At 51.2% G+C, this 52,410-nt stretch carries 37 protein-coding genes, 2 tRNA genes and 1 pseudogene; 18 read left to right on the top strand and 22 right to left on the bottom strand.

Annotated elements, in window-relative coordinates; all coding sequences use genetic code 11:
* The first annotated feature begins 254 nt into the window (after nt 1-254).
* Nucleotides 255-701, top strand: coding sequence for a hypothetical protein (locus QZT94_RS08835; protein WP_296762521.1), 447 nt, complete (start codon nt 255-257; stop codon nt 699-701).
* 8 nt (nt 702-709) lie between these two features.
* On the opposite strand, the gene QZT94_RS08830 is transcribed toward QZT94_RS08835, so the two are convergent.
* From QZT94_RS08830 to QZT94_RS08815, 4 genes are read right to left on the bottom strand one after another with little or no spacing between them, the layout of a single operon-like run.
* Nucleotides 710-1,969, bottom strand: coding sequence for a deoxyguanosinetriphosphate triphosphohydrolase (locus tag QZT94_RS08830; RefSeq protein ID WP_296762523.1), 1,260 nt, complete (start codon nt 1,967-1,969; stop codon nt 710-712).
* 36 nt (nt 1,970-2,005) lie between these two features.
* Complete coding sequence (gene dusB / locus QZT94_RS08825) at nt 2,006-3,220, bottom strand: tRNA dihydrouridine synthase DusB (RefSeq protein ID WP_333558155.1); 1,215 nt, start codon at nt 3,218-3,220, stop codon at nt 2,006-2,008.
* Nucleotides 3,210-4,679, bottom strand: coding sequence for a YibE/F family protein (locus QZT94_RS08820; RefSeq protein WP_296762525.1), 1,470 nt, complete (start codon nt 4,677-4,679; stop codon nt 3,210-3,212). The genes dusB and QZT94_RS08820 overlap by 11 nt, the downstream gene beginning before the upstream one ends.
* Before the next feature lie 6 nt (nt 4,680-4,685).
* Nucleotides 4,686-6,080 (bottom strand): glycine--tRNA ligase, encoded by a 1,395-nt coding sequence (locus QZT94_RS08815; protein WP_296762527.1) that lies wholly within the window; start codon nt 6,078-6,080, stop codon nt 4,686-4,688.
* Between the two features lie 217 nt (nt 6,081-6,297).
* Between QZT94_RS08815 and QZT94_RS08935 the strand changes: the two are divergent.
* The 3 genes and pseudogenes from QZT94_RS08935 to QZT94_RS08800 all read left to right on the top strand — a co-directional run bounded on the left by QZT94_RS08935 (nt 6,298) and on the right by QZT94_RS08800 (nt 9,024).
* Nucleotides 6,298-7,307, top strand: a pseudogene (locus QZT94_RS08935) (metal ABC transporter substrate-binding protein).
* Complete coding sequence (locus QZT94_RS08805) at nt 7,298-8,029, top strand: ATP-binding cassette domain-containing protein (RefSeq protein ID WP_270625062.1); 732 nt, start codon at nt 7,298-7,300, stop codon at nt 8,027-8,029. Before QZT94_RS08935 ends, QZT94_RS08805 begins: the two are co-directional and overlap by 10 nt.
* Complete coding sequence (locus QZT94_RS08800) at nt 8,026-9,024, top strand: metal ABC transporter permease (protein WP_270625060.1); 999 nt, start codon at nt 8,026-8,028, stop codon at nt 9,022-9,024. The genes QZT94_RS08805 and QZT94_RS08800 overlap by 4 nt, the downstream gene beginning before the upstream one ends.
* A 24-nt stretch (nt 9,025-9,048) precedes the next feature.
* Here QZT94_RS08800 and QZT94_RS08795 read toward each other — a convergent pair whose 3' ends face one another.
* From QZT94_RS08795 to QZT94_RS08755, 9 genes are all read right to left on the bottom strand, one after another.
* On the bottom strand, nt 9,049-9,852 hold the full coding sequence (locus tag QZT94_RS08795) for a hypothetical protein (protein WP_270625058.1): 804 nt from the start codon (nt 9,850-9,852) through the stop codon (nt 9,049-9,051).
* Complete coding sequence (priA, locus tag QZT94_RS08790; protein ID WP_296762536.1) at nt 9,845-10,570, bottom strand: bifunctional 1-(5-phosphoribosyl)-5-((5-phosphoribosylamino)methylideneamino)imidazole-4-carboxamide isomerase/phosphoribosylanthranilate isomerase PriA; 726 nt, start codon at nt 10,568-10,570, stop codon at nt 9,845-9,847. The genes QZT94_RS08795 and priA overlap by 8 nt, the downstream gene beginning before the upstream one ends.
* Nucleotides 10,571-10,580: 10 nt before the next feature.
* Nucleotides 10,581-11,222 carry an imidazole glycerol phosphate synthase subunit HisH gene (gene hisH, locus QZT94_RS08785; protein ID WP_296762538.1) on the bottom strand — a complete coding sequence of 214 codons (642 nt, stop codon included), beginning with the start codon at nt 11,220-11,222 and terminating at the stop codon, nt 10,581-10,583.
* Nucleotides 11,212-12,018, bottom strand: a complete 807-nt coding sequence (locus QZT94_RS08780) for a hypothetical protein (RefSeq protein WP_270625052.1) — start codon at nt 12,016-12,018, stop codon at nt 11,212-11,214. Before QZT94_RS08780 ends, hisH begins: the two co-directional genes overlap by 11 nt.
* A complete protein-coding gene (gene hisB, locus QZT94_RS08775; protein ID WP_072510055.1) occupies nt 12,015-12,614 on the bottom strand; it encodes an imidazoleglycerol-phosphate dehydratase HisB in 600 nt (199 codons plus the stop codon). Before hisB ends, QZT94_RS08780 begins: the two co-directional genes overlap by 4 nt.
* Nucleotides 12,611-13,735: a histidinol-phosphate transaminase gene (locus QZT94_RS08770; RefSeq protein ID WP_296762541.1), complete on the bottom strand. Its 1,125-nt coding sequence runs from the start codon at nt 13,733-13,735 to the stop codon at nt 12,611-12,613. Before QZT94_RS08770 ends, hisB begins: the two co-directional genes overlap by 4 nt.
* A 140-nt stretch (nt 13,736-13,875) precedes the next feature.
* Nucleotides 13,876-15,126, bottom strand: coding sequence for a dicarboxylate/amino acid:cation symporter (locus QZT94_RS08765; RefSeq protein ID WP_270625049.1), 1,251 nt, complete (start codon nt 15,124-15,126; stop codon nt 13,876-13,878).
* 18 nt (nt 15,127-15,144) lie between these two features.
* Nucleotides 15,145-16,470 (bottom strand): histidinol dehydrogenase, encoded by a 1,326-nt coding sequence (gene hisD, locus QZT94_RS08760; protein WP_296762544.1) that lies wholly within the window; start codon nt 16,468-16,470, stop codon nt 15,145-15,147.
* Between the two features lie 77 nt (nt 16,471-16,547).
* Nucleotides 16,548-17,501, bottom strand: a complete 954-nt coding sequence (locus QZT94_RS08755; RefSeq protein WP_296762546.1) for a hypothetical protein — start codon at nt 17,499-17,501, stop codon at nt 16,548-16,550.
* Between the two features lie 61 nt (nt 17,502-17,562).
* Here QZT94_RS08755 and QZT94_RS08750 point away from each other — a divergent pair, with 61 nt between their 5' ends.
* Nucleotides 17,563-17,805: an RNA-binding S4 domain-containing protein gene (locus QZT94_RS08750; protein WP_296762548.1), complete on the top strand. Its 243-nt coding sequence runs from the start codon at nt 17,563-17,565 to the stop codon at nt 17,803-17,805.
* Between the two features lie 1,011 nt (nt 17,806-18,816).
* Here QZT94_RS08750 and dnaE read toward each other — a convergent pair.
* Nucleotides 18,817-22,365, bottom strand: a complete 3,549-nt coding sequence (dnaE, locus tag QZT94_RS08745; RefSeq protein ID WP_072510061.1) for a DNA polymerase III subunit alpha — start codon at nt 22,363-22,365, stop codon at nt 18,817-18,819.
* A 127-nt stretch (nt 22,366-22,492) separates the two neighbouring features.
* Here dnaE and QZT94_RS08740 point away from each other — a divergent pair.
* Nucleotides 22,493-22,569 (top strand) — tRNA-Lys (locus QZT94_RS08740).
* Nucleotides 22,570-22,634: 65 nt separating this feature from the next.
* On the opposite strand, the gene QZT94_RS08735 is transcribed toward QZT94_RS08740, so the two are convergent.
* From QZT94_RS08735 to QZT94_RS08710, 6 genes are all read right to left on the bottom strand, one after another.
* A complete protein-coding gene (locus tag QZT94_RS08735; RefSeq protein ID WP_072510062.1) occupies nt 22,635-23,111 on the bottom strand; it encodes a peroxiredoxin in 477 nt (158 codons plus the stop codon).
* 113 nt (nt 23,112-23,224) lie between these two features.
* Nucleotides 23,225-23,309 (bottom strand) — tRNA-Leu (locus QZT94_RS08730).
* Nucleotides 23,310-23,359: 50 nt separating this feature from the next.
* On the bottom strand, nt 23,360-24,469 hold the full coding sequence (gene mnmA / locus QZT94_RS08725; protein WP_296762552.1) for a tRNA 2-thiouridine(34) synthase MnmA: 1,110 nt from the start codon (nt 24,467-24,469) through the stop codon (nt 23,360-23,362).
* Nucleotides 24,470-25,729: a cysteine desulfurase family protein gene (locus QZT94_RS08720; RefSeq protein ID WP_296762554.1), complete on the bottom strand. Its 1,260-nt coding sequence runs from the start codon at nt 25,727-25,729 to the stop codon at nt 24,470-24,472.
* A complete protein-coding gene (locus tag QZT94_RS08715; RefSeq protein ID WP_296773378.1) occupies nt 25,729-26,712 on the bottom strand; it encodes an electron transfer flavoprotein subunit alpha/FixB family protein in 984 nt (327 codons plus the stop codon). Before QZT94_RS08715 ends, QZT94_RS08720 begins: the two co-directional genes overlap by 1 nt.
* A gap of 9 nt (nt 26,713-26,721) precedes the next feature.
* A complete protein-coding gene (locus QZT94_RS08710; protein ID WP_296762558.1) occupies nt 26,722-27,510 on the bottom strand; it encodes an electron transfer flavoprotein subunit beta/FixA family protein in 789 nt (262 codons plus the stop codon).
* Between the two features lie 194 nt (nt 27,511-27,704).
* Between QZT94_RS08710 and QZT94_RS08705 the strand changes: the two genes are divergently transcribed.
* The 5 genes from QZT94_RS08705 to glgX all read left to right on the top strand — a co-directional run bounded on the left by QZT94_RS08705 (nt 27,705) and on the right by glgX (nt 32,708).
* Nucleotides 27,705-28,421 (top strand): ABC transporter ATP-binding protein, encoded by a 717-nt coding sequence (locus QZT94_RS08705; protein WP_296762560.1) that lies wholly within the window; start codon nt 27,705-27,707, stop codon nt 28,419-28,421.
* Entirely contained in the window at nt 28,418-28,636 is a 219-nt protein-coding gene (locus tag QZT94_RS08700; RefSeq protein WP_296773376.1) for a hypothetical protein, read from the top strand. Before QZT94_RS08705 ends, QZT94_RS08700 begins: the two co-directional genes overlap by 4 nt.
* Nucleotides 28,637-28,675: 39 nt before the next feature.
* Nucleotides 28,676-29,716, top strand: coding sequence for a hypothetical protein (locus QZT94_RS08695; RefSeq protein ID WP_296762565.1), 1,041 nt, complete (start codon nt 28,676-28,678; stop codon nt 29,714-29,716).
* A complete protein-coding gene (locus QZT94_RS08690) occupies nt 29,713-30,138 on the top strand; it encodes a hypothetical protein (RefSeq protein ID WP_296762566.1) in 426 nt (141 codons plus the stop codon). Before QZT94_RS08695 ends, QZT94_RS08690 begins: the two co-directional genes overlap by 4 nt.
* A 326-nt stretch (nt 30,139-30,464) precedes the next feature.
* Nucleotides 30,465-32,708: a glycogen debranching protein GlgX gene (glgX, locus tag QZT94_RS08685; RefSeq protein ID WP_296773374.1), complete on the top strand. Its 2,244-nt coding sequence runs from the start codon at nt 30,465-30,467 to the stop codon at nt 32,706-32,708.
* A 102-nt stretch (nt 32,709-32,810) separates the two neighbouring features.
* Here the strand turns inward: glgX and QZT94_RS08680 are convergent, their stop codons facing one another.
* Complete coding sequence (locus QZT94_RS08680) at nt 32,811-36,725, bottom strand: right-handed parallel beta-helix repeat-containing protein (RefSeq protein ID WP_296762570.1); 3,915 nt, start codon at nt 36,723-36,725, stop codon at nt 32,811-32,813.
* 86 nt (nt 36,726-36,811) lie between these two features.
* Nucleotides 36,812-36,940: a hypothetical protein gene (locus tag QZT94_RS08675; protein ID WP_296762572.1), complete on the bottom strand. Its 129-nt coding sequence runs from the start codon at nt 36,938-36,940 to the stop codon at nt 36,812-36,814.
* A 537-nt stretch (nt 36,941-37,477) separates the two neighbouring features.
* Between QZT94_RS08675 and trpS the strand changes: the two genes are divergently transcribed.
* From trpS to QZT94_RS08640, 7 genes are all read left to right on the top strand, one after another.
* A complete protein-coding gene (gene trpS / locus QZT94_RS08670; protein WP_296762574.1) occupies nt 37,478-38,581 on the top strand; it encodes a tryptophan--tRNA ligase in 1,104 nt (367 codons plus the stop codon).
* A 4-nt stretch (nt 38,582-38,585) separates the two neighbouring features.
* Nucleotides 38,586-39,251, top strand: coding sequence for an ElyC/SanA/YdcF family protein (locus QZT94_RS08665; RefSeq protein ID WP_296762577.1), 666 nt, complete (start codon nt 38,586-38,588; stop codon nt 39,249-39,251).
* A 144-nt stretch (nt 39,252-39,395) separates the two neighbouring features.
* The gene (locus QZT94_RS08660; protein WP_296762579.1) at nt 39,396-41,870 is read left to right on the top strand and encodes a maltotransferase domain-containing protein; all 2,475 of its coding nucleotides are present in this window, start codon (nt 39,396-39,398) and stop codon (nt 41,868-41,870) included.
* A gap of 89 nt (nt 41,871-41,959) precedes the next feature.
* A complete protein-coding gene (gene treS, locus QZT94_RS08655; protein ID WP_296762594.1) occupies nt 41,960-43,819 on the top strand; it encodes a maltose alpha-D-glucosyltransferase in 1,860 nt (619 codons plus the stop codon).
* Nucleotides 43,809-45,146 carry a phosphotransferase gene (locus QZT94_RS08650; protein ID WP_296762581.1) on the top strand — a complete coding sequence of 446 codons (1,338 nt, stop codon included), beginning with the start codon at nt 43,809-43,811 and terminating at the stop codon, nt 45,144-45,146. The genes treS and QZT94_RS08650 overlap by 11 nt, the downstream gene beginning before the upstream one ends.
* A 116-nt stretch (nt 45,147-45,262) precedes the next feature.
* A complete protein-coding gene (locus QZT94_RS08645) occupies nt 45,263-50,368 on the top strand; it encodes a SpaA isopeptide-forming pilin-related protein (RefSeq protein WP_296762584.1) in 5,106 nt (1,701 codons plus the stop codon).
* Nucleotides 50,369-50,775: 407 nt separating this feature from the next.
* Nucleotides 50,776-52,032 carry a Glu/Leu/Phe/Val dehydrogenase gene (locus QZT94_RS08640; RefSeq protein WP_296773372.1) on the top strand — a complete coding sequence of 419 codons (1,257 nt, stop codon included), beginning with the start codon at nt 50,776-50,778 and terminating at the stop codon, nt 52,030-52,032.
* Nucleotides 52,033-52,410 lie beyond the last annotated feature (378 nt).

Below are 52,410 nucleotides of genomic sequence, written 5' to 3'. Positions count from 1 at the left end.
CCCCTCTCCAGTCTCCGCAGCCTCCACACCCTTACAGCGGCGCACAACCGGCGCAGCCTTGGCAAGAATCGCAGCCTCCACTACCTCCACGACCTCCGCAGATTGCCCAGGATAATCAATCTTTGCAGCCACCTTCCCCGCCTCAGCCCCTAGCTAAGGCAGACTCCGCTCACACCCCCCCTACCTCTTATCCTTCACGCCCAACTCCGTTTCACTCTACCCAGGAAAAAGTCACCGAAAACAGCCTACCGGCTATGCCTAAGCCCAATTCCGACAGAGTAATTAATTCCCTAGACGATTATCTGTTACTTGCTCCCCGGCTCGCACAAGCTGCATTAATTGGACTTGGGGTTGCCCTTCTGGCTCTATTTGTTCGATATCTCGAAAACAACGTGTTCTATTTTGTTTTAGTTGTCCCCGGGATAAAAATTCCTTGGAGCACTGTCTTTATAGCTCTCGGTCTCTTGTGGATACCAATACCGTTTATTCTACCTTTTATTGCAGACCCACTTGATCGCTGGTTGGAAAAGGACGAAAATAACGATGACTCCGACAAAGATAATAGTGACGATGACGCCAGCTCAAAATCATTTGCTGAGATATTTAGAGGGATAATTGAGGAAAAGAAAGCAGAAAAATCTAAATCCCAAATAAAATGGAATGGCTTTCCAAATAATAAGAATTACCCCGACGGTTTTTAAACCATAAATCAGCTCTGTAGGGAACGGAACATTCCACAGATACGTCCATGCCACTGATGTGCCGAGGTATCGGTTAAAGAAGCAATTTGATCAACTATAGCTCGCTGACGCTGATTATCATTTTCTGCTCTGCGCCAAAGCGTCAAATACGGTTCCTCTAAAAGCTCTGGACGCTCCCAGAGCGCATCCGAAAGCTCGAAAACCAGGGTACGCTGCTGTAAATGAATCGGGTCTTTTTCGCGAGGCTGCATCACAAAAGCTGCTGCCATCCCCTTTAACACCTTAATTTCCGCCAAAGTGTCTGGCGGAATTACCAGGTCAGCATCATAACGATGTAACGGAGACGAACCAGCCGCCTCTAAAGTAGCGCTCGCCACCGCCTGGCAAAAACGCCCAATCAACTGACTGGTCATATCTTTAAGCTGAGCCATATCCTGATAAGAACCATTAAAACTATTAAGCCAGGACGGATGGGAAGTAATTCGCTCCCATGCGAGGGGAAGCAGCTCTACCTGCCCCGCCCCATACCAGTCAATACAGGATTGAAACACCTGTTCACGCACCTGAGACTGCTCAAAAGAAGCCGGATCTAGCTCCCCGGTTTGAATCGCGTCCTCTACATCGTGAACCGAATAGGCAATATCATCAGAAATATCCATGATTTGGGCTTCCAAACACCTCTGATGGGGCGGAGAAAAAGTACGCATCCAGGTGAAAACTTCCGCGTCCTCGTCATAACAATTATATTTGCGGGTCGAATAATCCGAATCCGCCCCCTGCCCTTTGAGCCAAGGATATTTACAGACCGCATCCAAAGTGGCGCGGGTCAAGTTCAACCCCAGATAGCGACCATCGTCTCCCAATATTTTTGGTTCTAAGCGGGTAAGCAGCCGAAAAGTCTGGGCATTGCCTTCAAATCCCCCAATACTCGCAGCCACCTGATTTAATGCGCGCTCACCATTATGCCCAAAAGGAGGATGCCCCAGGTCATGAGCTTGACAAGCAGCATCCACAATATCGGGATCACACCCCAGTTCCAGTCCCAAAGACCTCCCCACCTGGGAGACTTCGATAGAGTGTGTCAGGCGTGTCCTCACAAAAGAATCCGTAGATGGCCCTACTACCTGCGTCTTTGCCCCTAAACGGCGCAACGCCGACGAATACATAATCCGTGCCCGGTCGCGAGCATAGTCGGTACGCTCCGAGGACTTGGGAGGCTCAGCTTTGAAACGTTCGCGGTCACGGGGAGAATAGGGCGCACTTTTCACATTTCCCAGTCTAAACTGCCCGCTAAGCATTTTCGATCAATAACCACCCGCATCAAGAGAAGTATCGAGTTTAGCCGCCTGCAATACTCGCTCTGCTTGCTCATCAACCTCCCGTGATTGTAGCCAGCCCTCCGGCAGATGAGTCTTGCGGGCATGACCGGCGCGCCCTCGTTTACCCAAAGCCGAGGGCGGGTATGGCAAATCCCTATCTAAACTAGAAAACAATTGTTCTAACTCTTTTAAGGAGGACGTGCTGCTAAGTTTTACCCGGTACTCTCCCCCCAATGGGAAACCCCGAAAATACCATCCTAAATGCTTACGCATATCACGCAGAGCACGTTCTTCACTGCCCATCCAGGAAACCAGCAACTGAGCATGATTAAAAGCCAGGTCACAAACCTGCCCTAAACTAGGTTCAGCCTGACGATCTACCCCATGTAAAGCACAGGTTAAGTCATAGAACAGCCACGGACGTCCCTGGCAACCGCGACCAACTTGCACCCCGGCACAACCAGTTTGCTCCAACATCTTTTGGGCGTCTTGACCCGAGAAAATATCCCCATTACCCCATACTGGAATATCAAGCAGTGACACTAGGGTTTTTATCGCCGCCCAGTTAGCGCTGCCAGAATAGTATTGATTAGCGGTACGTCCATGTAAGAAAACCGCGCTACACCCCTCTTCGGCAGCAATCTGAGCCACATCTAAATAGGTCAAATGGTTATCATCAATCCCAACACGAATCTTACAGGTCACCGGCACGGGAAAACTTTTAGCAGCCTTATCTGCTCCCCGCTTGGCTCCGGCGATAACTGCGGCAACAATCTGACGGAAACGGTCAAGTTTCCAAGGCAAAGCTGCTCCCCCGCCTTTGCGAGTCACTTTCGGTACCGGACAGCCAAAATTGATATCTAGATGATCTGCTAGTCCCTGTTCAACCAGAATCTGCGCAGCCGAGCCCATCGCGCACGGATCAACGCCATGCAGCTGCACCGAGCGCAGCTGTTCTTCCATATCAGGTTTCAGCAAGCTAAGGGTGACAGGATTTTGTTCTACCAGTGCCCGGGCAGTAATCATTTCACAAACATAAATCCCATAGGGGGCTGTAGTGTCAGATTTAATCCCGCAATCAGCCAAGGCCCTTTGAGCTTGCTGACGACAAATCCGCCGGAATGGCGCGTTAGTTACCCCCGCCATCGGGGCTAAAGCCAGCGCAGTTCCAATCGTAATTTGCCCTAATTTAGTGGACATTACCATCTCCCAGGTCACGAGAGCTAGATTCACTATTTCCGTAGGTATGAAGCACTGAAACGCTAGCTGACGCTAGTTTATTAGCCGAGGTAGTTAGGTTTTCCGATACTGATGCAATCGATTTTGAATCGAAATTGTCCACTTCCGACTTGAGGGAGGAAACCTCCCCGTTATCGCTCGCGGAGCGCGCTGCCAAATCTTCACTACCCTTATCTGCCGATAGGTTCTTTGCAGAAGAATTAGAAACCAATTTGACCAGGAATGTCCCCACCAAAGTAGTGGCTGGAATTGCCAAAACCAGTCCGACAGAGGCAACCAGAGTTCTAACTATTTCTTCGGAAATTTGGGACACCGTAAGCAGCTCCAAAAACGGACGCTGCGAGAGCATCGCTAAAATCAAGGTGGGAAGCGCTGTCCCCACGTAGGCGAAAGCCAAAGTATAAACCGTGGAAGCAATATGGTCGCGCCCTATCCGCATCGCCCGAGAAAACAGTTTCCGCCGGTTCATCAAGGGATCAGCTTCATCTAGCTCCCACACCGCCGAGGCCTGGGTAATAGTCACATCATTTAGAGCCCCAAGACCCGCGATTACAACTCCACACATAAACAGGGAGGGAAGCGACAATACCGGCAGTTGCGTACCCAAAATCAAGGCGTCCTCGTCGCTTGCCCCGCTAATACCTACCGCCCGCGTACCGATATAGGCAAGCAGAACCGTTATTAACAGCCCCAAAAGGGTGCCTATTAGGGCAGTCGTGGTGCGAATAGTAACCCCGTGTGCCAGATACACCGAAAGAAACATTATTGCCCCCACACCTGCCAAAGTAACTAGCATTGGGGGCTGACCTGCCATTAAAGCCGGCAGAATAAAGAACACAATCACCAAGGAGGACGCCAACAGCCCCAGGAGCGCCAAAAAACCGCGCCTACCTGCTACTGCCAGCACCACCACCACATAAAGCGCGGCCAATATCAATAGGGCGTTGCCTCGTTTAATATCGGTGAATAGGAACGGAGTACCCGTAGAAGCCGCATCGACATCGTAAAGCATCCAAACCGCAGTTCCTACCCGAATCGCAGATTTAGATTCTTCGGGAATCCTGACTGGAACTATTTTGTTTTTCCACTGTCCTTCCAGGACTTTTACGCACACTAAAGGTTGAGTCTCCTGGATACCGCCGGTAGGGTCAGCAGAGCTCTGCGGGAACTTAAGTCCACTAATCAAACATTTGTTACCGTCTAGACCAGTCACCTCACCGCTTAAACGATTAGCCCCTTGCTGCGCCCACTGTTGCACAGAATCCCCTAAAGGATTAGGGGTATATAGAGCTACAATCCCGCCAATAATTGCCAGTAAAATCGGTACTATCAGCGCACCTAGCAGCAAGCGGGCACGTCGAAGTACCCTATCATCTCGCCTAAGGCGCTTTGAATGAGTGGAATGGAGATGCAAAGGCACCCTGCCTTAACAGCCGAGCAGACGGGAAGCTAGATAAGTAGTTAGCTCCTCAATTTTTACCCGTTCCTGTTCCATCGAGTCCCGATCGCGCACAGTAACACATTGATCATCTAGGGACTGGAAATCGTAAGTGACGCAGAAAGGCGTGCCAATTTCATCTTGACGGCGATAGCGTCTACCAACCTGTCCTGCCTGGTCATAGTCGATATTCCAATTAGCGCGCAGTTCCTGTGCCAGCTCTTGAGCCGGACCGGTGAGTTCATCCTTACGTGAAAGGGGCAAAACTGCCACTTTTACCGGGGCGAGGCGTCGATCCAGACGTAACACCGTGCGTTTGTCTACTCCCCCTTTAGCGTTGGGAGCCTCGTCCTCACAGTAGGCTTCCACCATAAACGCCATCAGAGAGCGGGTTAGACCGGCAGAGGGTTCAATCACATAGGGAGTCCAACGCTTACCTTTGTCTTGATCAAAATAATCTAGATTCTTCCCGGAAGCTTCTTGATGTACTCCCAGGTCATAGTCAGTACGGTTGGCAATTCCCTCTAGTTCGCCCCATTTTGAGCCTTGGAAACCGAAAGCATATTCAATATCTACAGTCCGTTTAGAATAATGCGAGAGTTTTTCTTTCGGATGCTCATATAGACGCAGGTTATCATCACTGATTCCCAGGCTGCGATACCAATCTAGGCGCTCATCAATCCAGTATTGATGCCACTGTTCATCAGAACCAGCTTCACAGAAGAATTCTAATTCCATCTGTTCAAATTCGCGGGTGCGGAAAATAAAGTTACCGGGGGTGATTTCGTTGCGGAAAGATTTTCCAATCTGCCCGATTCCAAAAGGAGGTTTCATACGGGCAGATGACATCACATTTGCGAAGTTGATAAAAATACCTTGCGCGGTTTCGGGGCGCAGGAAGTGTAGACCTTTTTCATCATCTACCGGCCCGAGGAAAGTCTTTAACAAACCGGAGAAAGCTTTGGGCTGAGTCCACAGTCCTCGCTTTCCGCAGCCAGGGCAAGGCGCGTCCTCCATAGATACTTCGTCTGCCGAAGCGAGCTGGTGTTTTTCCGCATAGGCTTCTTGCAGTTCGTCCTGGCGGTGACGGGTATGGCAGGAGGTGCATTCAATCAAAGGATCGGTGAAAGCCTTGAGGTGACCGGAGGCTTCCCAGACTTTGGGGGGTAAAATTACTGAAGAATCTAGCCCCACCACGTCGGAGCGCGAACGCACCACCCGGTTCCACCACTGCCGTTTAATGTTTTCTTTTAGCTCTACCCCTAATGGACCATAATCCCAGGCGGAACGGGTTCCACCATAAATTTCCCCACACGGGTAGACAAATCCACGCCGTTTTGCCAGATTGATTACGCTATCTAACTTCGAGGGGGTTTCAGCCACTTTTGTCTCCTTAACCTTGTTTCCGGCGCAAAAGCGCCACTTCCCAGATTCTACCGGCTTCGTTCCGCTTTACTAGCACTAGAACGCTTCAGCGTGATTTACACCTCTAAACCTGAGCATAACCGAGATTAAAGAGCCCCGTAATCTGGTCAGCAAAAAAAACACGACCTGCACTTCATTTTGCTTTTGAGAACGGTTATCGTTTATATTTTTGCTCATGCGTAAAGGAATGACCACAATAATCTGCGCTGCCGCGATAGGCGCCCTAGCTCTCAGCGGATGCTCTAACACCGCACAAACCTCAGAAAAAGGCAAAGTAAACGCCGTTGCCTCCTTTTACCCCCTCGCCTATGTAACTAGCCAGGTAGGCGGAGAAATGGTAAACGTAACCAACCTAACCCCCGCAGGCGAAGCCCACGAGGTAGAACTATCAGCAAAAGACCTCACCACCATGTCGCAGGCAGATGCCCTAATCTACCTGTCAGGTTTCCAATCCGCGGTAGACGATGCGGTAAAAGAAGCAGCCCCCAAGAACGCATTAGACGTAGCTAAAGCAGCCAAACTAGATAAGCTCTCCTCTACAGAAAACGAAGACCACGAGGAAGAGCACGAGCATCACGAAGAACACGAAAAAGAACATCAGCACGAAGAAGCAGGACAGGCTAAGGAATCAAAAGAACACAACCATGAATCCGGTCATCATCATCACGGAGGCTTCGATCCCCACTTTTGGCTAGACCCAGAACGCCTATCGGCAATCGTACCCCAGGTAGTGCAAACCCTGTCTAAAGCCGATAGTGCCCACGCCTCCACCTATGAAAAAATGGCAAGGCTTTACAAGAAAAGCTCAGCTCGCTGGACAAAAAATACCAAACCGGTCTAAAAAAATGCGCTACTCCCACCGTAATCACTGCTCACGAAGCCTACGGATATCTAGCGAAACGGTACGGATTTGAACAGATAGGGGTAAAAGGAGTCGATCCGGAAGCTGAAACCTCTATCGGACGGCTCCAAGAAGTCGCAAACATTGCCAAGCAAAAGAAAGTTAACGTACTATTTTCGGAAAGCGCCCTAGGAGATAAAGACACCAAAACTCTCGCCGAGCAGCTGGGAATCAAATCCGAAGTGCTTGACCCCCTAGAAATCCAAGTAGATAAAAGCCGGGATTACCTGCAAGTAATGGAAGATAACCTCACAAAACTAAGCAAAGCCATGAAATGCGTATAGAAGCTGAAACCACATCCATTCCTCTTAGGGCGACAGATTTATCTGTCGCCCTAACGGGCAATTTGATTCTCAAAAATATAAACCTAGCAATCGAAGCGGGAAGCACAGTGGCACTGTGCGGAGAAAACGGCTCCGGAAAATCTACTTTGGTACGCACCGCAATCGGACTAAACCCGGTCAGTGCAGGTAAAATTGAGATTTTTGGAGCGAAAACCAGCGATAAAACCCACGCTAAAGCCCTAGCTAGAGTCGGCTACGTTCCTCAACGAAAAACAATGTCCGGCACAATACCAGCAACCGCCCTGGAAGTGGTGCGTTCTGGGCTACTCCCCGCCGGTCGGCTAAGGAAAAAACACTCCGATAAAGAACGCGCCCTGAAAGCGCTCCAAGAAGTCGGACTAGGCGAGGCAGCAAACAAAAAATTCCAGTTCCTCTCGGGCGGACAGCAACAGCGAGTATTGATTGCCCGCGCCCTAGTACGTGAGCCAGAATTCTTGATTATGGACGAACCCCTGGCAGGTATTGACCGTCAAAGTGCCAAGAGCCTAGCCGACATAATTAACCGAGCAAAACAATCCGGTAAAACCATGCTGATTGTGCTACACGAACACGGCTATTTAGCCCCCCTAATCGATCGCACCATCACCCTGGTATCCGGGCAAATTGCCAGCGACACTCCCACTAACCAGCCCCAATCCTCCCTGATGGTAGAAGAAAAATGATTAATTACCCCAGCTACCTCCCTAGCTCGTTATCTTCAACTTCCGCCCCCGGACAGGCGTACGGTTTACCTTTAAACCCGAGGACACATTCCCTCACTTCCAGCTTTACCGCCGATTGGGAATCCCTCCTATCCTCCCCTTTCTTCCTGCGCTCACTGATAGTGGCAGTTCTCGTTGGTTTAAGCGCACCGGTAATTGGCACTTATCTAGTGCAGCGCCGCCTATCTTTACTAGGAGACGGAATCGGGCACGTTGCCCTGACCGGGGTGGCTCTAGGCTGGGTAGTCGGTAACCTAACCGAAATAGCCGGAGGTGACGCCTTAGCCATTCCCGGAGCCGTAATCGCCTCAATAATCGGAGCCGTAATTATTGAACTGGTAAGAGCCAAAGGCGCAGCCAGTGCAGACGTGGCTATGGCGCTCCTTTTTTACGGCGGTATCGCCTCCGGAGTGCTGGTAATCTCCCTAGCTGGAGGCTCTACCAACCAGTTAAACTCTTACCTCTTTGGATCCATCGCTGCGGTGTCCTGGTCGGATGTTTATTTAACTATTGCGCTATCAGTTTTAATTCTCGTTTTTGGGCTAGGAATGCGCCGCGAGCTCTTCTCCATCTGCAACGATGAAGAGTTTGCGCTCGCCTGCGGAATCCCGGTACGCCGACTTACCATCTGTTTAGCGCTGGTTAGCGCTCTAACAGTATCGACCGCTATGCGAGTAGTGGGAGTACTGTTAGTGTCAGCCCTAATGATTGTGCCGGTAGCTATTGCCCAAATATATGCGCGCTCATTCAACGCCACCATGGGATGGGCTATGTTACTGGGAATGCTCACCTGTATAGCGGGACTGGTATTTTCCTATTTCACCGCCGCCGCCTCCGGCTCTGCAATCGTAATGGGGTTGATAACCCTATATGGGCTGGCAGCCGCGCTTCGTCCTCTGGTGTACCGGAAACATTTGCGAACACCATCCGAAATCAGTAGTTGCGAACACCGCTAAGCACGCCCTTAGAGATTGCTAGCGTCAAGAGGTAGGAACCGGGGTGACCGCCAATAAATCAACCGACTCTCTTAAGTTTTCCAGACAGTTAATCCGGTTTTGCAAGCTATTTAAAGCGTCAGCAAGGTCAGTAATAGTGGGGTCAAGCGCGATTAGCAGCTGATCAATCCCAGCTGGGCGAGGAACAACCGACCAAGAAGCACCCGGAAAAACCTGCTCAACCAGGAGTGAAATCTGAGTTAAAAAATTAGGATTCTCCCAAGCCGGAAGCCACTCATCTCCACTGGCAAGCGCATTAAGCAAGGGACGAGGTAAAAGGTACCGACCATCGAGCAAAATCCTACCCGGATTATTTAAAGCAGTAAGGGCGAGGGCGCGGGCATTAACCGGCAAAGGGCGGGCACTAGCCGAGCTAGTAGTTTCCCCCTGTGCGTCCTCATTCAGCAAAGAAGCAGCCAAGCCGGTTTTGATAGCCGCCTCAAAAGTCGAAAGACAAGAAAAAACCGGAACCGCCCTCACCCCGGCAACTTTTTCTAACTGAAGCTGGGGCAAACTTCCACTAGAACAGGGATTTTCCGCCGTAACCGCGTGCGGAACAACCGGCAAAATGACTCGTCCTAGCTCTAAAGCAGCAGCAATAGCTTTAAGGCATTCAGAAAAATCCGATTGCGCAAATGCTGCCGCCATATTTGGCTCAATATCGCCTCGGTCGGCGGGATTAACTTTGCGAGTCAAAGCACGCAAAATCGCGTCCTCTTGAGAGGGAGGTAAAGACTTATCGAAACCTAAAGCAGGATTTCCCCGGCGGATGGCGGACAAACTATTCACTCCCGGAAGCTACCATCAGAGCCTGCTCAATCGTGAAAGCCTGCGCATAAAGCGCTTTCCCGACAATGACTCCCTCCAGCCCCAGGTCGGTCAATGCCCGCAAGGCACGCAAATCCTCTAGAGAACTAACCCCGCCGCTAGCGACCACTTTCGCCTTGGTTGCCTGACAAACTTGTGCCAGCAGGTGAGTATTAGGGCCGTTCAAAGTCCCGTCCCGCATCACATCGGTAACCACATAGCGGGCGCACCCCGCTGCATCCAAGTATCCAATCAGGTCAAAAAGATCCCCCGCATCCTTAGTCCAACCATGAGTTGCCACCGTAGTACCACGAACATCTAAACCGACCGCAATCGCATCGCCATATTTACCAATAACTTTGGCAGTCCACTCCGGTTTCTCGATAGCGGCAGTACCCAGATTTACCCGCCTCGCCCCCGCGGCAAGCACCCTTTCTAGCGAGTCATCATCACGAATCCCCCCAGAAACCTCAACCTTTAGGGACACAGTTTTCACAATTTCTTGCACCACTGACACGTTATTTCCCCGCCCAAAAGCCGCATCTAAATCTACAAGATGCAGCCAGGAAGCACCGGCATCCGCAAAAGAGAGCGCCATCTGTAAAGGATTGCCGTAAACCTTCTCACTGCCGGCCTGGCCTTGATGCAAACGTACAGCTTGACCGTCCACAATATCTACGGCCGGTAACAGTTCTAACATCTATTTCCCCCTATAACGCTCGCGTCCAGTTACGAAGAAGCTCCATCCCTGCTTCCCCTGATTTTTCCGGATGGAACTGGGTAGCAGATAACGGCCCATTTTCAACGGCGGCAACAAAACGCTGCCCATGGGTTGCCCACGAAAAAATCGGGGGTTTCATTCGGTCAGACTGACGGTAATGTCCAGCCGGGTCAGCTAACACCCCGTAAGAGTGTACAAAATAAAAACGTTCGTCCTCTATTCCTGAAAATAGGCAAGACCCCTCCCCCACTTCCAGCTTTGACCAGCCCATATGGGGGACAATCGGAGCGTTCAGCTTCTCTACTATTCCCGGCCATTCCCCCAGTCCTAAGACATCTTCCCCGTGTTCGATTCCTCGTTCAAACATGATTTGCATACCTACACAAATCCCCAGTACCGCGCGCCCTCCTGCCAGACGGCGATCAATCAGGATATCACCGCGTCGAGATCGCAAATCTGCCATTACCGAGGCAAAAGCCCCAACCCCAGGCACTACCAAACCATCTACTTGCATACAGGTGGAAAAATCACTGGTTAGCTGCGCATCTACCCCGATATGACGCAGGGCATTAACCACCGAGCGCACATTGCCAGAACCATAGTCGAAAACCGCAACCTGTTTAGTCACCATTATCGCCCTTCTGGTCATCTTTGCCTTTTTGACGCCGGACATCTTGCTGGAGACCACGAAGTTGCCGCAATAAAATACCTGGTAAATCGCGCAGACGCGGTGGCTCTACCTGAGGATAATCCTCGGGGGAAGTGCGACCAAGTAACAAATCCTCGATACGTTCATCAGCACAAGAAACTAAAGGTCCCGCCGGAATCGTGCGGTCAAAACGACCATCATAATAGACACGGGCACTAATCTGCCCTTGAACACCAGGGTCAGCATCAGAATCAGAACGCAAGGTAGAGACAAATAATACTGCCCCGTAGGGAGTAATTTTAGATACTGTCATGGCAAGAGCCTCCGCCTCTTTAGAAACCGGACGCGCCTCACCTAGCAGAGCTTCAAGCTCATCATCAGGGGTGGTAGTCAGCCTTTTCCAAACCACACAACCCGACTCGGTTTCCACAATTCGCCCATCTATTTCATGCGCCGCCATCATAGTGGCAAGGGGAAGCGGCTCTAACAGATTAGTCAGCACCAATGCGACATCTCCCGGCTCCGGAGGCAGGTCTTCAAGGTGTTTCCAGGCCTGTAAATCCTGATCTACTTCTTCCTGGAATCCGTCTAGCTCCTCACCATCCAGCCCCGACTGGGCAATGACTTCATCGAAGAAATCTTCCGGTTTCATCTGAGAATCCAAGTCGCCGAAATCATCATTATTACGCGACCAGCCCTCACTGGAAGAATCGCCCCTACCAGAGCGATTATTTTCACTACGTCCCTGATCGTCCTCTGGAATTCCTGAAACCGTCACAGAGCACCTTTCGTCGAGGGGATACCTTCTACCCGTGAATCTAGCTCTACCGCGCCCCGCAAAGCCCGCGCAACCGCCTTAAACTGTGCCTCTACAATATGGTGCGGATCGCGTCCAGAAAGCAGTTGCACATGCAAACAAATCTCGGCATTGTAAGCAAACGACTCCCACACGTGCCGGGTTAAAGCCCCAGTAAAATGCCCGCCTATCAGGTGATATTGTTGTCCTTCCGGTTCTGCGCCATGCACGCAATAAGGACGACCTGCCACATCTACCACCGCCCTGGCGAGAGCCTCATCTAAAGGAATAGTCGCATCAGCGAAGCGGCGAATCCCCCGTTTGTCCCCCAAGGCTTGCTTCAAGGCTTTACCTAAACAAATCGCAGTGTCCTCTACCGTGTGGTGGACATCAACCTCAAGGTCACCACTAGCCTGAATCTGCATATCAATCAGGGAATGTTTAGACAATGCAGTCAGCATATGGTCATAGAAAGGAACTCCGGTAGAAATCTGGCTCTGCCCGGAACCGTCGAGATCAATCGCTACCGTAATCTCTGATTCTTGGGTTTTCCGCGTTACCTTGCCGACACGGCTCATTTGGTTACCTCCTCCAATGCGGCGCGAAACGCCTGATCTTCCCGTTCGCTACCGATACTAACCCTTAAAAACCCGGTCGGTCCGACCTCTCGAATCAGCACTCCGCGTTCTAATAAGTCATTAAACACTTTATGTCGATTTTCAAATGGACCAAAGAGCACAAAATTGGCTTGAGTTTTCGGCACAACATACCCCTGAGCTGCAAGCCAGCTAGCGAGTTTATCTCGGCGCTTACGCAACTGGGCAAGCTGGTCAAGTTGTTCGCTCGCGTGAGACAAAGCCGCGATAGCCGCCGCCTGGGTAAGTGCAGACAGGTGATAGGGCAAACGCACTCGCATAATATCGTAGATTATGGTCTTTGCTGCCACCAGGTAGCCCAGCCGCAAACCGGCCATACCGAACGACTTGGACATGGTACGCGAAACTGCCAGGTGCGGGAATTTTTCTAAGAGGGCGAGGGCGCTGGGCTGACCCGAATCCCGGAACTCCCCGTACGCCTCGTCAATTACCACTACTGTTGCGGTAGATTCACCGTCAATAATGGGACCGGTCTGCTGTGCTACCTGCAAAATCTGTTTCAGGTCAGCTTCAGTAATAACCGTACCCGTAGGGTTATTCGGGTTAGCCAGTAGCAAAACGCTAGGCCGCAAATCTTGTAAAGCCCCAGTTAAAACCGTTAAATCAACATTAAAGTCACTTTGCCGAGGAACCGTAACATAGCGCGAGTGCGCGCCCCGCACATACTCGGGATACATAGAGTAAGAATGCTCGGTTCCTAAAACAATCCGTCCCGGCCCCGCATAAGCACCCAGCAGCTGTGCCATCACCTCATTCGAGCCGTTAGCGGCCCAAATATGTTGAACAGGGAAACTATGACCGCATTCTAGGAGCAAATAGTCCGCTAAGGCTTGGCGAAGTTCCACAAAATCCCGATCTGGATAACGGTTCAACCCTGTCCCTACCCTAGCCACCGCTTTAGCAATATCAGCTACCATTTCCGGGCTGGGAGAATAGGGATTCTCGTTTACATTCAAGCGCGCCTCAACCTCCAACTGAGGCGCTCCATAGGGGGTGACAGCGGCCAGTTCTTCACGTAACGGCAGCAAGGGGGACTGATTCATAAAAAAATTTGTTCCTTTCTTGCTCCCATTCTAAAGGCTTTACCCGAGGATTTAGTGCGCGTCCTCTGCCAGCTAATTTCTATTGACGAGGACGCCTAAACCCCGCGAATACCGCCCCTGTTTAAGGTGCTAACTTGCTTCTAGTCAGTAGCAGAAACAATGGTTTCCGCCGTAGACATAGCTTTACCTTTCTCAGAGCCCAGTGAGCCACCTGCCAGCTTGTTCACAATCAGAGCGATCGCGCCATCACCAGTAACGTTAGTGGCAGTACCGATAGAATCAATCGCCACATATAGCGCCACCATCAGCGAATACAGTTCGGGAGAAAAGCCAAGGAATCCCATCAACACCCCTTGAGCAGCCGCGATTGCCCCTCCGGGTACGCCCGGAGCTGCAACCATAGTGACCCCCAAGATAAGAATCGCCATCGCCATTTTCCCGAAAGAAATAGATTGCCCAGTCATCTGCATAACTGCCAGGGCAAAAGCAGTAATTTTAACCGTTGAACCACCCAGGTGGATAGTGGCACACAGCGGAACTGCGAAACCAGCGATTTCTTCAGAAACCCCGTTGTTACGAGCACACTGATAAGTAACCGGAATAGTGGCCGCCGAAGAGGCAGTACCTAGCGCCGTGAAATAGGCTTTCGCCATTCTCCCAAGCGCTACGAACGGATTTACCTGGGCAATCATCCCTGCCACTACATATTGAATCAGCAGCAAAACCACGGTTAGGACTACCGACACTAGGATTACTTTAATCATCACTTTGACTACCAGTGCAATCTGCCCCGAGTAAGACATATTTAGAAAAGTTCCGAAAATGAACAGCGGAAGCAGCGGAACAATAGCCCGCTTAATCATCAACATCGTGATTTCCCGAAACTCTCCATAGGCACGATGGAGCGTGGGAGTGTTAAGCGCTGCCATGCAAATCCCCAGGATAAACGCCAAAATTAAGGCGCCGGTAACGTCCAACACCGGGGAAATGTTCAGGTTATCTCCTAGCAGGGAGGCCACCGCATTTTTGGGTTCTTTAAGTTCGGGAGCCGATTCAGTCAGAATCCGGGGGAAAACGACCGATGCAATCCCGTAGGTTCCAAAACCGGCAAATAAGGTAGATCCGTAAGCAATACCTACCGTGAGTAGTAACCATTTGCCAGCTCCGCGCCCTAAATCTGCTAAAGCCGGACCTACCAGCCCCAAGATAATCAAGGGGATACAGAAACTCAGAAATTTTCCGAAAATATCGTTAAAGGTAGCAAACGGGGCAATAAATCCTTTAGGTAAACCGGGAATCAAACCTATAAGCGCACCGGCAAGGATTGCTACCAACACCCAAAACAGCAGTTGTTTAAACACACTGGGGATACGTACATTATTCTCAGCCATACTTATTCCTATCTTTTATTAACTAAATCGGCAGTTCACAGCTTCTTGATGTGCCGGAAGATCTTCGGCATCCGCAAAGGCGGTGAGCGGATGCGCCATTGTTTTCAAGGCGGTGCGGTCATATTCGACCTGCTGCACCGGTTTTAGATATGCCATTACCGAAAGTCCTCCCACATAGCGGGCTGTTCCCCCGGTGGGCAGCACATGGTTTGAACCCGCCAGGTAGTCCCCGAGCGGAACCGGGGTGTAAGAACCAATAAAAATAGCTCCTGCATTACGGACTTTTTGGGCAAGCTCATGAGCATTTTCGGTTTGGATTTCCAGATGCTCGGGAGCGTAAGCATTAACCGCCTTAACCGCGTCCTCCATATCTTTTACCAATACGATTCCGGATTGTTTGCCGCTGAGGGCTTCCCGCACCCGCGCGGAGTGTTTTGTCGCTTTCGCTTCCCTAACGATTCGGTCTTCAACCGCAGTAGCAAGTTCCTCACTGTCAGTAAACAGGAGCGAAGCCGCGTTCGGGTCATGTTCTGCCTGCGAAATCATATCCGCAGCCACCAAGGTGGGATTTGCGCCGCTATCTGCGATAATTGCAATTTCGGTAGGACCGGCTTCCGCGTCGATACCACATACCGAGCGCACCAGGCGTTTAGCTGCTGCCACAAAAATATTTCCTGGACCAGTAATCACATCTACCGGTTGACATAGCGTATCGGAATCCAGACCTGCCTGCCCTTTCGCGCCATACGCAAACATTGCAATTGCCTGCGCTCCGCCCACCGCATAGACTTCGCTGACTCCCAGCAACTGGCAAGCAGCCAAGATTGTGGGGTGAACCCTACCGCCAAAACGTGCTTGCGGCGGGGAAGCTACCGCAATCTGTTCCACCCCGGCTACTGAAGCTGCCACCACATTCATAATTACCGAGGACGGATAGACCGCTAATCCCCCCGGAACGTATAGCCCCACACGCTCTACCGGAATCCAGCGTTGCGTAACCGTACCCCCCGGCACTATCTGAGTTACCTGTTCATTTGGCAGTTGCGCGCGATGTCCCGCCTGGTTATGGGCGATAGCTATTTCCATTGCTTCGCGAACCTGGGGATCTAATTGTTCCAGTGCTTTAGAAAGCTCTGCGGCTTCGACCCGTAAACATTTCGGTCTAACCCCATCAAATCTTTCTGCCCAATCCCGTAACGCCTGCGCACCTCGCAGTTTTACGTCCTCCAGAACGGGACGAATTTTCTCGGCTGCGTCCTCTACGTTCATACTTGCGCGAGGAAGCGCGTCACGTAGCGCTATTCCGGTAGGCATACCTGAGCGAAAATCGGTAATTGACAGCATGAGGATATGCTAAATCCTTTAACGCTTTTCGCCGCTGCGAAGTCCAGTAAATAAAATGTTTTGACTTTGTTTACAGTTTATTTTTCGGATTTCTGGTTAAGTTTGCGCATTACCCAATCGCGGAAACCTCGATAGGTTAAATACAACAGCACCGCCGAGACCAGCCACAATACCCAGGGATACCAGGCGGGAATCGGGGAAACCATATAGAGAGAGGCAGCAACCACTATCAGACCCGATAGGAATCCACAGACCGTACCCAAAAGCACTGCCGCCAGGAAAGTATTGGATTTTTCTTGCGCATCCCCCTGATACCAGGTAATTAAGACCAGGGCGATAACCATTACTATCAGGGATCCTATCCGCATTCCTAGGTTCATACCGAAACCATTGAACACCATCACGCCCGCCAAAGATAGCGCCACCAGCGCATCTAACCACCAGGGCGTTTGCGCCTGTTGATGTAATGACTGTTTAATCTCTACCGCCGATACCTGCAAGTCTTTGACCTTAGAAGTCGTTGAACCTTCATTTTTTTCAGGCTCGGGTTCACTGTGGGCGGTAGCTGCCGAACTATTCTCAGCTATATTCGAGGACGCCTGCTGAACCGAGACTTGTTCAAGTACCGGATCAACTATTGGTAAAGCAGCTAGCTCAGTAGTTTCCGAAAGACCTGTGACCGCCGCCGGGAGTGAATTGCTTGGTTGCTGCTGAACGCTAGGAACCTCTGCCGGTGTTGATACTGGTTGATTAGCTGATGGCTGTTCCAAAGATGATGCAACCTGTGAACTAGCCGGCAGGGGGTTGAATCCCGCAGGGGTGTAGGGCGCAGAAGCGGTACTCGGCTGAGTGTACTGGGGAACATTTTGGGCAGGAGGAGCAGCAGGAGCCGGAAATGCCGGAGCTGGCTGCCCAGATACAGACATGGTTTGTGGTGAAGAGCTGGATGGAACCCGCGGAGTTGCAAAGGGCCAGTTAGCTCCGCCTTGATTATTTGCGTCCGGTATTCTTACCTGTTCGGGGTTGCTCATTTAGCTCCTCCACCGTGCATCAATAAAGTCATACTGTTATCAGTCTAGTATCATTTGAGACGTGACAAATAATAACAGCCCGACCTTACCGGCTATTTCCGTGCGCGGTGTCATAAAACTAGGACAGTTTCTAAAACTTGCCAACCTAGTAGAGGACGGAGCCGAGGCGCGAATACTGATTCAATCCGGTGACGTTACGGTCAATGGCGAGGTAGAAACCCGCCGTGGCAGTGCCCTTAAGCCCGGCGATGTGGTGCGGGTTAATCTCCCTGAGGGTACTAACGGCGCGCAGATTTCCCTTTAATATCTTTCGTTATTGTCGCTCTAGCTCGCTAAAAGAACCCCCCATTCTGAGCGCGGAACTTCCCGGCATATGCGTAGGCAATCACGACAATCTAAGGAGTATTTTCACCCTCCACAGACAAAACCACCCTCCCAATCCAGCCAAACCTTCCCCATATTGACCAAAATTCCCCACTCGGGAGGGCGATTCCGTCCCCGGAGGGTGATAACGTCAGGCAGACAGATACAACCAGGAAATATGCAGGACAACAACACCACCCTCCCAGAACAGTTTCACCCTCCCAAGACAAAAGCACCCTCCCAAAACCGGCAAACCACCCCAATTTCAACCATATTTCCCATCTCGGGAGGGTGAAACCGCACCGGGAGGGTCAAAACGTCAGCCAAAAGGGGCACAGCCGGTAAAAGATACGGAAGTAAGACCAGAAATGCAGAGGGAAAGTTTCCTCCGACTAGGAGCGGGGGCGCAGATTCATGCCGAGGGGTAGGATGCGGGAACTAAATCCGCTCCTGCACGCTCAGTACGTACCTTGCGGAAATCTGCTACCAGCTGTGCCCCTTGCATGGGGGAGAAGTTTTCTTCCCGTAGTCGCACGCATACAGGGGCGGATTTTGCCTCACGCCCCGAAATCCGGAAAATGCTCTGGCATTTTCACGGATTTAGCGCCCGGAGCCTACCCTGCGGCATAAATCCACCCCTGTATGCTCAGTACGTACCTTGCGGAAATCTGCTACCAGCTGTGCCTCTTGCGTGGGGGAGAAGTTTTATCCGAGTGGGTGCGGTGGGCATAAGAATTCGGAAAGCGCCGCCACGTTTTCCGAATTCTTGGGCAGGAGGAAAAACTTCTCCCCCACGCCCGCCCCTGTGCGCGGAAGGGAGGAAAAACCCAGGCTCCGTGCGGGAACCGACGGAAAAACTTCTGCCCCGAGCGCTTTTACGACCCAACCCGTACGGTGGGATACCGCCTGTCTCAGGCGGAACGTCAGGACTAAACCGGCGGTGTACGGAAGGTTATTTGCGTTTTTCTAGGCAATGTAAACCTAGCAGGGTTTTAAGCTGCGCAGCCAAGCCAGAACCATAGTTTACCTGCAAGTTATCTCCAAGCTGAACTATTGTAAAACCGGTGGAAGTATATAGATGCATTCGTACTGGACTTTGTCCGGGACTAGAAGCAAGCACTTCACGCAGATTCCCAGCAACTTCTTCGGTTAGCCGATTAGCGGGGATATAAATATTTAGCGGGCCGTTTTTAACCTGACTAATATCTGGCAAGGTTAGTTCCTGCGCATATAGCGAGGCTTCATCGTCACGAACCCGCACCCGCCCTCGTACACTGACAATCTCGTCCTCTACCAGGTCTTGAGAATACTTTTGGTAGGTTTGCGGGAAAAACAAGACATCGGTAGCCCCGGAAATATCTTCAATCGTGGCGATTGCCCACAGATTACCGTCTCGTTTAGTGGTTTTACGTTGCAAACCAGTGATTAACCCACAAATCTGGATTTGCTGACCGTCCTTCACCCCATCATCGGAAGAAAGATCAATAATCTCGGTGTCACTGTTATGAGCGAGAATAGTTTCCATTCCTTGGAGAGGGTGGTCAGAAACGTAAAGCCCCAACATATCGCGTTCATATTTCAGTTTCTGCGATTTATCCCATTCCGGTAAATCAGGAATTTGAATGGTGAACGATACGCCCGCATCTTTACTCATCGACCCGAAAAGATCCTCTTGCCCCATAGCGGCATTTCGTTTCACATCGATTACTGAATCAACGGCTTCGATATGGATAGATTCTAGGGGACGACGAGTGTGCCCTAAAGAGTCGAAAGCTCCAGCTTTAATCAGGGACTCGATTACGCGTTTGTTACAAACCTCAATCGGAACTTTGTCCAGGAAGTCATGGAAAGAGGTGAACGCGCCCTTTTCGGTTCGGGTTTTCACGATTTCAGCAACCACGTTAGTTCCGACATTGCGCACCGCCGATAGACCGAAACGGATAGACTCGCCAACCGCAGTGAAATCTGAGGCGGAGGCATTCACGTCCGGCGGGAGTACCGCAATATTCATACGCCGACATTCTCGCAGGTACAGGGCTAGTTTATCTTTGTTATCTTTGGTGGAGGTCAGCAGTGCCGCCATATATTCGGTGGGATAGTTGGCTTTTAGATACGCCGTCCAATAGGAAACTAATCCGTAGGCTGCAGAGTGCGATTTATTGAACGCGTAGGAGGAGAATGGAACCAGAATTTCCCATAGTTTACTGACTGCCTCTTCAGGGTATCCGCGTTCGATCATTCCGTCATGGAAACGCGAATACTGTTTATCCATCTCCTTTTTCTTTTTCTTGCCCATGGCGCGGCGCAAAATATCTGCTTGCCCCAGGGAATAGCCAGCAACCTTTTGGGCGATTGCCATTACCTGTTCCTGGTAGACGATAAGGCCGTAGGTTTCGTCCAAAATATCGGCGAGGGCTTCGGAGAGGGCGGGGTGAATGGGCTCGATTTCTTGGCGGCCGTTTTTCCGCAAAGCATAGTTGGTGTGCGAGTTTGCCCCCATAGGACCAGGACGGTAGAGGGCGCCGACCGCGGATATATCGGAGAATTCGGTGGGTTTCATTAGCCGCATTAGCGACCTCATTCCCGCGGAATCCAACTGGAATACCCCCAAGGTTTCTGCCCGGGAAAGTAGCTCATAGGTGGGGCGGTTATCTAGGGGAACTTGCTCTAAATCTAGGGGTTCTTTCCCATTAGCCACGATATTGTCGAGGGCGTCCGAGATGACGGTCAGGTTACGTAGCCCCAGGAAATCCATTTTCAACAGTCCCAAGGTTTCACAGGTGGGATAGTCGAATTGGGTGATAATCGCCCCGTCAGCAGGTCGTTTCATCATGGGGACAATATCGGTTAAATCATGGCTGGACATGATTACGGCGCAGGCGTGCACTCCCCATTGGCGGGTTAGCCCTTCTAGACCTTGCGCCATTTTGATAACTGGTTTTACTTCGCCCTCGTTATCGGAAACATATTGGCGAAATTCGCTGGCTTCCCCGTAGCGGGGATGCTTGTCATCGTAGATTCCCGAGAGCGGAATATCTTTACCCATAATCGCGGGGGGCATTTTCTTGGTGAGCTGGTCACCTAGCGCATAGGGTTTATCCATGATCCGGCAGGAGTCTTTTAAGGCCTGTTTGGCTTTGATTTTGCCGTAGGTGACTACCTGTGCGACCCGGTCTTTCCCGTATTTTTCGGTCACGTAATCGATGACTTCTCCGCGCCGGCGCTCATCGAAGTCTACGTCGATATCGGGCATAGATACCCGCTCGGGGTTGAGGAAACGTTCGAACATTAACCCGTGTTCGAGGGGGTCGAGTTCGGTTATCCCCATCGCGTAGGCCACGATGGATCCGGCTCCGGAGCCACGTCCCGGCCCTACCCGGATTCCTTGCGCTTTCGCCCAGTTAATATAGTCGGCTACTACCAGGAAGTATCCGGGGAATCCCATCTGGGTGATGATTCCGCATTCATAGTCGGCTTGTTTTTGGGATTTTTCGGGTATGCCTTGCGGGTAACGCCGGTGTAGGCCGCGCTGGACTTCTTTTACGAACCAGCTGGTGGTGTCTTCTCCGGCCGGAACCGTGAATTGGGGCATATAATCGGCGCCCTCGGCGGTGGTTTTGAAATGCACTTCGCACATTTCTGCGATTTTCAGGGTGTTATTGCAGGCTTCGGGGAATTCGGAGAAGAGTTCCCGCATTTGCTCTGCAGTTTTCAGGTAATACCCTGAGCCCTCGAATCGGAAGCGGTCAGCATCGTTTAGGCGCGAACCCGAGTTGATACACAGTAGAGCGTCCTGGGTGGGCTGGTCACTTTCGAGGACGTAGTGGGAGTCGTTGGTGGCGATGAGGGGTGCGTTAATAACTTTTGCGAGTTCCAGTAGCTCGCTGCGTACCCGGCGTTCAATTTTGAGTCCGTGATCCATCAGTTCGACAAAGAAGTTTTCTTTACCGAAAATATCTTGCAGTTCTCCAGCGGCTTTTTTGGCTTCTTCCCATTGTCCTAGGCGCAAACGGGTTTGGATTTCTCCCGAGGGGCATCCGCTGGTTCCAATCAGTCCAGTTGAATAGCGTTCCAGCAGGTCTCGGTCGGCGCGCGGCCATTTTTGCATCTGCCCATCGATGGAGGCGAGCGACCCTAAGCGAAACAGGTTGTGCATTCCTTCGGTGGTGCGGGAAAGTAGCGTCATATGGGTGTAAGCGCCGCGTGCCGATACGTCATCTGCCCGCTGGCTTTCTTCTCCCCACCGTTGCCGGGTCTGATCAAAGCGGGAGGTTCCGGGGGTGATATAGGCTTCAAGCCCAATTATGGGTTTAATGCCAGCGTCGGTGGCGGCTTTATAAAACTCGTATGCCCCGAACAGGTATCCGTGATCGGTGATCGCTACTGCTGGTTGCCCGATTTCGACTGCCCGCTCTACCAGTTTTCCGATACGTGCTGCCCCATCCAACATGGAATAGTCAGTGTGAACATGAAGATGAACAAAATCTTTCGCTGACGCCATGCCCACCAGTTTATCCCGGCTCTGTCTTAGTTTTCTTCCGCGTGTGAATCTGCTCCCAATGCGGTTATCGGTTTCCCTAGGACGCACCTGGCGGGATAAAGTTTATTTCGTTGCGTTTAGCAGCGATGCGCCACTAGCTCAACTGGCTAGAGCATCTGACTCTTAATCAGAGGGTTCGGGGTTCGAGTCCCCGGTGGCGTACCAGGTTTATTTCCTTTGTTACCAGCCAATTATAGGTTTTACCCCTAATCCGAAGACGCTAACTGTTTTTAATCGATTCCCAGTTCTTTACGCAGACGAGCAACGTGTCCTTTGGCGCGTACCCGATATTTTGCCAACACAACTTTTCCATCTTTACCTACTACTATGGTGGTGCGGATTACTCCTTTTACCAGGCGACCATAGGAGTTCTTTTCCCCGTATGCTCCATAGCTGCTCATTACTTCGCGTTCCGGATCGGAGGCTAAGGGGAAGTTTAGGTCTTGCTTTTCCCGGAACTTTTCTAGAGCCGGGATTTTATCGGGGCTAATCCCCATGACTGCGTATCCAGCTGATTTTAGTGAGTTTAATGAGTCCCGGAAATCGCAGGCCTCAGTAGTACAGCCAGGGGTCGATGCCTTGGGGTAAAAGTAGATTACGGCGCCTTTTTCGGATTGTTTCAGCAGTTCTTGGAGACTAATTTCCTGATCTTGCTCAGTGGGTAAAGTAAAATCTGGGGCTATTTGCCCAACCTGTAGTTCTGCCAATGTTGTTCCTTTTAAGATTCACGGTTGTTACCTGAGCATATCTATCTGGCGCAACTCTAGCAATACGAAAGTAGATTAAACTATGCGTTTACGCTGGCTAAAGCATTTTGCTGTGGTACGCGAGGCGGGACTTGAACCCGCACGTCGTAAGACACTAGAACCTAAATCTAGCGCGTCTACCAATTCCGCCACTCGCGCTGGCTTGAATATATTAACCTACCCCAGCCCCTCCTTGCCAATTCGTTCTATCACATTGACGGATTTTCCTGCTTAAATGCACATTCGATAGTTGCCTCACATATTGCACGATTTCCGGAATAGACCACTAGAGATTGCCCGGAGGCGACTGCGCGAGTGGAGGTGAGCAACTGGGCGCGCATAGTTCCGTCTTGTCCTAACCAAACTTTCGCTGGTACTTCGCTCCCGTGGGCGCGATATTGCAAAGTTACTTCTACCTGCCCCGCTAGCGCCGAATCTCTCGAATCGGTCAGTAATACCACGTCGCTCGCTTCGATGATGTCTACACTCAGCAGCTCACTGGCTCCGACTACCACCGTATTGGTTTTCATATCGGTACCGAGGACGTAGCGAGGGCGACCATCGGCAGCCGGTCGCCCCAGGTTTAGTCCTTTGCGTTGCCCGATAGTGAACTGGTACGCCCCCGAATGAGTACCAACTTCCGCGCCGGAGGTATCAACGATTTTTCCCACCTGGTCACCCAGGTGGGAACGTAAGAAACCGCCGGTGTCCCCATCAGCGATAAAACAAATATCGTAGGAATCTGGTTTGGCAGACATGGGCAGGCCGCGCCGCTCAGCTTCTGCGCGCACCCTGCTTTTCGATTCATACTCCCCTAGCGGGAATATCACTTTCTCGAGGGCTTGCCGCCCCATTACCGCCAATACGTAGGATTGGTCTTTTTCGATACATTTGGCGCGGTGTAGTTCTACTCCACCCGCTCCGTTCACAACGCGCGCGTAATGCCCGGTACACACCGCATCGAATCCCAGCACATCGGCGCGGGTAGCGAGTTCCCTAAATTTTACGAATTCGTTGCAACGCACACAGGGGTTAGGGGTGCGTCCCCGGCGGTATTCATTGAGGAAATCTTCTACTACGGTTTCTTTGAAAGTTTCCGCCATATCCCACACGTAAAAGGGTATCCCCAGCATGGAGGCAGCCAGGCGGGCATCGGAGGCGTCTTCTACCGTGCAGCATCCGCGCGAGCCGCAACGGTTTTGGGTCTGGTTAGCGCTTAGCGCCATGTGTACGGCGGTAACGTCGTGTCCGGCCTCGACTGCGAGGGCGGCGGCGACCGCGGAATCTACTCCTCCAGAGAGCGCTGCTAATACTTTCATTTATTTCCTCTCCCGCTCTGCTAGTTTCCGGGAGGCACTCAAGGCTTGCGGTAGTGCCTGCAATAACCGGTCTACGTCATCTTCCCGGGTGGACCAGCCAAAAGATATCCGTAAAGATCCGAGGGAGTCCTTTTCGCTGTAGCCTTGCGCTAATAGTACCGGGGAGGGGCGGGCTACCCCGGTGTGGCAAGCTGACCCGGCAGAAGCACAGATTCCCGCCTGATCCAGGGCCAATAGCAGCCCTTCTGCCTCCGCACCTTGCAGCACAAACTGGACAATGCCGGGTACTGCCCGGGCGTCGCTAGCTAGTTTTATTCCCGGTATTGCTAGCGCTCCTTGCAGTAGTTTTTCTCGTAACTGCTGGTGGCGCCGGGTAGTTTCTGCTAGTTCCTGCTGGGCTGCCGCAAATGCTGCCGCTGCCCCTACCGCAGCAATCACATCTTGAGTACCAGCTCTGAGCGCCCGCTCTTGCCCTCCCCCGCGCCTATCGCTGTCGATGTTTACTTCCCGGCGAGCTAGCAGAATTCCCAAGGACGCCGGACCGCCCACCTTGTGACAGGCGAGAGAAAGGGTATCTACGGGCAATTTAGCGAAGTTTATTTCCTGTCGTCCGGCGGCGGCAATCGCGTCAGTGTGAATAGCAATCCGGCATTTATCTGCACTTTTCCTGGAAGTATTACCAGGTAGAGCTATTTCAGGAAGAACAGCAGCATTTTCCGGTACGTATTTACGTTCTTTTTCCCGCACAATCTGACAGATGTCGCGAAGAGGCTGAATAACGCCATTCTCGTTACACACGCTCATCACCGACAGTACTGCCACGGTGGCGGGATTAAGGCTGCGCACGTCCTCTAAATCAACTACCCCCTGGGAAGTAACTGGCAGCACTTTCATCTCAAATCCGTCTGCCGCCAAGTCGCGGGCATTGAGCCTAACCGCATCATGTTCTACCTGGCTGATTACCACTTGGGTACGCGAAGAATTTTGGCGGCGCACTGCCCTAGCCAGGCCGCGCAAGGCAAGGGCGCAAGAATCTGTGCCGCCCCCGGTGAAAATAACTTCTGCCGGTTCGGCTCCCAGCGCCCTTGCTACCTGGGCGCGCGCAGTTTCTAACAGGGCTGCTCCCCTACGCCCGGCGGCATGAGCCGAGGACGGATTAAGCCCTAGGCCCGCTACCGAACGCGCAGCGTCAGCCATCGCGTCAAGAGCATTAGGGCGCAGCGGCTCGGAAGCGGCGTTATCGAGGTAGGTTAGCTGCACTATGCGTCCAACGGTTTGATTCTAGAGAGGGCATCTGGAACCACGGTGAATAAATCCCCGACCACCCCGAAGTCTGCCATTTCAAAAATGCGCGCCTCGGGATCATCACAGATAGCCACGATTTTTTTGGCTCCTCTAATCCCGCAGACATGGTGGTGATCCCCGGAAATCCCCATCCCGATATAGAGGTTGGGGGCAACACTAATCCCGGATTGTCCGATTTGGGCGGCTCGATCCATCCACCCTTGTTCACAGACTACCCGGGTAGCCCCCACCGAGCCCCCTAAGACTTCTGCCAGTTCTTCAGCCGGTTTCGAGTCACTGTTCACGCCACGACCAACGCATACCACTACCGGAGCCTCGGTTAGACCGGCATGGGTGGAACCGATTTCTTCCCTAGAGACTACTTGAATCCGTTTTGTGGATTCCCGCAGCTGAACCGGGAGATTATCGGTTTCTACTTCGCCGGCTTCGGCTGCCGAAACCGCTGAAAGCGAAGTGGTGCGCATAGCCACCACTGGAATCCCGCGACGCATATAGTAGCTGGTTTCCCAAGTGCCATCGAGCACCGATTTACCGGCAATCAATTTTCCGTCAGCCACCTTTAGGCTGGTCACGTCCACACTAGCTCCTGAACCGAGGAGAATCGCGCCTTGTCCGGCTGCGTCCCGCCCCCAAGAGGTGGAGGGCAGCAGCACCGCCCCAAAATCTCCGGTACGAACCGCCGAAACCACCAGGTCAGCCAAGATTGCCCCTACCTGCCAGGTTCCAGTTTCCTCCGGGTTGAAATAGTAAACCTTTTTTACACCGCCCTGCGAGAAATGTTGGGGGGTAATTGAGGAGGGCGCAAGCGCTACTACCTTGCCACTGGTGATTTCGCGCGCCAGAGTAATCAGGCGCGCGGCCGCTACCGATAAATGCTGAGGATGAGCCGCATCTGGATGGGCAAAAACTAGGACGTCTTTTGCTATTTTTTCGCTCACGATTTCCTCCTACTTCTTCTGCGCGAAACCTGATTCGACCAGGTAGTTCGCTAATGCTTCGCCAGCATTTGTCGAGTCGGTAACTATCGTTCCCTGGTTCTTTTCTTGGCTATACAGCTGGGCATCCAAGACTTCTGTGCCAGAATCAGCTGCCCCTACTTCTTCAGGGCTAAGTTCTAGCTCATTTAAATCCCATTGCACAATGGTTTTTTTCTTTGCCGCCAACATTTCTTTAAATCCGGGATAGTGGGGCCGGTTAGCTTCGTCGTTTACCGAAAGCACCAGGGGATATTTTACCCGTAAGCTCAAATCAGTTCCCTGTTGATAACAGGTGGCTGCCACCGCCTCGGCGCTGAAACTAACTTCGGAAGCATCGGTTATTACCGGCAACCCCAGGGTGGTTGCCAAAGCTCCCGGCAGCATTGAAGTCATCCCGTCGAGGGAAGAACTTCCGCAAACCACCAAATCAACGTCCCCGATTTTTTGGATTGCCCGTGCTAGCACCCGAGCGGTCACGGTCACATCCGAGCCGGATAACGCCGAATCACACAGGTGGTAAGCCTGGTCTGCCCCCATTTGGAGGGCGCGCAACAGGGCTTTCTTTGCCCCTTCCGGCCCCATAGTAAGGGCAATAATCTCGGCTTCCGGTACTGCCGCTTTCGCGCTGAGCGCCGCCTCGATGGCGTTTTCGTCCAGGTCGTTCAGAGTATCTTCTTCTCCGCGCACCACGTGACCGTTTTCGATTCGCCGCTCAGATTGCGGGTTGGGTACATGTTTTACAGTTACGACAATCCTCATACTTCTACCTTGCCACAAGCTTTCCCAGCGAAAAAGTAGCCAGCAGGTCCTCTTTGCTCACAGAGGAAGTTTTTCGTCAAATGTTACTGCCGTCACGTATATACTTATTGCATCTGTTCAAGTGATGCCTTTGGCAATCCGCCTAGATTGCTACTTGCGGTTAACACCCGGCTTTCCAATGAAAGGTTGCTTTTTTGGTTATTGATAATCTTTCTTTCGCCTACCGCAAGCACCCCGTTTTTTCTAATGTCACCTTCGAGGTTGAAGCGGGCGTGACGGTACTTTTAGGACCGAACGGTGCTGGAAAATCGACTCTTTTTAAATGTATTACTCGCGCGCTGCGTCCAACTTCTGGAAACATACAAATACCTGAACAATATAAAATCGGCTACGTCCCGCAATCTTCGGAAATGCCCGCGGGAGCTAAGGTAATTCAAGTCTTAAACTATGCCGCGTGGCTGTGCGGGAAAAATGGCGACTCCCAAGAGCAAAGCGTTAAGCAAGTTATCGATACCCTATCGTTAGAAAAACTACTGAAACGTCGGGTGCGAACTCTCAGCGGCGGAGAACGACAACGAGTAGCCCTAGCGGTAGGAATAATCGACAATCCTCGGTTACTACTTCTTGACGAACCAACAGTAGGTTTAGATCCTTCGCACCGCTATCATTTGCGGCAAACAATCTCTGAACTATCAAAAAACCGTTGCATACTTTTAAGTACCCACTTAATTGAGGACGTTACCCAAATCGCCCAAAGGATTGTGTTACTCAGCGGAGGGACTTCATTTTTCGCTGGTTCAGTTAGCGATTTCGTCCACCGATTTACCGGAGAAAACAGCGTCACCAGTACCGCAATAGAGCGCGCCTATGACCAGGCAGTTAATGATTCTTTGAAAGCGTCAGCTGTATGAAGCTAAAACAGAAACTAACTTGGTGGCCAATCCCAAAAACTATTCTAGCTTTCGTGTTCGTGATGATGGCTGCGGGAGCTTTCATCGCCTCCCTCTCTGCCCTCCAGGCAGATTATTTCCTCTTGTCAAAAACTAACCGTTTACTTCACGATGCTTTGTTGATTCCTGGTTCTCTACTAGCAGGGGCAAGCAGTGCCATAGCCATTATGATTTGACCTAGACAAGGAATTTTTCAGGTCAATAGCACCGGTAAAATGCGATCTAAAGCCGCCATGCGACAACTGGGAATCATCGTTGCATTCGCTATTACCGGGCATCTTCTTGGCTGCACCCCACTGCTTTACTTCACTAGCCGTTACGGGAGTGGTGGAAGTGCATCGTGGGCAAGCTTACTGGTCGCTTTTTCTGGGGTTATAACGCTAGTCGCTATCGGTTTTTTCACCGGAGTTGCCATAAAAAGAATCTTTATAGCACCCCTGATATCGGTCGCTACTTTTGCTCTAATGGCAATAATTTCCGAACCGATACTGCGTCCTTTGGCTCTGCTATTTCCGGTTCACCAGGTAGCGGGCTCGGCTCGTTTTGAAACCAATCCGGCAGTAGCAGTCTTCTCGCTGATATTTGCCTGCACGCTGCTGTTAGCAGGCTACAGCGCATTAAGTTTCCCGCTTACAGGCAAAAACCCAGGTTCATCTGCGCACCTACTCCCCCAAATAGTTCCCATAGTATGCGTCCTTGCGCTGGCCGGATGCGCTTTTGTATGGCGACCAGAATTGCTAACCGTTCACCGACCGGTGAAAACCAGTTGCTTTAAGACTCAAGAACTCCAGGTCTGCCTACATGAACAAAACCTGCCAGCACGCACTTCGATACAAAAAAGTATCAACCGGCTGCAAACGGTTGGAATCAGTTCTCTGCTAACCACCATTAGTGACGATGCCGCTGTTGAACGAGATTTACCGAGAAACGGCGAGGCTTTCATCATTGTTGATTCCGGTCCTTATGATAGCGAAAACGTTGCTAATAGCCTGGAAGAAAGCATTGCTTGGCAGGTGGTGAGCGCGGCTACCACCGACCGCTGTATCGACAAGACGAAAACTATCGAAAGTCACGACCTCAATTCTGCAATCGCTCATGAGCTGCTTCAGCGCACCAAATACACCAATCTAGCCGAACATATTTCTCCGGAGGTAAACTCCACATTTGCGCATATGAACGAGAGGGAACTTAACTCATTCCTGCACACCCAAAATAAGCTCATCACCTCCTGCTCCCTGAAAAACAAAACGCTATGAACACCGTTAATGGATTCCTGCACGCCCGCAACGCCTACGTGGGTGCGTTGTTCCTGATTGCGTTATCCATACTTTCCCTATCTTTCCCCATGACCTACATCGGGGTTAGCGTGAAAGCCGGGTTTCCTGCCCGCGCAGTAGGTATCGCAGAGATATGCGCACTCATTGCCGCCAGTTTTCTCCCCACATTTACCAAGCCGCACTTCAATAAGGCTGAGCGTAAAGCTCCCCCAACCCGTCGGGCGATCCACAGCATTTTCACCGCTTTAGTGATCATTAGCCCTTGTGTGCCCGCTATCACCTGGTATTTACGCATCAATATGGAGCGAACTGGGCTATCAACTTCCCGGTATAATCGGTTTTCTCGGCACCCCTATCATTTTGGGATCCCTGTCCATGCTCGCCCTCCTTTTAGCCGGTAGAGCAGTATCTATAGTTACACCCACGTTAGTTTTCTCTACTATCGTAGTGACGCAGCACCTGTTTCCCCTAGGAATTACCGCGCAAGTATTCGCCACCGCTAAAAATTGGCACAGCAGCTGGTTACTGGTATCGACATTATTTATAACCGCCCTATTAGTCTCCTATCCCCTAGCCTCAATTCCTTATCAACAGCAGCGGCGATTAGCCCTGACTACCCCTGATTAGCCACTTTTCCAAAGGGGAAAGGTTCTAAAATAAAAAGCTCAGATAAGCTTTTTACCTGTATAAATAGGTGGACAGACAGTCAAGATATAGGATTCACCTTGTGCATTTAGTGAACGACTCTTTTCAGCCGTCCAGTCCCTCGGTAAACGCTGGTGCAACCCAACCTAGCCGCCTAGGGGTATATCTAGAGGGAGACGGGGTTGATATTGCTGTCACCGCCCCTAATGCCCAGGCGGTAGAAGTCTGTTTTTTCACTTCCGGAGAACCTACAGCCCAAGAAACGCGCTACCGATTGCTCGGACCAACAGATGGTATTTGGCACGGCCACGTTGCCGGGATAACGGCTGGAACTTGCTACGGCTTTCGCGCCTGGGGACCGTGGAATCCGGAACAGGGACATCTTTTTAACCCCTATAAGCTCGCCCTCGACCCCTATGCCCGCGCGATTAGTGGAAACGTTGAGCTTTGCAGCCAAACCTACGCCCATAAAACAGATGCGGCGCTCTACCCGCTGTATCCTTTCCAATTAGACCCCACCAACTCGGCGCCCTTTACGGCACGCGCAGTGGTAGTAGATAAACAGTTTGAGGTAGTTCCCGGTCCTAAAACCTCCTGGGAAAATACCGTAATATACGAAGCTCATGTCAAGGGGCTCACCAAACAGTTACCGGGAATACCCCAGGAACTACAGGGGACCTACGCCGGATTGGCACACCCGGTAACTATTTCCTATCTAAAAGATCTGGGAATCACCGCGGTTGAACTATTGCCGGTGCACGCTAAACTCTCGGAAGCATTCTTAAACGAGCGGGGATTAAGTAACTATTGGGGATATTCCACCCTGTCCTATTTCGCTCCGGAACCCTCCTACGCCACCAGTAAGGCTCGCTGTCTAGGACCTACCGCAGTCCTTGATGAGTTCCGGGGCATGGTTTCGATTCTGCATGAAAATGGGATAGAAGTGCTGCTAGATGTGGTCTATAACCACACCTGTGAAGGCAGTTCAGATGGACAGGCACTTTCTTGGCGCGCCCTAGATAATGCTATGTATTACCGCCTGAATTCCCAAGGTGGAAACATTGATTACACCGGTTGCGGAAATACTTTGGATACTTCCCATCCGCGAGTAGTCCAAATGATTCTTGATTCTTTACGTTACTGGGTTTCCGAGGTAGGGATTGATGGTTTCCGCTTTGACCTGGCGGTTACTTGCGCGCGTGGCGAGGAGCATTTCACCCGTTTCCATCCTTTCTTCCAAGCCTGCTTAGATGACCCGGTTTTGCGGGACGTTAAAATGATTGCCGAGCCTTGGGACGTCGGACCAGACGGTTGGAAGACCGGAGATTTTCCGTTACCGTTTTCTACCTGGAATGACCGTTACCGGGACACCGTCCGCGGTTTTTGGGTATCCGATGGGCGGGCGCAGGCTCGGGGCGAATCTCGCGGGGCTCCCCCTTTTGAACTGGCATCTCGCCTTTCTGGTTCCCAAGATATTTACGGGGCTGGGCATATTCCCGCAGTCCGTTCCCCGCGTTGCTCGGTTAATTTCCTGACTGCTCACGATGGCTTCACTTTGGGGGATTTGGTTAGCTACGACCATAAACATAATGAAAATAATTTAGAGAACAACCGCGACGGTTCAGATAACAACCTGTCTTGGAATCATGGTAGTGAAGGACGGGTGTTTATTCCCGGTCATGAAGCCGAGAAAATATTACAAACCGATTCTCCTTTAGCAGAGTTAGCTGCCGCCAGGATTCGTTCAACGCTCAATATGTTTACCACCCTGTTTATCTCTTCCGGTACCCCGATGATGCTGGCAGGTGACGAGTTTGCCCGCACTCAAGGTGGCAATAATAACGCCTATTGTCAAGACAATGAGACTACCTGGTTGAATTGGGAACTGGCGGAGTGGCAAAAAGAGCTCTACAGAGCTGTACAAAAATTGATTACTTTGCGACGTGAACACCCGGTTTTCCGTCCTTCAAAGTTTTTGACTGGTAAACCTCACCCTGGGGACACGATTTCGGATTTGTCGTGGTACAACCAGGTGGGACTATTAATGGGCGACCGGGCGTGGCATGACCCTGCCAGCCGGGTTTTCCAAATGTTACGTTCCGGACGCCCCTATGGCGATCAGGATTTGCTGGCAGTTTTCAATGGGATGCTTTCCCCGAAACATGTGCGTTTAGCTCCGGGTCGAGGAACTGCCTACCACGAGGTATGGGATTCTGCGATTACAGAAGCTGACGAGGACGTGCCTTCGCTTAACCTGGCCGGTGACGATATCCTGCTTGAGCCTTTATCTATCAAACTTTTCCTAGCCGATTCCCGCGAGGATTAGTCTCTTTTCCCGGCTAGCTTCGCCCCAGTTAGCTTCGCCCCAGCGATATCCGGGGCGAAGCTTTGCCGTGGGTTTTTTCTTGCAGAAAGAACTAAATCAGAATTATTTACGCAGCTGAGAGCGTTTAGGCTTTCGGATTATTGCGCCCCCACTAACTAGGATGAAGGACGTAAGTGCAAGTAAAAATACATCTTGAGAACCAGTTTTTGTAAGCCCAGCTACTGTAGGTTTTGAGTTCTTACCGCTTTGTGCTTGCCTGGTGGTTCCCTTTTGGGAAGCTACTCCCTTGGGGGTAGCTTTGCCCCCGCTAGAAGTATCGGGGGTAGCCCCACCGGTTGTTGGCGGGTTGGTAGTGGGGGTATCACTCGGAGGAGTGTCTATAGGAGGAGTGTCCGGGGAGGCAATAGGGGCGAAGGTTGCGTTAAATATGACGTCCCTGTCTGTGACCGTATAGGAAAACTCGGGTTCGAAAGATACTGTCTTGTCTGCGAGACGCCAACCAGTGAAGCGATATCCTTCGGCGGGAGTTGCTTTCAAAGTAACAGTGTCACCTTTATACAGTTTTACGCCCTTGATAGTGTTCGGTTCTATAACCGCTGTCCCCATGTTTGCCTGCTCGTTTGGAACATTAACTTGCACGCTGCGTGAGGCTTCGCTGGTGGCAGGAGTGCTATTCGCGTGAGTATCCGTGTTTAACATTGTCCAGCGGTAAACCGAATGAGTTATCCCATCTTCTGCGATAACGTCAGCTTTTAAGATATTTGTTCCGGGAGCTAATTGAATAGATTCAAATGTTCCATCTGCGCCTGGTTTTAGTTCTTTATTATTCAATTGGAGCCGCATATTTGCTTTCGGACTGGTTTTGAAAGCAACCTTAATCAGGGAATGAGCGCCATCAGTAGTAGCGGCGTAATTGAATACATTGGGAATCGTGGTTATTTCGCCATCTAATAGCCCAGTCACTGAACCGGTAATCCGTGCTTGACTGTTTTTCGCGGTTGGAATCTTTCCGCTGGGCGTTATGTCCTGGACAGTTTTCTTCGTTCCTAGTTTTATCTTTTTACCGTTCAGGGTGATATCCGTATAGGAAACCGGGGTATTATTCCCATCGGGGTCAGAACTACTAGCGGAAGCAAAAGCTAGTTTTATGTCTTTACCTAGGAAACTAGCATCTGCTTGCCCGATTTTGTTCCAACTCTTTCCGTTATCAGCACTGAAATAGGTGGTAACAGTATTTCCCTGTTTTGAAAACTTCAGGAGGACGGATTCGGCGTTTTCACCGGCTCGTACCGTCTCATTTCCGCCGTACCAAGTTTCCTGTGCTTTTGCGGAGCTTTCTCTAACCTGGGCAATCTTTCGGATATTACCATTGCGGTGTTTTCTTTGAATAGCAAGGTAATTGTTTTGATCCTTGTACAGGTAAACTCCGGTATCTGACCACGAAGAACTGGTTAGCCCCTGTTGCCTGACGGTAATTTCAAAATCACTGGAGCTTTCAGGGGCTATCACCTGACCGACTAAAATGTTTTTTCCTTGCTGTTCTTGGTATAGACCTCCAGATGAATAGGTCGAGGTGAAGCCAAATTCCTTAGGTTTTATTTGGTGAGCCGAATCTTCTGTTTCTATGCTCCACTTATCAGTAAAGCTGTAGATTTCCTGTGGCACACCGGCTGTGGTCGAAACTTGCAGCGTTAAGGGATTAGAGGTGCGTTTAACCGCCTTATCTCCAGTTCCTACAACTTCTGTCATGGTGAGCGTGGCGCTGCCTTCACTTAGCGCATAAACTATGCCCTCAGAATCTACTTTTATTACGTTCGGATTCGAGGAAACAAAGTAGCGAGTAACGGTCGGTGAGGTCGAGGGGTTAGTTACAACTGCCCCATTAGTCTTGGCTAAATCATTACTGATGTTGATATTAGCGGAATCCATCTGGGAAACATCTACGGAAGTGTCTAAACCTTGCCCATATTTGTTATTGGCAATAGTAACGGTTTTGTTTCCTTGCAGGCGATATAAAGAGGTATTTGTCATTGGGCTGCCGGAAGTAAGCAGTCGCATACTGCCTCCCACCGGCACTATCTTCTGTTCTGATGTTAAAGTCAAGAGTCCGGGGTCTTGCAGCCAGATTGTGTTATCCGTGAAACTGAGGTCTTTTGTGCTTTTAGCATCTAGAACTCGCTGCGCATCTCGCCCATTGCCCGCAGGATTCTGCGCGCCTGCTCTCAGAATATAGAACTTGTTTCCGGTAATAGTCACATTTGAATGAACAGTATTTGTTTCACTGACAGTCGGGTTAGTCGGTTGTATAAATATCGCCTGGGAACTGCCATTCAAAAAAGTATTATTCTTAATCGTTAGGTTTCTGACTGGACCGGATTCGTACCAGCCTTGAGCATCGTTAGAAATATATATTCCTGCCATTCCGATTCCGTCAAAGGTGTTATTCTCTATAACCACTTTTTTACGGGTGGTTACCAAAATCCCTCTCGTGGGGGTGGCGGTGAAAACATTGTTCGATATTTCCACTTCGGGAGTGTAGGTAATATTTTCTACTACGTGGGTGCCGTTCACCCCAATTTGGGCAGGAATGTCTTTATCAAAGGTCAAAATAATATCGGTGAGATTTCCAGAGCCTTCACCCTGGATTCCTCCCCTACCGTCTGGACCATCCACTGCGGTCACGGTTCGCACAGAATCTGGAACAGTAATCATATTCCCCTTAGTAGAGAACTCAACTTGATCCCCGATGAAGTAATTGGGGAAACCGGCTGTTTCATGATGTTTGAAACGTACCCTGATTTTATTTGCGGCTATTTTTTCGACTACTTCATTAAATGTGCCATGAACATTAATGGGATCGTCATGAGGGTTAGAAAAATAGGAATTAATTATCTGTATTTTACCTTTTGTTCCTGACATTTGGATAAAGTCAGCAAATCCAGAGGTAGAACGCCCGGTTTCCGCAGGAGCCTCAAACCGAACATTATCAATAGTTATATTTTCACTATGTTGCCCCACAATCCCAAAGCCGTGTAAGAAACCTATCTGAGTCTTTTCAATAGCGACATCTTTAGATTTCCAAATAAACATTCCGGGATGGTCTCGGTCTAACAGCCGCATCTGAAAATACATTCCCTTTTTCAACAACTTGTTAAGCGGGCTAGAATAGGTAACTTTTAGATGACTGGCATTATCGGTTTTTATTTCTTTAATAGAGGTTACATTAGCAAAGATTGTGCTATTCGGGTTGCCAGCTCTCCAAGTTTGCTGTTTGGAAGCATCATATGCCTGCATATAGCTAAATTCTGATTGCTTTGTGGTCCAGTATCGTTGGTTACTATAAGGACTGCTATCGGAATACCACGTTATATCATTACCATTCAAAGAATAGTTGTATTGTTTTGGAACTAGAAAAGTAGCTGTCTTGGTGTCACTATCAACTTTTTCTACCGCAATATCTATAACGGTTGGGGTCGCAAAATCGGTAGCTACATTTTGTATTTTTATTTTTTTGGAATTAATGGCTGCGAATTCAGTCATTTTTCCGTGGTACATAAAAAGTGAACCGCTACCATCTATGGTCACGTCATCTAAATCCTCAATTAGGATTCCAATTCGTTTCTTTTTGAATCTTTCACTTGCACCCACCGTGTTGGAAACATACAGGGTGCACTCTGGGGCTTTATCGGGGTAAAAATCGTATCTTCCCGTAGGAAAACGTAAAACTATTGATTTATCCGGGTGCGCTTTTCGCAGCTCTTTCAGCTTTTCTATCGCTTTTTCTACCGCAGGGGCAGAATCTGTTTTACCACTGGGGTCAGCACCGAAAGCAGTAGCATTTACCGTTATTGATTCCTTTTCCTTAGCTAGCGCAGTGGTAGGAGCGGTCAAGGCAAGAGCCGTAATAACTAGACTCAAGATGCCGATAACCGAAATAATTTTATTTAAAGTCTTTGGTTTTTCGGGGGGACACAGGTGACTAGCAGGGTTTAACCTAGCGAAAACGGTATGCAACATCGGATATCTTTCTGTGGCATCATTGCCTACTGGCTTATATAGCGAAAAGCTTGCTGTTTAGTCACTATATATTTGCCTCGTCCTCCCTAGCAAGCAGGAGCAGATTTCATGGTGGCGGTGATTTCCGCTAGCGCTTCCCTGGCTACCTGGCTAAGCATCTTGTATATCCCCCCGCCCCCACCTAACCCCGAGCTGAAGTTCACCACCAGCAACATGAACCTACTCAACTAGCATTTTTGTCTAACAAATTTTTCTTGGCAGATTCCCGAGAGGATTAACGCGCAGCTGTAGCTTAAGAAATCTAAATCGCGGGGGAGAGATTTTTCCTCCCGCCCAAGAAATTTGGAAAACGTAGCGGCGTTTTCCAAATTCTTATGCCCACCACACCCACTCGGATAAAACCTCGACTCCGCGCGACACCCCTACACAGCCGGTTAGAGAAACCCGGAGTGCTTTTACCGAGCCAGCCCCGACACAGGAGACAACCAATCCCCCGCACCCACAACTTCCAGGCATATAACCAGGCAACCACGCCCACCGGAGCAACATTTCCACCCTACTGATTCCAGGCATACGCGCCGTTTTCATCCTCCCGAGACAAAACCCCCCTCCCAATACCGGCAAAACGCCCCAATAACGACCACAATTCCCACCTCGGGAGGGCGCAACCGCACCCGGAGGGCGAAAACGTCACCAAAGAGGCGCAGAGCCTAGGTTTTTCTGGAATATCTCCTCCCACGTAGACTGGGGCTATGAGTGATAGTGGCGAAAAACTAGAAAATTCTACCGACGCAGCCTCTCTGCAACGAGCGGAGCGGGTATCTCAAGAGATTGAGGCAGCAATAGATAAAGACCCCAGCAAGTTCCGGGTACTCACCGGCGATCGCCCGACCGGTGCCCTACATTTAGGGCATTATTTCGGAACAATTAAAAACCGGGTGACGATTCAGCGGCGCGGGGTGGAAACCTGGATTCTAATTGCCGACTATCAGGTAATCACTGATAGGGAGGGAACCGGTCCGATTCGAGAGCGCGTCCTGAATATGCTCGCTGACTATATTGCTTGTGGACTTGACCCCGAAAAGACCACTATTTTTACCCATTCAGCAGTGCCAGCTCAAAACCAGTTAATGCTGCCTTTCCTGTCTTTAGTGACCGAGGCGGAGCTGCACCGTAACCCTACAGTGAAATCGGAACTATTGGCTTCCGAGCGCCCCATGTCGGCACTGCTGCTCACTTATCCGGTGCATCAGGCAGCCGATATTTTGTTCTGTAAAGCAAATCTGGTTCCAGTAGGTAAAGACCAACTCCCCCACTTGGAGCAGGCACGACTAATTTCGGATCGTTTTGAGCGGGTATTTAGACGTAAATCTTCCCTGAAACATCGGGTGTTTCCTCGCCCTGAGGGGCTTCTTTCCGGAGATGGCGCCCTGATTTTAGGCTTGGATGGCGAAAAAATGTCGAAGTCGCGTGGCAACGCAGTTGAGCTGGGAATGACCAGTGACGAGACCGCGAAACTAATCAAACGCGCGAAGACTGATGCACAGCGTCATATTACTTACGACCCGGATAATCGCCCTGAAGTGTCTAATCTTTTGCGCCTTGCCGGTCTTGCCAGTGGGCAAGATCCTCGCGTTATTGCTGAAGAAATCGGGGATCAGGGGGCTGGGAAACTGAAACAGGTACTCACGGAGTCTTTAGATGCCGCTTTATCTCCGATTAGGTCGCGAAGGGCAGAGCTGCTAGCTGACCCCGGTTATTTATGGGATATTTTACATCGCGGTAATCAGCGCGCTAACGAGGTCGCAAACGAGACTTTGGGCGAGGTACGTCAAGCAATGAACATGGTTTACTAGCCCTATGAAACCACTGCGAACACTGATAAAACTCCTAATCACCCTGGTGGTGATGGTCGTTATTTGCCTGGCTGGAACTAATTTATATGTTTTGCATCGAACTAAGGGGCAGATTATTTCCCTTTCCGAGGCAAAAGATAAGGGCGCGCAGGTGATTGTGGTTTTGGGTGCGGGTACTTATCCGGATGGGTCACCTTCCCCGATTCTGGCTCAGCGGTTGCAAACCGCTGTGAACCTGTATCGGGAGGGAGCTGCTAAAAAGATTCTGATTAGTGGCGACCATGGACAAGTGCACTATGACGAGATTAAATCCATGCGGAACTGGCTGCGGCAGCACCAGGTAAAAGCCGAGGATATTTACGCCGATCATGCCGGTTTTTCAACCTATGAGTCTGCTTATCGGGCGGACGCTATTTTTTCAGTGCGCACCGCGATAGTGGTTACTCAGCCCTATCATCTTCCACGCGCCCTCTATGATTTCCAAAGCCGCGGTATCGAGGCTTGGGGAGTCGGAGCTGCCGGGAATAGCTATCCGGGACAGACGGGGCGAACTATTCGCGAGTGGGCGGCACGAACCAAAGATGTTATTTGGGTAACTACCAAACGGAAACCAACTTATCTTGGTCCTAAAATTTCTTTGGAGGGACCGGCTTCCGCTACTGACGGCTGAGAACGACCGATTTTAGCGATTTTTCTACCTGGTTTCGTGCGGGAAAGGCTGATTTTTCCGTTATTTACCGGGATTGAAAGGGCGCGCGAGACAGTTGCACTTGTTAGGCTGGAATATGCAGAGTCCGTCAAATAAGGAGACAGCATGGCAAGCGACACCTCCAGTTCGCCCACAACCCGCTCAACAACGAAACTAGCTGGTAAAAAGGGTGATTCTCCGGCTAGTAGCGAACGTGGTATCGCTACCTCCGAACCGGTTGCCGCCGCTAAAGTGACCGCGGCAAAGAAGACTACCGCCCCGAGCGCCTCCTCAACTAGCGATACAGTTACGCCCCCAAAGACTACCGCTACCAAAGCTAAGAGCAGCAAAACTGCCAGCACGAAAACAGTTAAACCTAAGTCCACCGGGGTGAAGCGAAGCGTCCGTCAAGCCAAGACCGCTAAAACCGCAAGCGTAAAGAAAGCTACCGCGACCTCTACGGTTAAGAAAACAACTGGGGAAAAGAAAGCTGCTAGTAACGCTACTACCACCACCCGCAAGCGCGCTAGTAGAGCGAAATCTGCGCCCTCGTCCTTAGAACCGCGAAACTTATTCCCTGCCTCTGCCCGCCTAGCTAGGATTCCGGTTACCGAAGTGGAACCGGTTATCGAAGATGGGCTGTGGCCAGCTAAAGCGGTAGAAGGCGAGTCTTTTCCGGTACGTGCCACCGTCTTTCGGGAAGGGCATGACGCTTTAGGGGCGGAAGCCGTATTGTTTAACCCCGAGGGGACGGAAACCATGCGGGTACGAATGTATGATGTTGCCCCCGGTTTGGATCGTTTAGAGGCATGGCTAAAACCAACCACTCCCGGCGACTGGAGTTTCCGCATAGACACCTGGTCAGATCCTTATCAAACCTGGAGTAAAGAAGCCTCAATCAAAATTCAGGCAGGTATTGATGTTGAACTAGAGTTCGAGCAGGGGGCATTGCTTCTTGAACGGGCTGCCCGTGGGCAGGCACTTAACAATCCCGCCCAACTACCTCCTGACAGTGAGCGCGTTACCCGGCTGCATGAGGCCGCTAAAGCAATGCGGGATAAAACCCGCCCGATTCAAGAGCGCCTATCGGTGGGGCTTCATTCTTCAATCCGCGGCATTTTCCGCACCCACCCTTTGCGTGACCTGCTAGAATCTTCGCGCACCTATCCTTTGCGGGTTGATCGCGAACGCGCCCTATACGGTTCTTGGTACGAGATTTTTCCGCGTTCCATTGGCGCTTACCAAGATCAAGAGGGACAGTGGCATTCTGGTACCTTGCGTACTGCTACCTCAGATTTACCCCGGATTGCTTCCCTGGGGTTTGACGTGGTGTATCTAACTCCTGTGCATCCGATTGGTACTACTTTCCGCAAAGGACGCAATAACGCGTTAGAGGCTGCGCCCGGTGACCCTGGCTCTCCGTATGGTATCGGCAGCCCCCAGGGTGGTCATGACGCTATTCATCCTGAGCTTGGCACTTTTGATGATTTTGATTATTTTGTGAAGAAAGCTAAAGGACTGGGGCTGGAAGTAGCACTGGATTTGGCGTTGCAGTGTTCTCCCGACCATCCTTGGGTAAAAGAACACCCCCAGTGGTTCAAGCATCGTCCCGATGGCACGATTGCCTATGCCGAGAATCCCCCAAAGAAGTATCAGGATATTTACCCCCTGAGTTTCGACACTGATTATCGCGGACTATATAACGCTGTCCGTGATGTAATCGAAAAATGGATTGCCCATGGGGTAACGATTTTCCGGGTTGATAATCCGCATACAAAACCGGTGCAGTTCTGGCAAGAGATATTAGCGGAGTTCCGCGAAAAACACCCCGAAGTGTTGTTCCTTGCGGAAGCATTTACCCGTCCCGCCATGATGCGCACCTTAGCTCAGGTTGGTTTCCATCAGTCCTACACCTATTTTGCGTGGCGTAATAATCGCGAGGAGATTGAAAAATACTTACAAGAGGTGTCCTGGGAGTCTTGCTCGTATATGCGACCGTCATTCTGGCCAACCACCCATGATATTCTCACGCAAGTTATGGTTGAGGGCGGAAAACCGGCTTTCAAAATGCGAGCAGTTTTAGCAGCTACCGGTTCTCCCAATTGGGGGATTTACTCTGGGTATGAACTGATAGAAAATGTACAGCGACCAGGTTTTGAAGAGCAGATTAATAACGAAAAATACCAGTTCAAACCGCGTGATTATTCCGGTCAAACCGCTCAAGAAATCCAATCCCTCTTAACCTGCCTAAATGGTATCCGCAGGCGGCATCCGGCTTTACAAAGGCTACGAAACCTGAGTATTCATCCCACTACTCACCCCAGTGTGGTTTGCTTTTCTCGTCATCTAGATGCTTGGGAGTCGCCGACTGGAAGCGCAGATACCGTGATTGTGCTGGTTAATCTAGATCCGAAGAATACCGCTATTGGTTCTGTCTACCTGGATTTAGCGGATTTGAAGATTAGCGGATACTCGTCCTCATCGTGTTTCAAAGTTCGCGACGAACTGGATGGACAGGTCTATCAGTGGGGAGCCAGCAACTATTTTGAGCTTAATCCCTATGAGCGCGTAGCCCACGTGTTCGCGGTGGAATCCGACTAAACGGGTATTGGCACAGTTCTTGGAAATAGTTAAAGGAGTCTTGCTTGAGCGAAAGCATATCTAAAGAAACCGAGCCGCGGGGAAACCTGTTGTTTCCCCGCCCTTGTTCCCGTCCGGTTTCTTCTCCCTCTGAGTCTCCCAACTGGTATCGCAGCGCCGTTTTTTACGAGGTGTTAATCCAGGCTTTTTCTGATTCTAACGGGGACGGTATCGGGGATTTCCAGGGGTTGATTTCGCGTCTTGATTATCTGGCTTGGCTGGGGGTGGATTGCCTATGGCTTCCCCCTTTCTATCCTTCGCCTATGCGCGATGGAGGCTACGATATTAGTGCCTATACGGACGTAAACCCGGCTTTTGGTTCGATGGAAGATTTCACCGCCCTGGTGGAGGCCGCCCACGAGCGCGGAATTAGGGTATTGGTCGATATCGTAGTCAATCACACCTCTGACCAGCACCCTTGGTTTGAGGCTTCCCGCAAGAATCCAGAGGGTGAATACGGGGATTTTTACGTTTGGCGCGACAGCGATACCGATTATCAGGACGCGCGTATCATTTTTATCGACACCGAAACCTCAAACTGGACCTATGACGAGGTACGCGGGCAATACTATTGGCATCGTTTCTTTTCGCACCAACCGGATTTGAACTTTGAGAATCCGGCGGTGCAAGCGGCAGTAATGAATGTGGTGCGTTACTGGTGTCGCACCGGGGTGGATGGTTTCCGTCTGGACGCGATCCCCTACCTATTTGAAGAAAACGGCACCAACTGCGAAAACCTCCCGAAAACTCACTGGTTTGTGAGCGAACTTCGAAAAATGGTGGACGCGGAGTTTCCAGGAACTTTGATGGTGGCGGAAGCCAATCAACCTCCCCTTGATGTGATTGACTATTTCGGGACTGAGAACGACCCGGAGTGTCATATTTGTTTCCACTTCCCCCTGATGCCCAGGCTATTTGCGGCTTTGCAAACCGGTTCCTCTAAGGGGCTTCGTCAAATATTGGCGGAGCTTCCCGAGTTACCTGCTGGCGCACAATGGGGTACTTTCCTGCGTAATCACGATGAACTAACTCTAGAGATGGTTACTGACGAGGAACGCGAAGATATGTATTCCTGGTATGCCCCGGAATCACGTATGCGCGCTAATGTGGGGATTCGTCGCCGCCTCGCACCCTTACTGGGGGGTTCACGGCGCAAAGTAGAACTGGCGCACGCCCTCTTGTTGTCTATGCCTGGTTCTCCGTTTTTATATTACGGGGACGAAATCGGCATGGGTGATAACATTTGGCTCCCTGACCGTTTCGGGGTACGCACCCCGATGCAATGGGATACTTCTTCTACCGCCGGTTTTTCTACCGCGGATCCGGATTCTTTCTTGGTTCCTTTGATTGACTCCCCTGGTTGGGATAACCGCACCATTAACGTGCAAGAATCTTTGGGGCGTCCTACTTCCTTATTGCATTGGCTGCGGCAAGCGCTTCATTTACGACGTCGCCTCACCTGTTTTGGTCAAGGTTCGCTTTCGCAGGTTAGAGCCGACCAGGATTCGGTGTTGGCTTTTATCCGCCGGGATAAAAATTCTACCGTCCTTTGTATTTACAATCTGGGCGAGGGCGCGCTGGCAGCGAAATTATTCTTGCCGGGCATGGCTTCTTGGGGTTTGCGTGAGGCTTTCGACGGGGGTTGGTTCCCCACGGTGGGCGCAGATGAAACCGTAACCGTAACTATGAATCGCCACGGTTTTTATTGGTTGGAGCTTTTTGCTCCTGACCAGGTTGAAGATAATAAAGAACTCAGCCTCGAAGTGGCTACAGTCAGCACTTCCCTACCGGTGATTGTGGACACTACCAGCACCATTAATGATTTAGACAGCACGGGTTCTTCCGGCTCTCAGCTTTCCTATCCGGCGTTAGATTTCTCGTTATTGAAGGAGGACGATAATGAGCGCTGATGTAACTAACTTCCGGCTACCTTGGCCAGACCGGGACGCCATTATTGATGCCATTTGGGATTATTTGAGTTTGCGGCGTTGGTTTCCTGCTGGTCTTAAACGCTCCCAAGTGCGGGTTTTAGATTATCGCGAGCTTGATGATTCGCGTTTCAGGCTACTTATTCTTGAAGCCCAGAATGTGTGGTATCACCTGCCTTTAGCGCTGGTTTCCAATTGGGAGGGTTCCGGTATTGCCGGACGAACAATCTGCCCGCAAGACACTCCTTACTACCTGGTAGATGCCCCTTACTACCCTGAATATGTGAAATATTGGCTGAGTTTAGCTCACCAATCCGGGACGCTTCCGCTACTGCCCGAGCCGGAAGACTTTATTCCTCGTCTGTTGGAAGCCAGCGAAACCAGTACGGTTCTTACCGGGGAACAGTCCAATACTTCCGTCCTCATCCGGGGGAAATATCCTGCAATTATCAAGTTTTTCCGAGTGCTAGTTTCGGGGCTAAATCCCGAGGTCAGCACCCCTAACGCCTTAGCCCAGACCGGATGGGAGGGTATTCCCAAGCCTATTGGTTATTCGTTACTAAACCTCTGGAATCAAGATGGTAAGCCCCAAGAGGTGACTACCGCCTGCGCAGCTACCCTCCTTGACGAGGCGAAAGATGGTTTCAAACTGGTGTGCTCCCTGGCACGCAGTGGCGAGAATCCCGAAACCCTTGCCCGCGAGCTTGGAGAATTCACAGCGGATATGCACCGCCATCTATTAGCGGCTTTTGGAGCTGGTGAGAATCCATCCTCGGGAACTATGCTTGCCAGCCGTTTACGTTACCAGTACGAGCAGGCTAAAGCGTCTTATCCTGCTCTTTCTAGCCACCCTCAGATTGGCAACGAAATCGAGCATTTAGCGCAGGCTCTGACCGCACTGGGAGCGCTGCCTCCCACTCAACGAGTTCACGGCGACTATCACCTGGGGCAATGCCTCTATAGCGGTGGGCGCTGGTATGTAACCGATTTTGAGGGCGAGCCTCTGCGTCCTCTAGAGGAGCGAACTGCCCCTGACCAGGTAGAGCGGGATATTGCGGGAATGTTGCGATCGTTTGACTATGCCCGGGTAGAGGGCGGTCAAAACGGCGATTGGCTGAACCGCGCTCGTCTAGCATTCCTGGAGGGATATTTCGCAGATCAGCAACTGCCTGCCCCGGCCTTGGCGGTGCTTAGAGCGTTTGAAGTGGAAAAAGCGCTTTACGAATTACGCTACGAGGCGGCGCAACGCCCTGACTGGGTACATATCCCCTTAGAGGCGCTAATGCTACTTCTGCCACAATCAAGTTAAGCTGCAAGAACAGTCGTTTTTACAGAGTAAACACACTAGCGCACCAACCCCTAAATCTGGTAGAGTTGTTACAGAATTGTAATCTTTTTAACTTTTGAAAATCAGCAGGAGTTTCGATGCGCAATCCCATAGCAAAGCGCCCCACAGCGCTAGTGCTCGTCCTATCCCTGGTCGGATATATGATTGCCCTACTCGGGCCGGCTCTAGCGGTAGGTATCGCCAATGCCGCTAACGGGCAGGTAATCAAGAACTGGAACGAACTAGGTACCCAGGTCAGCAAGGATATTGATTTAAGCGATGCCAACTTACCAGCCGACGCTAACGGTCGCAGCATTAGCGTTGCTGGCAATGTCACCATCACCGGCTCAGCTAACAAGACTTTCAAAGGTTTAACTTTTGTGGTGAGCGAGGGTCACTCCCTGACTGTAAACAACTTGCAGATTGACAATACCGCTTACCCTGATAAAGCTATCGTGGTTGCCGGGGATAAGAACCCGCAAAACCGGCTCACTTTCAAGGGCGACAATACCTTTACTCGCAGCAAGGCCTCCTCTGAAAATGCTACTAAGGACAACCCCTCACCTCTGCCGTTAGTGCAGGTTAAAGCCGATACCCAGCTGACTATTGGCAGTGAAGATTCTTCCGTATTGAATCTTTCCAACCCCACTTCCCCACTTTCGCAAGCTGCCCTCATCGGTACTCAGCATTTCTCGACTTTCGGCACTATCAATATCGCTGGTGGTACGTTGAATTTGCAGGCTTCCTCGCAAAGCGCAGCCATGATTGGTTCCGGTGGCGCTTTCTACGAGGTTAAATCGGGAACTAACCCCTCGTGGCTCAACAACTATGACGAAACCCCCTGGAGCGCTGGGGGAACTATTAACATCACTGGTGGCACTATTAACCTAGACAAGACTGGCGACGGCTCCTATGGTGGCGCATTTATCGGTGCTGGTCGCGGCGCAGTTAAAATGCCTACCTCTGCCGATATTTCTTGGGCAAAAACCGGAGCTGCGGTAGCTATTAACGTCAGTGGCGGGCAGATTAACGCCCACGGAAATCACACTGCTTTAGGTGCGGGCAGTTTCACCACCCCCATGAAGGGCAAAGATGGCGCTGCGCAGGGTGTTTACACCCAGGCATATGCAAAGGTAAACATTAGTGGTGGCTTGGTACAGGTGACTCCTAGCGCTTCCGACACCGGTAACAGCGCTATGAATATCGGTTGCCGCGGCGTGGGTAACTGGAACGAAAACTTTGCTGACTTTGGATGGCCGCTCACTCCCGGCTGCGAAGTAGCAATCAGCGGCGGAAAAGTGAGCGTAGGGACTGCCGACTCCACCCTCGCGGCCACTGGTGACATTGCCGCTATTGGCTCTGGTCCTGACAGCGCCAGCGTAAACGTGAAAATTTCCGGCAATGCGCAAGTTGCTGCCTATTCCAATGGGCGAGGAGCAGCTATCGGCGGAGGCTTCGCTTCCGGAGCTTCCACCGTTTCTATTTCCGATAACGCCGAAGTAAAAGCGCTCGGGGTGGTGCGCGAATCCCCAGCTATCGGAGCGGGCGGGCTTCCCCCAGCAGAGCAGTTCGAGGGGAACTCTCGCCTAGACGAGGACACCGCGCGTGGACAATCTCAAAATCAGGTTCGCATCTTTGGCAATGCCCAGGTGACCGCGGAAACTGATACCGATTCTTTAGAGGACGATGAAGCACCAAATGGTGCAATCGGAGCAGCCACTAACCGTTCTGGTCAGGTGAGCATTAGCGACCAAGCAAAGGTTACAGCCAAGGTATTTGGGCTTCGGCACGGGGCGGTGATTGGCAGCGCCGGTTACATCAAACCTTACGTAGCTGATCCCTTTAAGGTCACTATCTCTGGTTCCCCCACCGTGAAAGCCTATGTCCAGCCAGTTCGCCTACCTAAGAAGCAACAGTTAGGCTACGGTTTCGGTGCTGCAATTGGTTCTGGTTTACAAACCCAAGTACCAGCCCAAATCACTCTTTCCGGTAGTCCCAACCTGGATTTGATTGGCGGGCAAGCCAGCTCGGGCGTAGGGCTCGGCTTTAAGAGCAACGGCTCTGGTAACTCCGTTACCGCAAACTTGGACGCAGGGGCAAAAATCCAGGTCACTTCCCCGATTGGTTCTCCCCGCACTGACGGCAGCAGTAATCGCGGCAAGTTCGCCCTAGCCAATGGGGTTAATATGCCGCTTGATGCCGTTAAGGGCAAGGGGCAGGTATTAAACCTACGTTTTGCAGACGGCAGCGTTGATGGCAGCGGTTCGCCCTTAACTTTGGGACTCACCACGGCGGTCAGCAAGCTAGCTCAAAACCAACAGACCATACATTTCTCCCTGGTTACCCCCGAGGGCGAAACCGTGCTTTCCTCGGCTCTTACCAGCACCCTTTATAACGGATTGGCATTTTCGGTTCCCAAAACTGGCAACTACTATCTGCAATCTGGGGTGACTCCGCGGCTCTTCGCCTATCACGGGGATCAGCAAGCAGAGGGCGCGTTCACCTTCCCGGTCACCTCTCAGCTATACACTCAGGACGGATTGCTATGGGCGCAGGGTTACTCGTTAAAATACCAAGTAGCTGGCGAGGGCGGAAGCCTTCCGCAGGCTTACACCACCGAGCGTTATCTGCCCCCGAACTCCTCTTTAGGGGCGCTACCGGCAGTAACTTTGCCTACGATTTCCGGCAAGACCTGTTCGATTGACCATTGGGAGCTTAACGGAAGTCGAATAAGCGAGACTGACCTATCACAAGCGAAACTCACCGCTGATACTACCGTGACAGCGGTTACCAAATGCGAAGATACAGTCGCTCCTCCCCAGCCACAGCCGGAAAAAACTACTTTCAGCTGGCAGCTACAAGACGGTCAGGGTAAAGCCTTAAGCGGCGGACAGTTCACCCTGACTGAAAAGGGCGGGGCGGCAGTAAACGTACCAGATTCTACTTCCGGTACTTTCACCGTAAATGATCTTGATCCTGCCAAGACCTATGTACTTACCCAGACGCAGGCTCCTCAAGGATACGAGCTACCTGCCCAGACCTCCTATACGGTAACTTTCGAGAAAACTTCTCAGGGATACCAGGCAAAGGTAAATAATACGGCGGTGAGCGCTGCCGCATTTGTTATCACTAACGCCAAGACTCCACTTCCTCCCCAGCCGGTAGCTTTCAATTGGAAGCTACAAGACACAAAGCAGAACTTGCTACCAGGAGGCACTTTCAAGTTGGTTTGCGCAGGTAAATCGGTTGATATTCCTGCCACCGGTACTACCTCGGGAACTTACAGCGTTACCTTAGACCCGACTAAGGGCAGCTGTACCTTAACTCAGAGCAATGCTCCTAAAGGTTACAAGCTAGGTGAGACTACTTCCTATAGCATCACTTTTGTAGAAAAAGACCAGGCTAACGGAATTTGGGCTACAAAAGTGAACGGTAAAGAAGTAAGCACCCTAACTTTCACCAATAGTGAGCTACCCAAACCCCCGGTTACTACCTCTTTCACTTGGAAACTTACCGACACTGCCGGTAAGGAGCTTAATGGAGGTACTTTCAGATTGACTGGCGGAAAAGCTCCGCTCACGGTAACTTCTCAAGATGCGGCAGATCCGGGGGTATATATGGCCTCGAATCTTGATCCGACCAAGACCTACACTTTGTCACAGATTACCGCTCCTAACGGTTACTCGGCGGATAGCTCCAGCTACCAAGTCACTTTTGTTAAAAGCGGTGAAAGCTATAAGGCTCAAGTAGGTGGAAACGACCTACCCACTGCTGGTCTGGTAATAAAGAACACCAAGTTACCTACTAAAGCCCAAATTCGTTGGGAAGTGGTTTCTTCTGCCGATAAAGCGCAGTATGTTCCCGGCACTTCCTTTAGGGTTACTCCTTTCTTAGCGGACGGGAAAACCTTGGACGCGGCGAAGTCTTTTATCGTCACCGATTCCACTACCTCAGTTGGCACTGATTTGAATAAAGCAGTGGGACAATACCGGGTAGTAGTTCCCGATGGCTCCTTGAAATACCAGGTGCAACAGCTCACTACCAGCCCTGATTTCGGGCTTAAAACCCCGGCACAAACCGTGAGTTTCTCCGCTTCTTCCGATGGTAGCTACAGCCAGATTGTTGAAGGTAGCGGTCTAAAGTTTGAGAACACTCCAGTTATCAAGACCAAGGCTTTCACTTGGAAATTGGTGGATGGAGAATCGAATCCGTTATCGGGGGGAACTTTCTCCCTCACAAATGGGCAAGAGGTAGTGCCGGTCGCTGAAAATAAGGCAGATTCCTCTTTCCAAGCAACCTTGGATTTAGCTAAGACCTACACCTTAAAACAGACTGGCACACCTGCCGGATTTGTTAAAGACAACCGCGTCTACACCATTAGTTTTGAGGGTGGCAATCCTCAAGTTTCCGTTGGCGACACCGGGGTTGATTTAATGAACGGCATTTTGGTTATTAAGAACCAGAAGGTTCCAACACCCCCACCAACCACTGATCCAAAACCGGTCAGCGGGTTACTCACCTGGAAGGTGCTTGATTCTAAAGGTCAGGCAGTAGCCGGAACCTCTTTTCAGGTCACTCCCCTGGGCAAGGATGGTAAACCCGCCGGGGATGCCTTTACGGTCACGGATTTTGTCGGTGGCACTACCACCTTCGCGGTTCCCACTGACCCTACTGACCTAGATGCTGCTACCGGCGCCTATAAAGTTAAGGTTGACGACGTAACCTTGCAGTACCAGCTGAAACAGCTTACTACTGCCAAGGGTCTGCAAATAGCGAAGCCACAGGTTCTATCCTTTAGCCAGGGAGAAAACGGCGAGTGGGTACAAAACTCGACTGTTCCTTTCATGAACCAGGCTAAGCCAGCTGAAAAGCCCACTACTGACCCCACCAAGCCAACTGAGCCGACCTCTAAGCCCAGCGAACCCAGCGGAAAGCCCTCCGGACCGACCGCCGACCCCAGCACGAAGCCGAATCCGGCTGAAACTGGCGGGGCAACTGCGGCACCATCTGGTAATCAAAATGGCGGAGCTACCGAGGCTCCAAATGGGAAAGACAGAATGGGCAGTTCCTCCACATCTAGTTCCGCCCCCTCCTCCCTGCCGATAACCGGACCTAACGGCGCAACTTTGGCTTTAGTTTCGGTAATCTTCGCGATTATAGGTGCAGGGCTGCTTGCGGCTCGCAAACTGCGGGAAGAACGTTAGGGATTCCCATTTTCAACACCTCCTATTAGCTGCCTGGGTAGCAAGGTCATCACACTTGACTCCTTGTTTCCCAGGCAGCTTTGCTATTCGGTTGGTATTGCATTATCCCTGGTTGCCCTCGCTACGATTCGGTCGAGAGTCGCAAACACCTGGAATATGAGTTACAGACTTTCAAAATCGCCCCTGTAGTAGGCGGATATTGACTCCCCATTTTTTCATTCTTATTTATTACTCATATCACCTATTGCCTTGGACTTACGTCCTAGATAAAATGTGATTGCCGCCGCTTAACAGTGGAAGTGGCTGCGAGGGTACTGGGTATTACCCGCCCCCACCGCCCGCGGCAAAAAGCCGGTAATACCGTCTCCAGGCACACCATAAATAAAACCTAAAGGAGATAACTATTTATGTCCGAGGATTACAAACCGAATCCCTATGAGGACGCGAAGAATCAGCTGCGGGAAGCTCAGAAAATCCTGGGATTTTCCGAGGGCGACTACGAGATGCTCGCTTCGCCGCGCCGCGAAATGAGCGTTTCTATTCCGATTCGTCGCGACGACGGCACCCATCAAGTGCTGCACGGCTACCGGGTACAACACAACTTGACGCGCGGACCGGCCAAAGGCGGCATCCGTTACAACGAAAACGTCGATATTGACGAAGTTCGCGCCCTATCCATGTGGATGACCTGGAAATGCGCCCTAGTGAATCTGCCTTACGGCGGAGCTAAAGGCGGGGTGACTATTGACCCCAGCAAGTATTCGCAGGCAGAACTAGAGCGGGTAACTCGCCGCTACATTTCCGAGATTCTGCCGATTATCGGCCCGGAAAAGGATGTGCCCGCCCCGGACGTGGGAACTAACGAACAGACCATGGCCTGGATTATGGACACCTATTCGCAGTTCCAAGGCTACACCGTCCCCGGTATTTGTACTGGTAAACCCGTTTCTCTCGGCGGATCACTCGGACGCGCGGAAGCAACCTCCCTGGGCGTAGTAATCATGGTAGAAGCCGCTCTAAAGAAAAATGGCATCAAATTCGAGGACGCCTCCCTGGCCATCCAAGGCTTCGGTAAAGTAGGGCGCGGAGCTGCCGAAATCGCGCAGCGTCGCGGCGGCAAAGTAGTCGCCATCTCCGACATCTTCGGCGCCATCTACAACGCCGAGGGTATCGACACTAAAGCTCTCGGCGAATACGTGGACGAAAAAGGCAAAGTCGTAGGCTTCCCCGGTGCCGAACCCATGGATGCTGCCCAGCTGCTGCTACTCGATGTAGACGTAGTGATACCGGCCGCCATTGAAGGGGTGCTCACCAAGGAAAATGCTCCCGATGTGAAAGCCAAGATTATTGTCGAGGGCGCCAATGGCCCCACCGATTCCGCTGCCGACAAGATTTTGAACGAAAAGGGAGTAATGATTGTCCCCGATATTTTAGCGAACTCCGGTGGCGTAATCGTGTCCTACTACGAATGGGTACAAGGACGCGATAACTTCTTCTGGCCGCTAGAGCGGGTACAAAAGGAAGAAGAACAGCGTATTACCTCCGCCTGGAAAGATGTAGAGGCTTACGCCGAAGAAAAAGGCGTGACCTTGCGGGTCGCAGCTACCGTATTGGCGGTGGAACGCGTCTTGCAGGCACACAAACGGCGCGGTCTTTACCCGTGATTACTGCCGGCAAAATATCTACCCGTTACTGCCCCCCTTAGCTTTCCTAGCCGCCATTTGCCGCTCGGGATAGGGTTTCTCTTTGTCCCCTATCGGGAGGGCGCAACTGCACCGGGAGGGCGAAAACGTCACCAAAACGGGGTTAATACCCAAATAGGGGCGCGGTCGGTAAATATGCGTAAGTAATGACAGAAGGGCGGGGAAAAAATTTCGTTCAAGCAGACGCAGGTAGCAGTTTTATGCCGAGGAGCAGGATTTCGGAACATCATTGAGCGCGGCCGGTAAAAGATACGGGACTATTGGCAGAAGGGCGCGGGGAAAGTTTGATCCGCGTAGGCGCGGGGACTGGTGGGTACTCCGAGTAGGTGCGGTGGGCAT

The organism is Varibaculum sp. (genome assembly GCF_008661855.1).
GTDB lineage: Bacteria > Actinomycetota > Actinomycetes > Actinomycetales > Actinomycetaceae > Varibaculum > Varibaculum timonense_A.
This window is presented reverse-complemented; position numbering and strand designations above follow the sequence as displayed.

Coding starts and splice junctions, on each gene's coding strand:
- QZT94_RS08770 (WP_296762541.1), bottom strand. CDS start 13,735: ATGAATCAGTCCCCCTTGCTGCCGTTACGTGAAGAACTGGCCGCTGTC.
- hisH (WP_296762538.1), bottom strand. CDS start 11,222: ATGGTGACTAAACAGGTTGCGGTTTTCGACTATGGTTCTGGCAATGTG.
- hisD (WP_296762544.1), bottom strand. CDS start 16,470: ATGCTGTCAATTACCGATTTTCGCTCAGGTATGCCTACCGGAATAGCG.
- QZT94_RS08675 (WP_296762572.1), bottom strand. CDS start 36,940: ATGTTGCTGGTGGTGAACTTCAGCTCGGGGTTAGGTGGGGGCGGGGGG.
- QZT94_RS08660 (WP_296762579.1), top strand. CDS start 39,396: ATGGCAAGCGACACCTCCAGTTCGCCCACAACCCGCTCAACAACGAAA.
- mnmA (WP_296762552.1), bottom strand. CDS start 24,469: ATGAAAGTATTAGCAGCGCTCTCTGGAGGAGTAGATTCCGCGGTCGCC.
- QZT94_RS08645 (WP_296762584.1), top strand. CDS start 45,263: ATGCGCAATCCCATAGCAAAGCGCCCCACAGCGCTAGTGCTCGTCCTA.
- QZT94_RS08805 (WP_270625062.1), top strand. CDS start 7,298: ATGCGTATAGAAGCTGAAACCACATCCATTCCTCTTAGGGCGACAGAT.
- hisB (WP_072510055.1), bottom strand. CDS start 12,614: ATGAGCCGTGTCGGCAAGGTAACGCGGAAAACCCAAGAATCAGAGATT.
- QZT94_RS08680 (WP_296762570.1), bottom strand. CDS start 36,725: ATGTTGCATACCGTTTTCGCTAGGTTAAACCCTGCTAGTCACCTGTGT.
- priA (WP_296762536.1), bottom strand. CDS start 10,570: ATGTTAGAACTGTTACCGGCCGTAGATATTGTGGACGGTCAAGCTGTA.
- dnaE (WP_072510061.1), bottom strand. CDS start 22,365: ATGGCGTCAGCGAAAGATTTTGTTCATCTTCATGTTCACACTGACTAT.
- QZT94_RS08755 (WP_296762546.1), bottom strand. CDS start 17,501: ATGAGCAACCCCGAACAGGTAAGAATACCGGACGCAAATAATCAAGGC.
- QZT94_RS08710 (WP_296762558.1), bottom strand. CDS start 27,510: ATGAGGATTGTCGTAACTGTAAAACATGTACCCAACCCGCAATCTGAG.
- QZT94_RS08800 (WP_270625060.1), top strand. CDS start 8,026: ATGATTAATTACCCCAGCTACCTCCCTAGCTCGTTATCTTCAACTTCC.
- dusB (WP_333558155.1), bottom strand. CDS start 3,220: ATGTCCACTAAATTAGGGCAAATTACGATTGGAACTGCGCTGGCTTTA.
- QZT94_RS08690 (WP_296762566.1), top strand. CDS start 29,713: ATGAACACCGTTAATGGATTCCTGCACGCCCGCAACGCCTACGTGGGT.
- QZT94_RS08650 (WP_296762581.1), top strand. CDS start 43,809: ATGAGCGCTGATGTAACTAACTTCCGGCTACCTTGGCCAGACCGGGAC.
- QZT94_RS08700 (WP_296773376.1), top strand. CDS start 28,418: ATGAAGCTAAAACAGAAACTAACTTGGTGGCCAATCCCAAAAACTATT.
- trpS (WP_296762574.1), top strand. CDS start 37,478: ATGAGTGATAGTGGCGAAAAACTAGAAAATTCTACCGACGCAGCCTCT.
- QZT94_RS08665 (WP_296762577.1), top strand. CDS start 38,586: ATGAAACCACTGCGAACACTGATAAAACTCCTAATCACCCTGGTGGTG.
- QZT94_RS08640 (WP_296773372.1), top strand. CDS start 50,776: ATGTCCGAGGATTACAAACCGAATCCCTATGAGGACGCGAAGAATCAG.
- QZT94_RS08765 (WP_270625049.1), bottom strand. CDS start 15,126: ATGGCTGAGAATAATGTACGTATCCCCAGTGTGTTTAAACAACTGCTG.
- QZT94_RS08835 (WP_296762521.1), top strand. CDS start 255: ATGCCTAAGCCCAATTCCGACAGAGTAATTAATTCCCTAGACGATTAT.
- QZT94_RS08695 (WP_296762565.1), top strand. CDS start 28,676: ATGCGATCTAAAGCCGCCATGCGACAACTGGGAATCATCGTTGCATTC.